The organism is Aliikangiella maris (assembly GCF_040719265.1).
In the GTDB taxonomy this organism is placed as follows: domain Bacteria; phylum Pseudomonadota; class Gammaproteobacteria; order Enterobacterales; family Kangiellaceae; genus Aliikangiella; species Aliikangiella maris.
The window spans coordinates 1-51,728 of sequence record NZ_JBFDAH010000030.1; the positions used below are offsets into that span (position 1 = coordinate 1).

Annotated in this window: 63 protein-coding genes; 52 read left to right on the forward strand and 11 right to left on the reverse strand. The window is 34.8% G+C overall.

Annotation, left to right across the window (positions count from 1 at the left end; translation table 11 throughout):
* Positions 1-929: 929 nt before the first annotated feature.
* Positions 930-1,607 (reverse strand): PFL_4669 family integrating conjugative element protein, encoded by a 678-nt coding sequence (locus ABVT42_RS19085; protein ID WP_353897511.1) that lies wholly within the window; start codon positions 1,605-1,607, stop codon positions 930-932.
* On the reverse strand, positions 1,586-2,224 hold the full coding sequence (locus tag ABVT42_RS19090; protein ID WP_353897512.1) for an STY4526/YPO1902 family pathogenicity island replication protein: 639 nt from the start codon (positions 2,222-2,224) through the stop codon (positions 1,586-1,588). Before ABVT42_RS19090 ends, ABVT42_RS19085 begins: the two co-directional genes overlap by 22 nt.
* An 832-nt stretch (positions 2,225-3,056) precedes the next feature.
* Here ABVT42_RS19090 and ABVT42_RS19095 point away from each other — a divergent pair.
* Complete coding sequence (locus ABVT42_RS19095) at positions 3,057-3,491, forward strand: hypothetical protein (protein ID WP_353897513.1); 435 nt, start codon at positions 3,057-3,059, stop codon at positions 3,489-3,491.
* A complete protein-coding gene (locus ABVT42_RS19100; RefSeq protein ID WP_353897514.1) occupies positions 3,433-4,275 on the forward strand; it encodes a hypothetical protein in 843 nt (280 codons plus the stop codon). Before ABVT42_RS19095 ends, ABVT42_RS19100 begins: the two co-directional genes overlap by 59 nt.
* Positions 4,276-4,289: 14 nt before the next feature.
* Here the strand turns inward: ABVT42_RS19100 and ABVT42_RS19105 are convergent, their stop codons facing one another.
* Positions 4,290-4,523, reverse strand: coding sequence for a hypothetical protein (locus tag ABVT42_RS19105; RefSeq protein ID WP_353897515.1), 234 nt, complete (start codon positions 4,521-4,523; stop codon positions 4,290-4,292).
* Positions 4,524-4,730: 207 nt separating this feature from the next.
* Between ABVT42_RS19105 and ABVT42_RS19110 the strand changes: the two genes are divergently transcribed.
* The 43 genes from ABVT42_RS19110 to ABVT42_RS19320 all read left to right on the forward strand — a co-directional run bounded on the left by ABVT42_RS19110 (position 4,731) and on the right by ABVT42_RS19320 (position 37,075).
* Positions 4,731-5,546, forward strand: a complete 816-nt coding sequence (locus ABVT42_RS19110; RefSeq protein WP_353897516.1) for a ParA family protein — start codon at positions 4,731-4,733, stop codon at positions 5,544-5,546.
* Positions 5,543-6,586: a ParB/RepB/Spo0J family partition protein gene (locus tag ABVT42_RS19115; RefSeq protein WP_353897517.1), complete on the forward strand. Its 1,044-nt coding sequence runs from the start codon at positions 5,543-5,545 to the stop codon at positions 6,584-6,586. Before ABVT42_RS19110 ends, ABVT42_RS19115 begins: the two co-directional genes overlap by 4 nt.
* A gap of 2 nt (positions 6,587-6,588) precedes the next feature.
* Entirely contained in the window at positions 6,589-6,987 is a 399-nt protein-coding gene (locus tag ABVT42_RS19120; RefSeq protein ID WP_353897518.1) for a hypothetical protein, read from the forward strand.
* Between the two features lie 279 nt (positions 6,988-7,266).
* Complete coding sequence (locus ABVT42_RS19125; RefSeq protein ID WP_353897519.1) at positions 7,267-7,641, forward strand: hypothetical protein; 375 nt, start codon at positions 7,267-7,269, stop codon at positions 7,639-7,641.
* 134 nt (positions 7,642-7,775) lie between these two features.
* Complete coding sequence (pilL2, locus tag ABVT42_RS19130) at positions 7,776-8,519, forward strand: PFGI-1 class ICE element type IV pilus protein PilL2 (protein WP_353897520.1); 744 nt, start codon at positions 7,776-7,778, stop codon at positions 8,517-8,519.
* Entirely contained in the window at positions 8,516-9,115 is a 600-nt protein-coding gene (locus ABVT42_RS19135) for a hypothetical protein (protein WP_353897521.1), read from the forward strand. Before pilL2 ends, ABVT42_RS19135 begins: the two co-directional genes overlap by 4 nt.
* Positions 9,112-9,828: a hypothetical protein gene (locus tag ABVT42_RS19140; RefSeq protein WP_353897522.1), complete on the forward strand. Its 717-nt coding sequence runs from the start codon at positions 9,112-9,114 to the stop codon at positions 9,826-9,828. The genes ABVT42_RS19135 and ABVT42_RS19140 overlap by 4 nt, the downstream gene beginning before the upstream one ends.
* 67 nt (positions 9,829-9,895) lie before the next feature.
* Complete coding sequence (locus ABVT42_RS19145; protein ID WP_353897523.1) at positions 9,896-10,327, forward strand: transglycosylase SLT domain-containing protein; 432 nt, start codon at positions 9,896-9,898, stop codon at positions 10,325-10,327.
* Positions 10,324-10,806 carry a PFL_4695 family integrating conjugative element protein gene (locus ABVT42_RS19150; RefSeq protein WP_353897524.1) on the forward strand — a complete coding sequence of 161 codons (483 nt, stop codon included), beginning with the start codon at positions 10,324-10,326 and terminating at the stop codon, positions 10,804-10,806. Before ABVT42_RS19145 ends, ABVT42_RS19150 begins: the two co-directional genes overlap by 4 nt.
* A complete protein-coding gene (gene traD / locus ABVT42_RS19155; RefSeq protein ID WP_353897525.1) occupies positions 10,803-12,860 on the forward strand; it encodes a type IV conjugative transfer system coupling protein TraD in 2,058 nt (685 codons plus the stop codon). Before ABVT42_RS19150 ends, traD begins: the two co-directional genes overlap by 4 nt.
* Complete coding sequence (locus ABVT42_RS19160; protein WP_353897526.1) at positions 12,850-13,527, forward strand: TIGR03747 family integrating conjugative element membrane protein; 678 nt, start codon at positions 12,850-12,852, stop codon at positions 13,525-13,527. The genes traD and ABVT42_RS19160 overlap by 11 nt, the downstream gene beginning before the upstream one ends.
* 92 nt (positions 13,528-13,619) lie before the next feature.
* Entirely contained in the window at positions 13,620-13,910 is a 291-nt protein-coding gene (locus tag ABVT42_RS19165) for an integrative conjugative element protein, RAQPRD family (protein WP_353897527.1), read from the forward strand.
* A 2-nt stretch (positions 13,911-13,912) separates the two neighbouring features.
* Positions 13,913-14,146: a DUF3262 family protein gene (locus tag ABVT42_RS19170; protein WP_353897528.1), complete on the forward strand. Its 234-nt coding sequence runs from the start codon at positions 13,913-13,915 to the stop codon at positions 14,144-14,146.
* Positions 14,147-14,162: 16 nt separating this feature from the next.
* The gene (locus ABVT42_RS19175; RefSeq protein ID WP_353897529.1) at positions 14,163-14,528 is read left to right on the forward strand and encodes a DUF2976 domain-containing protein; all 366 of its coding nucleotides are present in this window, start codon (positions 14,163-14,165) and stop codon (positions 14,526-14,528) included.
* 11 nt (positions 14,529-14,539) lie between these two features.
* Complete coding sequence (locus ABVT42_RS19180; protein ID WP_353897530.1) at positions 14,540-14,884, forward strand: DUF3487 family protein; 345 nt, start codon at positions 14,540-14,542, stop codon at positions 14,882-14,884.
* A 2-nt stretch (positions 14,885-14,886) separates the two neighbouring features.
* On the forward strand, positions 14,887-15,552 hold the full coding sequence (locus ABVT42_RS19185) for a PFL_4703 family integrating conjugative element protein (protein ID WP_353897531.1): 666 nt from the start codon (positions 14,887-14,889) through the stop codon (positions 15,550-15,552).
* The gene (locus tag ABVT42_RS19190; protein ID WP_353897532.1) at positions 15,549-16,310 is read left to right on the forward strand and encodes a DUF3438 family protein; all 762 of its coding nucleotides are present in this window, start codon (positions 15,549-15,551) and stop codon (positions 16,308-16,310) included. Before ABVT42_RS19185 ends, ABVT42_RS19190 begins: the two co-directional genes overlap by 4 nt.
* Positions 16,307-17,728, forward strand: a complete 1,422-nt coding sequence (locus ABVT42_RS19195) for a TIGR03752 family integrating conjugative element protein (protein ID WP_353897533.1) — start codon at positions 16,307-16,309, stop codon at positions 17,726-17,728. The genes ABVT42_RS19190 and ABVT42_RS19195 overlap by 4 nt, the downstream gene beginning before the upstream one ends.
* Before the next feature lie 14 nt (positions 17,729-17,742).
* On the forward strand, positions 17,743-18,144 hold the full coding sequence (locus ABVT42_RS19200; RefSeq protein WP_353897534.1) for a TIGR03751 family conjugal transfer lipoprotein: 402 nt from the start codon (positions 17,743-17,745) through the stop codon (positions 18,142-18,144).
* A 206-nt stretch (positions 18,145-18,350) separates the two neighbouring features.
* Positions 18,351-21,101, forward strand: coding sequence for a conjugative transfer ATPase (locus ABVT42_RS19205; RefSeq protein ID WP_353897535.1), 2,751 nt, complete (start codon positions 18,351-18,353; stop codon positions 21,099-21,101).
* Complete coding sequence (locus ABVT42_RS19210) at positions 21,098-21,541, forward strand: TIGR03757 family integrating conjugative element protein (protein WP_353897536.1); 444 nt, start codon at positions 21,098-21,100, stop codon at positions 21,539-21,541. Before ABVT42_RS19205 ends, ABVT42_RS19210 begins: the two co-directional genes overlap by 4 nt.
* Positions 21,538-22,572: a TIGR03756 family integrating conjugative element protein gene (locus tag ABVT42_RS19215; RefSeq protein ID WP_353897537.1), complete on the forward strand. Its 1,035-nt coding sequence runs from the start codon at positions 21,538-21,540 to the stop codon at positions 22,570-22,572. Before ABVT42_RS19210 ends, ABVT42_RS19215 begins: the two co-directional genes overlap by 4 nt.
* Positions 22,573-22,583: 11 nt before the next feature.
* Positions 22,584-23,936, forward strand: a complete 1,353-nt coding sequence (locus tag ABVT42_RS19220) for an integrating conjugative element protein (protein WP_353897538.1) — start codon at positions 22,584-22,586, stop codon at positions 23,934-23,936.
* A 338-nt stretch (positions 23,937-24,274) separates the two neighbouring features.
* The gene (locus tag ABVT42_RS19225) at positions 24,275-25,861 is read left to right on the forward strand and encodes a conjugal transfer protein TraG N-terminal domain-containing protein (protein ID WP_353897539.1); all 1,587 of its coding nucleotides are present in this window, start codon (positions 24,275-24,277) and stop codon (positions 25,859-25,861) included.
* Positions 25,862-26,271: 410 nt separating this feature from the next.
* Positions 26,272-26,775 (forward strand): PH domain-containing protein, encoded by a 504-nt coding sequence (locus tag ABVT42_RS19230; RefSeq protein WP_353897540.1) that lies wholly within the window; start codon positions 26,272-26,274, stop codon positions 26,773-26,775.
* Entirely contained in the window at positions 26,768-27,028 is a 261-nt protein-coding gene (locus ABVT42_RS19235) for a hypothetical protein (protein ID WP_353897541.1), read from the forward strand. The genes ABVT42_RS19230 and ABVT42_RS19235 overlap by 8 nt, the downstream gene beginning before the upstream one ends.
* 50 nt (positions 27,029-27,078) lie before the next feature.
* A complete protein-coding gene (locus ABVT42_RS19240; protein WP_353897542.1) occupies positions 27,079-27,360 on the forward strand; it encodes a hypothetical protein in 282 nt (93 codons plus the stop codon).
* Positions 27,361-27,635: 275 nt separating this feature from the next.
* The gene (locus ABVT42_RS19245; protein ID WP_353897543.1) at positions 27,636-27,911 is read left to right on the forward strand and encodes a hypothetical protein; all 276 of its coding nucleotides are present in this window, start codon (positions 27,636-27,638) and stop codon (positions 27,909-27,911) included.
* Between the two features lie 733 nt (positions 27,912-28,644).
* Positions 28,645-28,971 carry a hypothetical protein gene (locus ABVT42_RS19250; protein ID WP_353897544.1) on the forward strand — a complete coding sequence of 109 codons (327 nt, stop codon included), beginning with the start codon at positions 28,645-28,647 and terminating at the stop codon, positions 28,969-28,971.
* A gap of 399 nt (positions 28,972-29,370) precedes the next feature.
* Entirely contained in the window at positions 29,371-29,829 is a 459-nt protein-coding gene (locus ABVT42_RS19255) for a hypothetical protein (RefSeq protein WP_353897545.1), read from the forward strand.
* A complete protein-coding gene (locus ABVT42_RS19260; protein ID WP_353897546.1) occupies positions 29,829-30,107 on the forward strand; it encodes a hypothetical protein in 279 nt (92 codons plus the stop codon). The genes ABVT42_RS19255 and ABVT42_RS19260 overlap by 1 nt, the downstream gene beginning before the upstream one ends.
* Positions 30,108-30,213: 106 nt before the next feature.
* On the forward strand, positions 30,214-31,005 hold the full coding sequence (locus ABVT42_RS19265; RefSeq protein ID WP_353897547.1) for a tyrosine-type recombinase/integrase: 792 nt from the start codon (positions 30,214-30,216) through the stop codon (positions 31,003-31,005).
* A gap of 137 nt (positions 31,006-31,142) precedes the next feature.
* Positions 31,143-31,313, forward strand: a complete 171-nt coding sequence (locus tag ABVT42_RS19270; RefSeq protein WP_353897548.1) for a hypothetical protein — start codon at positions 31,143-31,145, stop codon at positions 31,311-31,313.
* A gap of 108 nt (positions 31,314-31,421) precedes the next feature.
* On the forward strand, positions 31,422-31,832 hold the full coding sequence (locus ABVT42_RS19275; protein ID WP_353897549.1) for a hypothetical protein: 411 nt from the start codon (positions 31,422-31,424) through the stop codon (positions 31,830-31,832).
* A complete protein-coding gene (locus ABVT42_RS19280) occupies positions 31,825-32,985 on the forward strand; it encodes an NO-inducible flavohemoprotein (RefSeq protein WP_353897550.1) in 1,161 nt (386 codons plus the stop codon). The genes ABVT42_RS19275 and ABVT42_RS19280 overlap by 8 nt, the downstream gene beginning before the upstream one ends.
* A gap of 82 nt (positions 32,986-33,067) precedes the next feature.
* The gene (locus tag ABVT42_RS19285; protein WP_353897551.1) at positions 33,068-33,394 is read left to right on the forward strand and encodes a hypothetical protein; all 327 of its coding nucleotides are present in this window, start codon (positions 33,068-33,070) and stop codon (positions 33,392-33,394) included.
* 282 nt (positions 33,395-33,676) lie between these two features.
* Positions 33,677-33,961, forward strand: a complete 285-nt coding sequence (locus tag ABVT42_RS19290) for a hypothetical protein (RefSeq protein ID WP_353897552.1) — start codon at positions 33,677-33,679, stop codon at positions 33,959-33,961.
* A 469-nt stretch (positions 33,962-34,430) separates the two neighbouring features.
* Positions 34,431-35,126 carry a hypothetical protein gene (locus ABVT42_RS19295; RefSeq protein ID WP_353897553.1) on the forward strand — a complete coding sequence of 232 codons (696 nt, stop codon included), beginning with the start codon at positions 34,431-34,433 and terminating at the stop codon, positions 35,124-35,126.
* The gene (locus tag ABVT42_RS19300) at positions 35,110-35,403 is read left to right on the forward strand and encodes a hypothetical protein (RefSeq protein ID WP_353897554.1); all 294 of its coding nucleotides are present in this window, start codon (positions 35,110-35,112) and stop codon (positions 35,401-35,403) included. Before ABVT42_RS19295 ends, ABVT42_RS19300 begins: the two co-directional genes overlap by 17 nt.
* 239 nt (positions 35,404-35,642) lie before the next feature.
* Positions 35,643-35,786, forward strand: coding sequence for a hypothetical protein (locus ABVT42_RS19305; RefSeq protein ID WP_353897555.1), 144 nt, complete (start codon positions 35,643-35,645; stop codon positions 35,784-35,786).
* A gap of 91 nt (positions 35,787-35,877) precedes the next feature.
* On the forward strand, positions 35,878-36,138 hold the full coding sequence (locus ABVT42_RS19310) for a hypothetical protein (RefSeq protein ID WP_353897556.1): 261 nt from the start codon (positions 35,878-35,880) through the stop codon (positions 36,136-36,138).
* 202 nt (positions 36,139-36,340) lie between these two features.
* Entirely contained in the window at positions 36,341-36,583 is a 243-nt protein-coding gene (locus ABVT42_RS19315; RefSeq protein WP_353897557.1) for a hypothetical protein, read from the forward strand.
* Positions 36,584-36,595: 12 nt separating this feature from the next.
* Positions 36,596-37,075 (forward strand): hypothetical protein, encoded by a 480-nt coding sequence (locus ABVT42_RS19320; protein ID WP_353897558.1) that lies wholly within the window; start codon positions 36,596-36,598, stop codon positions 37,073-37,075.
* Positions 37,076-37,126: 51 nt separating this feature from the next.
* Here the strand turns inward: ABVT42_RS19320 and ABVT42_RS19325 are convergent, their stop codons facing one another.
* A complete protein-coding gene (locus tag ABVT42_RS19325; RefSeq protein ID WP_353897559.1) occupies positions 37,127-37,279 on the reverse strand; it encodes a hypothetical protein in 153 nt (50 codons plus the stop codon).
* Positions 37,280-37,700: 421 nt separating this feature from the next.
* Here ABVT42_RS19325 and ABVT42_RS19330 point away from each other — a divergent pair, with 421 nt between their 5' ends.
* The 3 genes from ABVT42_RS19330 to ABVT42_RS19340 all read left to right on the forward strand — a co-directional run bounded on the left by ABVT42_RS19330 (position 37,701) and on the right by ABVT42_RS19340 (position 39,270).
* Positions 37,701-37,949: a hypothetical protein gene (locus ABVT42_RS19330; protein WP_353897560.1), complete on the forward strand. Its 249-nt coding sequence runs from the start codon at positions 37,701-37,703 to the stop codon at positions 37,947-37,949.
* Between the two features lie 149 nt (positions 37,950-38,098).
* Positions 38,099-38,392, forward strand: coding sequence for a hypothetical protein (locus ABVT42_RS19335; protein ID WP_353897561.1), 294 nt, complete (start codon positions 38,099-38,101; stop codon positions 38,390-38,392).
* Positions 38,393-38,454: 62 nt separating this feature from the next.
* Positions 38,455-39,270 carry an alpha/beta hydrolase gene (locus ABVT42_RS19340; RefSeq protein WP_353897562.1) on the forward strand — a complete coding sequence of 272 codons (816 nt, stop codon included), beginning with the start codon at positions 38,455-38,457 and terminating at the stop codon, positions 39,268-39,270.
* Between the two features lie 49 nt (positions 39,271-39,319).
* Here ABVT42_RS19340 and ABVT42_RS19345 read toward each other — a convergent pair whose 3' ends face one another.
* The 3 genes from ABVT42_RS19345 to ABVT42_RS19355 form a co-directional block, all read right to left on the reverse strand.
* Positions 39,320-41,443: a TonB-dependent receptor plug domain-containing protein gene (locus tag ABVT42_RS19345; protein WP_353897563.1), complete on the reverse strand. Its 2,124-nt coding sequence runs from the start codon at positions 41,441-41,443 to the stop codon at positions 39,320-39,322.
* Positions 41,444-41,629: 186 nt separating this feature from the next.
* A complete protein-coding gene (locus tag ABVT42_RS19350) occupies positions 41,630-43,699 on the reverse strand; it encodes an ATP-binding protein (protein ID WP_353897564.1) in 2,070 nt (689 codons plus the stop codon).
* The gene (locus ABVT42_RS19355; protein WP_353897565.1) at positions 43,700-44,641 is read right to left on the reverse strand and encodes a hypothetical protein; all 942 of its coding nucleotides are present in this window, start codon (positions 44,639-44,641) and stop codon (positions 43,700-43,702) included. It lies immediately after the preceding gene.
* A gap of 168 nt (positions 44,642-44,809) precedes the next feature.
* Here ABVT42_RS19355 and ABVT42_RS19360 point away from each other — a divergent pair, with 168 nt between their 5' ends.
* Together ABVT42_RS19360 and ABVT42_RS19365 are read left to right on the forward strand one after the other, a co-directional pair.
* Positions 44,810-45,424: a hypothetical protein gene (locus tag ABVT42_RS19360; protein WP_353897566.1), complete on the forward strand. Its 615-nt coding sequence runs from the start codon at positions 44,810-44,812 to the stop codon at positions 45,422-45,424.
* Positions 45,425-45,741: 317 nt separating this feature from the next.
* Positions 45,742-46,197, forward strand: a complete 456-nt coding sequence (locus tag ABVT42_RS19365; protein ID WP_353897567.1) for a hypothetical protein — start codon at positions 45,742-45,744, stop codon at positions 46,195-46,197.
* Positions 46,198-46,205: 8 nt separating this feature from the next.
* Here ABVT42_RS19365 and ABVT42_RS19370 read toward each other — a convergent pair whose 3' ends face one another.
* Complete coding sequence (locus ABVT42_RS19370; RefSeq protein ID WP_353897568.1) at positions 46,206-46,475, reverse strand: hypothetical protein; 270 nt, start codon at positions 46,473-46,475, stop codon at positions 46,206-46,208.
* A 280-nt stretch (positions 46,476-46,755) separates the two neighbouring features.
* Between ABVT42_RS19370 and ABVT42_RS19375 the strand changes: the two genes are divergently transcribed.
* Both ABVT42_RS19375 and ABVT42_RS19380 read left to right on the forward strand, forming a co-directional pair.
* Positions 46,756-46,989, forward strand: a complete 234-nt coding sequence (locus ABVT42_RS19375) for a hypothetical protein (RefSeq protein ID WP_353897569.1) — start codon at positions 46,756-46,758, stop codon at positions 46,987-46,989.
* A gap of 154 nt (positions 46,990-47,143) precedes the next feature.
* On the forward strand, positions 47,144-48,091 hold the full coding sequence (locus ABVT42_RS19380) for a hypothetical protein (protein WP_353897570.1): 948 nt from the start codon (positions 47,144-47,146) through the stop codon (positions 48,089-48,091).
* A gap of 504 nt (positions 48,092-48,595) precedes the next feature.
* Here ABVT42_RS19380 and ABVT42_RS19385 read toward each other — a convergent pair.
* From ABVT42_RS19385 to ABVT42_RS19395, 3 genes are all read right to left on the reverse strand, one after another.
* Complete coding sequence (locus ABVT42_RS19385; protein WP_353897571.1) at positions 48,596-49,255, reverse strand: DNA adenine methylase; 660 nt, start codon at positions 49,253-49,255, stop codon at positions 48,596-48,598.
* A gap of 693 nt (positions 49,256-49,948) precedes the next feature.
* The gene (locus tag ABVT42_RS19390; RefSeq protein WP_353897572.1) at positions 49,949-50,857 is read right to left on the reverse strand and encodes a phage integrase N-terminal domain-containing protein; all 909 of its coding nucleotides are present in this window, start codon (positions 50,855-50,857) and stop codon (positions 49,949-49,951) included.
* 132 nt (positions 50,858-50,989) lie between these two features.
* Positions 50,990-51,349: a hypothetical protein gene (locus ABVT42_RS19395; RefSeq protein ID WP_353897573.1), complete on the reverse strand. Its 360-nt coding sequence runs from the start codon at positions 51,347-51,349 to the stop codon at positions 50,990-50,992.
* Positions 51,350-51,728: the final 379 nt, after the last annotated feature.

Consider the following 51,728-nt stretch of genomic DNA (forward strand, 5'->3'; position numbering starts at 1 on the left):
ATTAGTCCAAAAAACGACTAATCAGAGCGGAAACTACCCTTTGAAATTCAAATTCTGAGCAGTGAATTTGATATTTCTCTCGAAAAAACACCCAAAAAACGGGGTAATTTTTTCTATAAACTATTACTTAATTCACTTCAAATCTTTAACAAGATTAGAATGAAAATAATAATCGTATTCATTCTAAAGCCAGTCTTTTCCGCTACAAAAAAACAATAGAGTAGGGGAATGAGCTTAACTATCGCATTAGAAAAACTAATGAATAGAGTAAAGATTAAAAGACTTTTTTTTGAATTTTTTAGCTGAATATACACCTATGAAATAGGTTCTATTTCACTATAAATCCGAAAAATACAAACTTTTTATAAATAACGAAAAAACATTGTGTTTGTTTAATTTCCGACTCCAACGGAGGAAATTAAATTACCAAGCAACAAAGTTGAAATTTAATTTTTAGCCAATAGTTTGAGTGAATAAGATTATTAATATTGTTTTTTACTTAATCAGATTCTCAGATATAAGAGCTGAGTTGGTCGCAAAATCAAGTTCCGATTCAGATTAAGTAAAAAACAATAAACAGCAATAATGCTTTTCTATGAAGGAAGGCAAATGAAAATTTTTTGCCTTTTATAATATGAAAGATGACTACAAAAAAATTAGAAGCCATTTTTTAATGAAGGCGTGAAACGCCGCTATTTACGATCTTTGCCACGTCATCACTCACCCATCACTCTGTATTTTAGTATAAAACCCTATGTAAAATCAAGTGTTGCTGGTCGGCGGCAAAGTCGTCACTACATATATGTAGTGACGACTTTGCTAAAGACATAACAACACTGGCAGAATGAGTTCACTCATATATTGTTAGTGGCGAACAATATATGAGGTTATTTCGGCATGCCGAAATAACCTCTAGCTTGATATTTTAGTTACAGGGGAGGGGGGGGGGTTGCGTATATCAATTTATCTAAATCGAGTCCAGGGATAACTCCCATAGCCTCGTAAGCTAATTTGGCTTTTTCGTTTCCTTCTTTGATGTCTTCTATAGTTACCGAATGATTTTTGTATGGCTCTAGAGAATGGAAGAGTTGCCTCATCAACTTACTCATTTTCTCTATCTTATTGTTTGTCGCGTTATTTGACATAAAGCCTGTTTGTTTTGCTGCTTGAAGCTTTCTTATACAAATATCATATTTAGCCAATAAAATTACTGCTTGATAACATAAATCAACTTTGAATGAGAATTCTCTTTCAACTGGATTTTCTGTTTCAGCAATAGATAAAGTAATGCCAACATTTTCTGCATCCTTGAAAGTGGCTTCACATTCTTGATGTGTTTTTTCAAAAAAAACTTTGGCTTTATCAAGAATTATCTCTGCTTGTTGATAGTAATATCTTGCATAAGGATTCTTATTATCGGCTTCTCTCTTTACTGTTTTTATTTTACTGGCAAAACCTAACAACCCAATAATAAAAAATTTATGAGGGTGCTTTTTGGCATCTGTGCCTTCAATAAGGTTTAGCGCATATTGAGTATGGAAAGTGATCTTTATTGTGGTTCTTAAATTTGCCCTTAGTTGTTTTTTTAATTTGCTAACTTGCGACATGATTTCTCACCTCCTACTTCTTCGGCGTAGTCTGGATTTCTCACAGCATGCCAAACAGTATTTAGTGGAATATTTAGGTTCTTGCTGACAGTTAAGAGATCACTTTTCAGATCACTGTTCTTTGTTGAGATTCTGTCATATTCGATTTTAGCCTCAAATAGATTTTCTGAATCTTGTCTACCGCTTGCGGATGTTGTGACCCTATAAGTTTTACGTAATCGAACGACTTGGATTTTTGAAATATGAAATAGGTCATGCAGGCAAGAAGTAGAAGCGCCTTTTTGCAAATACTCTATCAACAGAGCTTTCTGTTTTTGAACCTGTTCAATTGATTTCATCAACTTTTCTATTTTGACGAATGAAAGTTCAATTGTTAGTCGGTCATCATGCTTTTCAAATTCCATTAGTTGATGTGCATCTCTGATTAAAGAATCGACGCCACTAAAACCTGCCTCACTGATTTCTACAGCTAGATGGTTAGGTATGCAATTAATGCTTTGTAGGTCGTTGTGCTGTTTAACGGTAAGATTTACTAAACTGTGCATGAGTGTTGATGACAGGATACGTTGCTCTTTTTGGAACGAGCGTTCATCCAATTGAGATAACTGTCCTTTCATAAGGAATAAGCCTCTTTGTTAGTAATGAAAGAATATTTCGGCATGCCGAAATACTTATTTTATTTAGCTAAAAACTACTGAATGTGTAGTTTTTTGTAAATGTACCCTTTAAGGGTACAAAAAACAAGTTTTATGAAGAAAAAACGCAAAAAGTGTACCTTGTATGGGTCATTTTCTTGTTTTTTGGCGAATAAAAAGTTAGGTGGTGGGGATAGTTAGTAATTTCGGCATGCCGAAATCATGGTTTTTAAAGTTCAAGCATATTAAGATATTAAGATTACAGTTCCCCATAGATTATTGAATTAAATGATAAAACCTGAAGTCATAAAAGAATTTTCAGATGAAGACATTTCTAACCGGTTTGAGAAGTTATTTAAAAAAGTTAATATCACCAGGTTTGCAGAAGAGCATCGTTTAGCTCGGAAAACTTTATACAAAATGAAAGATTCTGGAGTAATGCCAAGAGGACTTCTATTGGACTTATGTAAAGAGGCAGATGTTAATCCTGTATTGATAGAGTTCTCACCCAAAGAGAGATTGTTTTTCTTTGATATGCTTTCCCAGTATGTTTGTAGTTCAGAGGTCTCGGACCTCTATAAGTTCGAATTTGAACAAGCAAAAAAACAAGGTGATAGCGAACTAATCGTGTCATTGAATTTAGTACACAAGCTATACCGAACTGGCAATTTGGATTCTTTCACATATATGAATGAGATTCGGAGTTTATTGTCTAACAAAAAATCTGTCGAATAGAAAATGACGGGTTAATGTATTTTTTTTTTTCTGAGTAGTTTATAAATCCTCCTACCCTAAAACTACTTGGTTAACTTAGTTGAAAAAACATCTGAATTTAACAGAAGAAGAGTTAACGTGGCTCACGCTCTTAAGTGAAACAACAACAAATAAAAAATTAATAAATTTTATAGTCAACTTGGACGATATATACAAGGGGGCTGATTCATATTTAAGCACCTTTGAGCTTCCTGGTTTCTGTTTGACAGAAGCTTTGATTGATAGCAAAAGATCGCACCCTAAATTCCAATCTAGAGCATTCCTGAGCGCTTTAAAAGACATGCCTTTTTTCAAAGTTGGCCTTCGGCTAGTTGGGGTTAATGGAGAGCGGTGGAATCCGACAACTGAGAGTATAAAAGCCTTTTCTATAAGGCATGCAACAAAAGAGGTTATCTATTATGAAAATCAGAGCTCTGATGAAACAATTTCATACTTCAAAAATAAACTTAGTCAGCTCTCCAAAATGGACAAATGAGAAATGCAATAACGATGAAACTCTAATAGCAGATATATATTACGATTCAGGTGTCGATAAAATTGTTTTTCAAAAGTTATATTTAGAGACTTTAAAGCGATACTTTTCAAAAGTTAAAGGTAGGCTAAGCGAAAAAAAAATGCTTTTGTCGATCCGGGAGGCATTGCGCAAAAGACGGTATCGTTATTTGCCTGATGGTGTTGCTGCCGAGGATGTTCATGGTTTAAAAGATGTTTGGACATACGCTACTTTTGTCAGTGGTTTGTTGTTGCCTTTGGAGGATGTAAGTATAGAAAAACTGTTGCAACAGATTTTGGATAAGACTGTTATCAAATGGTTAATTGATAAAAACGTATGGGATGAATTAATAAAATTCAATGATGAAAATATAGTCTCTAATAATGTACTGGCTCTCAAGGAATTTTATGGCGTTACACCTGAGAAAAAAATTAAAGAAGTAGTGAGCTCAATTCAAACAAATGTCATTAAGGATGGACCTGGTCATAACCAGTTGACTAATAGAGAAATAGGAAAGAATTGTTTAGATTGGTTATTTCGGCATGCCGAAAATGAAGGGCAATTTGCATATAAACAAGGAGATAAGCTCATAGTTAATACCCCCATAGCTTTTGTAGAGTATGGAAAGAAAAGCGGGTTTGCATGGAAATCCGCTCAAAAAGGGCTAATTAAGCTAGGTTTACATAAGCAGAATGAGGAAGACGGCTCTCCTTTTTGCAAGGTTGGTGACACAAATGTCATGGTTATTGGATGTAATACTGAATAGCTGGGAGTAGCTTTCTAAGGGCGATTTCTATATTGATAGGCATCATCCAGTTCAAAGCCAAAAGTGACACCATCATCAATAAACTCGTTGCCATCTTCGTCTAGTAAATAGATAGATTTATTATCGCTACTGTCTTTGCTATTACTGAGCATAGTTAATAAGCAAAACTTAGTTATTTTTGCAAATAAAGCCAAAACTACAAACAAGGCTACGAATATGAGTTTGAAAAGTTGTTTAAGAATATTCATCAGTTCTCCTTTCGTTGTAGGTTGTGTTGTTAGATAGGTATACGGATTTTTGGTTGTTTGCGCAATATTTATTTTGAGATATTTCTATATGTGTATAAGGGTTGATTTATTTTTGAAAAGTGAGGTTTAAAGGTGTATATTAATTTCAGTTTCGGCATGCCGAACTATTTTTTGGGTACTAATGCCCACCACTCAAAGGAGTTAAAAATGAAAAATAAAATTATCACTTCTGCACAGCAGAAAGGTGGGGTTGGTAAAACAACCACGCTTGTCAATAACGCCTACTATATTCAAGATTTGAATGCGTCCATGCGTAGAACTAGTAAAATATTGCTAATCGATTTTGATCCTCAAGAAAATCTAACCGATTCAGTCGTCAACGATGAAGAAAAATTAAATAGTTTGGTTGATGCTTCAATGCTATTTAAAAATGGATTTGATGTTAAAAATACACCTCCAATAAAAACGCATATCGAAGGTGTAGAATTAATAAGAGCAGGAGAAGCTTTATCTGATATTGAAGCTGCTGATTTTAGTGTAATTACTAAACCAAGAGAATATCTTAAAAAGTTAGACTACGGATACATTATGATAGATACCCCTCCAAGTTTGGGGCGCTTGTCTTTAGCTGCACTATGTGCTGCTAATTTTGCTTATTCTCCAATAATAATGGATGATTATTCTATCTCTGGATTAGAAAAGTTTTTGCTCACAGTAAATAGCATTAAGGCAGAATATAATCCTGATTTGCAGTTTTTAGGTATGCTTCCAAATTTGGTAGATTCTAAAGATAGGGCTCAGCTAGATAAACTAAAAGAAGCGCAAGATATGTGGGGTGAGATAATTTTCAAACACCATATCAAAAGATCATCTGCAATCCCGAAAGCGATAAGTGAAAAAAGAGCTATTTGGAGAAATCCTCCTAATGGCAATGCGGCTAAAGTTGGCAGGCAGGTTAAAGAGGTTTCACGAGAAGTTATTAAACGATGCATACTTTCTTCAAAAGAGGAGGTAGCAGCATGAGTATTGGAGCGATACAAGACCTTTTAAAAAAATCAAATTTAAACCAAAATCTTTCGGCAAAGGAGGATGAGTCTAAAAATCTCGATGATATTATTCATCATATAGAATTAGAATTGATTGAATTTGATAAAGAGCAACCGCGACAAGAGTTGGTGGAAGATGAAATCTACGACATTGTACGTACTCTAAGGGCTCCTGGTTCTAAGATTAATCAACCCATTACTGTTTGGCCTAAAAATAAAGAAGGAAAATATTTATTAAAGTATGGCGAAAAGAGAACCAGGGCCTCCTTGATCGCGGAAAGAAAAACTATACCTGCTGTTATTGATAGTCGTTATGATTATGACAATGAAGAACATAGAGCTATAAATTTTGCTGAACAATATATTGAAAATAATGCTCGTGGTGGGCTACAACCGTTGGATGATTGTGTCGCCTTAGCTAAATTAAAAACAATGTTTGGAAATTTAAAAGATGTGATGATGTATGTTGGAGCTAAATCACAGGGGACTATTTCTGATAAAATAAAAGTATCTGAAATTAAAACAAATCCCAGGTATGATTTCTTAAAAGATTTCTATTATGATGAAGAGCTGAAGTTAAAAGACCTAACGATTTTTAGGAACCTTATTAAAGTTATTGAGAAAAATGAAGAACATTATGAACAGATCAAAACAAAAGTAATTACCGCAGTAGAAAAGAAAGCTTTAAATAGAACATGGGTAGAGGGTTTGTTAGCATATGATTTTGATAAAAATGAAGCTCCATACGAGCTTGGTAGCGATTCTAAAAAAGAAAAAAAGATTAAGGAAAAAAACTCTAAGCCCGCTGATGATTTGCCGAAAAGTTATAAAGTTCGGCCAGTAAAAAAAGCAAAGGTGTTAGGGCGAGTTTCAATTGACGGTAGAAAAAAAGTAAACTGTCAATTGCTTCTGGATCGTATTGATAATGAAGAGGGTTATGTATGGGTGTTAGAAGAGGGTGCTGATGAGCCTACTCGCGTAAACCTTTCAAAGTTGTCTCTGACCGAAATACTATAATTATGAAAGTTAACAAAACTGCATGGAATATTTCAGTTAATTATCGCTCTAACTACCTTAGCGAAGTGCAACAATATTTCAATTTCTCTCCATCTCAGCTAGCGACTTTACTAACAGAAGTTGCTTGTAAGGCTGGCTATACGAAAAGAACAAAGCCAATCACTGGAGGATTATTGATAGCCGATGCAAAGTCAGGCAAAGCTCCGTTGTGGCTTTGTCGGGCTGCATTAGACCTTATACTAGCTCAGGGATATTTACCTGAGTCAGATGAAGAGTGGATATCTATGGTGTCTTTGCTTGTGTTAGACGAAGAGTATTCCTTGTCTAAAAGGTTTGTCGAATCTCTACCTAAACAAATTAATAAATATGCTTTTAAAGAATGGGTAGAAATAGCAGCATAAATAGTATTTTCGTCAAAACGGCATTAAAGGTGTTCTAAATTTGATATTTATCAAAATTAGGCATAGAATATAACTATTCAAATTTACAACTGACTCCTTAACAGTATATTTGAGGAACCAAAGTTCGTTTACACTTTAAAAGTAAACACTTTGCGTTAAATGGAATTCTCAATCGAGTGACGCGCTAGCAATAGTAATTCTTTTCTTTTTTTAACCCGTTGGGGATACATTCCCAACAGGGTATTCGTATCTCTACTAATCTATTTTTGGAGATACAAAATGGCTGAATTTATTTCAATTAATGGTCAAGTTCTTATTAAACCTTCTTGTAAAGACCATGCAGAAGAAATTGCTGATAGGTTTGGAGAGTTGGGGATCACTGCTGGTTATATGTCAACAATTCTTACACTCACTGTTTCAGGAGTGTTTGAATTAGATGTATCAGCCGAATGTGTGATTAGCGAAAGTCTTGCTTTTCGGGAAATAATTCGAGAGTTAGACCATATCATGTGTTCTGGTTCCATGATTTCGATTAGTCAACCAGACGAAAACGACCCATGGAATACTGTTGTTGAATTGAATTGTAAACCTGCTGTTGTACGTCAACAGAAACTTTACCTTCCAAAAGCAACAGTTGTTAGAGTACCTAAGTAAATAAAACCCAATTTCATTAATTTGAAGTTGGGTTTTTTACTAGTAAACCCGTCTTTTCTGTAGTTACGGTTTAATGTTGCGAATTTTTTACGTAGACGTGATATTGACGCAACTGATTTTAACAAGGGTTTACTATGAAATTTATATCTATAATTATATTTTTACTCTTCGCAAGTGCTTCTAGCGCGAATAGTTACGTCCAATCCAGCCGCTATGCAGAAATAGATATATCTGCCAAACAAGAACAAATAGACCCTCTTTCTGTTGTGATTAATTTTTCATTTCCGAGAGAAACATCTACTGTTGGTGATGCCTTATATCTAATAACAGCTCCTTCTGGATATCGCTTCAAACTAGATGAGCTTGATATCGCTTATATTCTTTTTGAAATGCCACTTCCAGAAGTCCATAAACAGCTAGGGCCAATGACATTGAGAAATGCAATAAGCATTCTAGCTGGAAAAGGTTTTACCCCTCAGGTAGACGAGGCTACTAGGTTAATTTCATTCACATCATCAAGTGAGTCAATAAAAAATTTACAGGTTCGCTTATTTAAAGAATCTTGGTTATCAAAACGCACCAAAACAATAAAAGCGAATACATCGATAGTGAGTGAACCTAGAGATAGAACTGAGCAATTGGATGTTAGTAATCAAGAGTCGAAAAGAGCCGAACAAGCATCGAGGATCGACACCAATAACCATAAATCGTATTTAGTCCAGAAAGGCGATTCAGTTTCTAAAATTGCGGCCAGGTTGGGAATTGATTACTCGGAATTATTTTCATTTGAATTGGTAAATGAAAATCCTCACGCTTTTATTCAAGATGACCCTAATAAATTATTGGCTGGTAAAATAATACAGGTGCCTTCGCTATGAAAAAAATAAAAATTATTTTTTTAGTCTTAACTACCTTACTTATAACTTCATGCAGTGTTGATGAAGAGGTTTTAAATTCTCTAGCAACAAAAGAAGAAGTTTCATTGATGAATGAGTCCATAGAACAAAGAAAACTAGAGTTAAAAAATGTGTTAGATGTTTTGGATTCAAAGGTTAGTGAAATAGAAAAATTAAAAGGCGTTATTGAAGAGTATTCTAAGAAAATTGAAAAGTTGAGAAAAGACCAAGAGTTCATTGCTGAATTGCGACTTGTTGATTTTTCGCAGATAACTGAAACAAAAGCTGAAATTGAAGAACTTAAATTGATTATTTCAAAAAAAGAAAAAGAAAGTAAAAAACAAGAAATAGCTTTGAAAAAACAAAAGATTTTAAGAAAGAATAGGCTTGAGGTTTCTCTCTCTCAAATTAACACCTGGGGGGATAGGTTAGTTGCTATTTTACATTTTCCCAAGGAAGGCTTCAAAACACTTTCAACTAATCATCAGGTAGGGAATGGTTGGGAGATTTCAAAAATTGAAAAAACAAATGTTTATTTTGTTCATAAGTCTGGTGCTAAGAAGAGTTTAAAATTATGAAGCCAATACTAATCAGTATTATTTTATTATTTTTTTGCGGAAACCTTTTTGCAATTGAAATAACTAAAACTGAGAAAACTTTCACGGCTACAAATTATTATATAAGTAATAGCCAAGCGGCTGAAATGTGGAAGTTGTCTGAGTCTGATATTGAAGCATATAAGCTAATTATGGCAGGCCCAAGAGGGAATTTTTCTCCTGGTATAGCTCCGCCTTTAGCTTTAGCATTGGAGACAGATAATAAGGCTGAAAGAATAAAGTATTTAACTATCTACGCTCAACTTGAGTATGAAAGAACCCAAAAAGACCTAGCTGTTTCGCAATTGTATAGAAAAATATTCGACGACCTTTACTCTGGTCCTGTAATTAAAACCGATATGTTATTTAGTAAGAACGAAGAATATATTAGGCCAGGTGACCGATTTGTAGTATTTATAGACAATAACTGTAATGATTGTAAATTAAAAATACTTAACGACTTAATAAAAACATCTAACTTTCCAAATAACCCGACAGATATTTATGTTAAAGGGCTGTCTGGAGAGTCAGAGTTACATGCTTGGGCATCAGCTAACAGTATAAAGGTAGAAGACGTTCAGAAGGGTTTAGTGACTCTCAACTTAATGCAGTCAAATACGATGCAGTTTTTAGAAACAACTGATTACGCAATTTTTGTGTTAAGAAATGATTCCCTTTTTTCTTTCTATAATTAAATTCGCCTGTTGTTTACTCTTTTTCGGCTCTTCTTTTGTGAGAGCTGAGGTTCCCCCTTTTTATAAAATGATCGCAAAAGAACAGTCTGTACCTGAAGCACTATTGTATTCAATTGCCTTACAAGAAAGTGGTTATTCTTTTTATGGTAAACGCAAGCCTTGGCCTTGGACGCTTAACATTTGTGGAAAGGGTATTTATTTAGATTCAAAAAAAGAGGCTGAAGAATTTTTAAGGGAAGCGGTACAGGTTGGTTGTAGTGTAGATGTTGGGTTGTTTCAAATACATTGGCAGACTCACCATAATAATTTTAGTTCATTTTCACAAGCGCTAGACCCAATTTATAACATGAGGGTTGGAGCACATATTCTATTCACTCAATACCAAAAGTCTCATGATTGGTTTCTTGCTACTGGTCATTATCATAGCCCAAACAACAAAGCCAGGGCTTCTAACTATCGAGATAGTGTATATAAAATATTAGCAAAGGTGATTCAATGAAATCTTTAATATTTTTCCTTCTTCTGATCACTTCTTTTGTGACTCAGGCGCAAAAACTAACAGTACTTTACGATACTGGTAAAGCTACTTTGTATAATAAAAATTCTGATTCGGATATTCGTTTAGAGCGGCCTGACCCAATTAAGGTTCTAGAGTCACAATTTCCAATTAGGTCGAAATTATGGAGTGTTGAATATTTTAAATCTAAGAAAGTAAATTTCCCTAATATGCGTTCACCAATATTTCTTATTGGATGTGATGACACTTCTCTTGCATGGATACAACATCGAAAAGAATTCATTGCAGAAAACAGGATATTAGGTTTCGTGATTAACTGTAAATCATATGAAGATTATAACGAGTTAAAAGCAGCAATTTACCCTATCGTTGTACAACCTGCTAATTTGGATAAGTTAGCCACTCATCTAAACCACTCCAAATATCCCGCTTATATACATAAAGAGGCTATCGAACAATGACAGATAAATATGAAGTAGAAAATTTATTGAGACCGCCGATTGAGTTGCAGTCGGCCATTGTATCAGCGATTTTTACAATTGCTTGTATTATAGCCCCTCATATGTTTTCTATTTCTCAGGAGGTGGGGTACGGGTTTGCTATTCTCTTTTCAATTCCTACAATTATCCGAGCCCATCAAGGTTTTGTTATTCTGCGTTACCATCGAAATATTAAGCGGCTACCTAGATATGTTCTTTCACTATCAAAACTAAAAATTTCATCGAGTTATCTTTTTATGGGGCGAGGTTTTAAATGGAGGGAAGGGCATACTGAACGCCTCTACGCTGCACGTGAACGGAAAAATGAAAGATATGTAAAGCTATCATCTATTTATCAATGGGTAAGAAATTTTGAATACCAGGTAGAACGAGGAAAGCTTAAGTTTATTGCAAAAGTAACTGCTATGGATGTGTTTTTTAACCCTTTTAGAAAATTGCCTGACGTCGGTGGAGATCCTGTTTTACATGGCGTCGGGATTACGGATGAAAGAGACATTACTATGCGTTTGGATAATCGATATGGTCATCATATCGTTTGTGGTTCAACGCGAGTAGGAAAATCGAGAAAGCTGGAATTGTACTTAACTCAAGATATTCATAGAAATAAAGACGATCTTATCGTTGTGATTGACCCAAAGGGGGACGCAGATATTTTACGTCGAACATATGTTGAAGCAAAGGCAGCCGGGCGATTGTCGGAACTGATGATTTTTCATTTAGGCTATCCAGAAATTTCTTGTGCTTATAATCCATTAGAATCATTTACGAAATTAACAGAATTATCTACTAGAGTAACGGGTGGTCTTCCTGAAAATGGAAACGCTAGAGCGTTCAAAGATTATGCTTGGCAGTTTACTAATGTTTTCTCAAAGGGACTATTTTTTGTTGGTGAAGTACCAAACTATACTCGTATAAAGTCAGCATTTAAACGACCTGATTTAGTGCTGATTAAATATGCAGAGAAACTTTTAAAATCAAAGGAGATAAATTACGAACTGGAAGTAGAATCCATTTTAAGCGACCTTAAAAAAAGAAAGCAAAAATCAAATAATACTAGATCACTAAAAGCTGATGCTCTATGCATTTTTGTTAGAGACAATGAGGTATACGATGCAACTTTGGAAGACCTGATCTACATACACAAACAAGATTCTGAATATTTTGCAAAAATTTCTTCCGCAATAGGCCCGTTCCTAGAAAAAGTCACATCTGGTAAGGTTGGTGAAATTCTTTCAGGAACATCAACAAAAGATAATCCGAAACCAGTGCTAGATTGGATGGAACTCTATAAGCGTGGTGGAATTGTCTATATCGGTTTAGATGCTTTAACTGATGTTGAAACTGGTGGTGCTGTTGCTGAAGCTACATTTGCTGCATTAACTTCATTAGCTGGTTATATTTATAAACATGATGTTGATGCTGATACTCCTTTTTCTACTGCAAAAAAACGCAATATTATCATTCATGGTGATGAGCTTTCAGACCTGATTGGGCCTAAGTTTGTTCCTTTGGCAAACAAAGGCGGTGGTGCTGGTGTTCAATTAACATTGTATACGCAAACTATGAGTGACATTGAAGTTAAGCTCGGTAATGAAGCAAGAGCCAATCAAGTTCTAACAAATATCAACACTATTGAGTTTATGCGTGTGCAAGATGAAAAGACTGCAAAGTTAATGATTAATAAACTACCCGAAGTTAATGTTTCAATAATTACTGCTGTTTCAGGAGTCAGTGATAATGCTGGGCAGGGTGGAACTGTAGGTTTTGTATCTCAAAATGAAGATAGAACCACAACACAACGCGTTCCGATGCTCCAGGTTGCGGATATTGCTGGGCTACCAAAAGGGCAATCGTTCTGTTTAATGGATGGCAATCAGTTATATAAATTAAGGGCTCCAATGCCATCTAAAAAAGATCACGAATCATTACCTTCGAGTATTTTTGATGTGGCAGTCAAAATGGAAGAAGCTTATAAATCTGACATAGAGTGGGGGTCACTTCGAGATGTCGCGTGAACGAGAAACAAGGCAGGCTAGCACAACTAATAATGTTATCGGTTTTCTATTCAATACAGTTTTTTTAATCATTGTAAGTTTGTTTCTCAGTATAGTTGTTGAATGGTTAGGATTGAGTTTCGGCTGGTGGGAATTTGGTTCAGAACACTCTTTGGATATGATAAAAAGAGAATTGAGCTATTCAAACGATAACTTAAGAAAAGAGTTCTATTATACAGATGGAGGTGGGTGGACTAGCAATATTTTACGCTATTACATGTTAGGCATGCATGCCCTATTTTATTGGTGTTCGCAAATTGCTAATTATGTTTTTGATAACCCTGAACTTATTGTTGTCTATATGGAATCTGGATACAACATATCTGTTGTCTTTGGATTACGAATTCTTCTTGTTGTTTATTCGATTCCTCTTTTTGTTATGGTATTTCTTTGGGCTTTTGTAGATGGCCTCACCGAAAGAGACTTACGCAGATTTGGCGCTGGTCGGGAAAGTTCGACAATTTTTGAAGCTTCACGAAGAATGCTCTTCCCGCTACTAATAATACCATTTCTTATTTATCTTTCATTTCCTACGTCTGTTAATCCAATGCTTATAATCGCACCCTCTGCGATTATTCAAGCATTTCTTTATAGAGTCCTTTTTTCTAAATATAAAAAATATCTTTAAACCGTCGATTTCAAAAATACGGTTTAAACTATTGAAACTCGCTCCAGTATGTTTTTATAACAAAACAAATTACGAGAGCGAGTACTAATCCAATGCGTCTAATCACTTTCATTTTATTTATTTTTTTCAGCAATGCTACTTACGCTCAGGATTTTGAGCGGGTCGAGCTGGCGAACTATTTGAGAGAACTGAACAAGATAGACCGTATTTACCAAAATGCAAAAATACATAGTGATACAAAAAAACTATACCGTTTCAAATATAAAAACTTTGAAAAGGATTTAGCGAAAATAAAAGAAGGTATTAAAGATTATCTTGAAGCTCCTAAAAGAGAGCCTAAAATCCTTACTAATAAAAATGAGCCTGTTGGTGGAAAATATTAACTATGTCTACTGCTGAGCAAATCGCAGCTTTCTTAGCCGGTTCCGGCATTTCTATGTCGGATCTAAAGATTCTTTTCGCATCGATTTTGATGTCGTTAACTTTCATTTTCGTAATGATCATGATGAGAGGTAATCATCGAAGTTGGTCGGGAGGATACATTGACCTAGCAGAGTACGCAAGTAGAACTATTGGGTTGGTGTTCATATTGTTAATCATTACTTACTTAGTTAACTAAAGAGAAAGGAAAAAATATGAAGAAAATTACTAAACTACACACCTGGATTAAAGCTGCTGTGGCGACAATGGTTATATCCTTGTCTTCAATAGTATCTGCTGAAATGCCCGTAGTCGAAGCAAATTCCGATGGCGTTGGTGCAACGGGTGGATTATGGGCATTCTTAACCGGATGGTTTAAAGACATTATGGTTTGGATACCGTTAGGTTTAATGAGTGTTGCTACTATTTGGGTTGCGTGGTCCTTACTGCAAAAAGTCCTCAATGAGCGCCAACAAGAAAAGCCAAACTGGGGTAGCGTGTTAAGTCACGCCGCTGGTTGTGTTCTTTTGCTGGTTGTTACCGTATTCTTAGGTAACGCGACTATTAATGTTTGGGCATAGTTACGCTTCTTATGAAAGAGCCTAATTTCATACCGGATAGGCTTAATGAACAACCCCCTGTAATGAGGGGGTGTTCTTGGCCTGAGCTTCACTCTATTATTCGAAATAGCTTTGCTATTGCTTTTCCAATTGCTCTATCTCTTGCTGTTTGGTGGGATAATTATTCTACGATGTTAGGTTCGATTCCGGTATTCGCTGGAATTTCTTTTTGGCTTTTAACTGGACAATTAGCAAAGAAAAAAAATGGTAGGCCAGTAGGATATTTTACCATTCTAGCAAACCTAAAAAAGCAACGAAGAGGGTTTGGGAAGTTTTATATCGAATATGATGGTTACTGGAAAATTACAAAGGATTAAAGATGAATACATTTTCATATTCAAATCTACTAAAAGGTGTTGGGTATACTAATATCTTTCTTTTTATCATAGTTATTATGCTTGTTGGGTTAGCAATATTACAAAACCGTTCAATTGATTTGGCTAGAAAGGAGCTTACTATTCGTTTTGAGTCAGACTTAAGGTCTGGCACTGTTAGAAAAGCTTGGGAAATACCAAATGTTTTCGTCTATGGTTTTGCTTTAACTATTGTTCAGAAAATAAATAACTGGCAAAAAGATGGTGGTGACGATTATCAAGCAAATCTTAATATGTTACAAAATTACATCACGCCTCATTGTCGGGAGTTCTTAAGTAAAGATATCAAGAAAAAGAATAGTACAGGCCAGTTACGTAATAGACTAAGAATCATTCAAGAAATGTCTGGTGTAGGGTTCCATGAAGACAATAGCGTAAGAATGGTTAAACGAGGTGAGTGGAATGTTGACTTAAGCCTCAATCTTAAAGAATTTATCAATAATAAGGTAGTTAAGCATAGAGATGTTTTTTGGCCTGTGAGAATAGTAGAGTTCAATATTGACCCAGAAAAAAACAGACAGGGCTTAGCGCTAGATTGTTATTATAAAAAGCCACAAATTCTAAAAGACCATAGGCTAGAAGAAAGATATACTGAGGTACCTGAATCATGAAATATTCACCATCAATCCTACTTTTTATAGTGCTCTTATTTTCCTCAAACACATATTCTAAAACAGGTGGAAAAATTGATGATGTTTACTATTCTGCAAAACCAGTTAGCATGATTGCATCAGTTAAAAAAGATTCATACATTTATTTTCCGAACCCTGTTAGATTAAAAGACGACTTTCTTAATTATGCTGAAGTTGTGGTTACTAATGACGTAGTAGTTTTTAATGCAATAAGAGAGTTTGATTCAAGAAAGTTTGTTTTTCAGGATCTGAAGACAGAAAAAATCTATATATTCAACATATCTGCTAACACATCGAGTGACCCAAGACATGTAAGATTGCTTTTACCAGATACTAATGAAGATGGTGAGCGTAGTGTTAAATCAAAAGGGAATGCATATGTATCACTCACTCAACATGCATCAATGAGTCTGTACTACCCTCTACGCTATGCTCCTGTATCTAAAAGTATTCGTGAAGTCAGGGTTAAAGAAGGTAATGCGAATTACTTTATTTCGTTTAATGGAATCGCAAACCCGATTAAAGCATGGAAAGGATTTGGGTATTTCGTAACCGCAGTAAAGATCACGAATTTGGAGTCAAAGAAAATTGAAATAGACCCACGAATACATTTTCGAGGAGATTGGGTGTTTCTTACTCCTCAGCACAGTTGGCTAGCTTCACATGCAGATAGACAGAAAAATATTACAACTGTATATGTTATTTCAAAGAGGCCATTTTGGGAGTCGTTATTATGAATAGCAATAAACTTATTTATGGAGGGGTAGGGTTAGCAATTGTTTTTTTAATGATACTTTACTTCTCTACTGATGATGCAGGTAATAGTGCATATAAAGTTGAACAGCGACCAGTCTCTACTAGAATTGAGCCGGTGAAAAGTCTACAAGGTGACACAACAGCCGATAGCTACGCTTCTTTGCAGGAAACCATTAATAAAGGCATTGAAGAGAACAATAAAATTGAAAAAACAAATAAATCTCTCCAAAGACAAATTAAGCAAATGAAGGTGCAAATGGAGCAATTGGCTAAACGTCAATCTTTAATTGACGGAGAGAATATTTCAAAAGGTAAAAATATAGACTTCAATCCACCGCTCGAGAAAGATTTGTCAAAAAACAATGTCGATTCAGAAAAGCAAAAACTGATTGAAAAGACGAACCAATATGTCCCAAAGAAAAATAAGTTTCATCCTAATAAAGATGATAACGGCTTTCAACTAGACCAAAAGTTTGATTTTGGTAAAGGTCTAGGTCTATCAAAATTTGGAAATAGTAACAGACAACCTCAAAACGCCACTAGAGAATACAAAAAGAATGACCCTAATGCCGGTTGGATTATGCCTATAGAAACTGCACCTATATTAAAGGCTCAATCACATACGGCAAAAAATACTACAACAAACCCAAATAGTAACAAAGAGAATCTAAAGGTCTACCCATCAATGACAATCGCAGATAATTCGGTTATTTATGATGCTAAAGCTCTTACCTATCTCGTTGGAAGAATACCCGTGGGTGGAAGAGTTGCCGACCCATATCCAGTTAAGATTATAGTTGGAAGTGAAATATTGATCGCTAACGGACATAACTTGCCTGGAATCGAAGGGATGATCTTTTCAGGGTATGCGACAGGTGATATGAATTTAAAATGTGTTAGAGCGGAAATGAACTCGTACACTTTTGTTTTTGAAGATGGTCGAAAAGTCTCTTACAGAGAAAAGCCTCAAGCGAAAGGAGGAAAAGAACCACTAGCATATTTATCAGATACATTTGGTTTACCATGTGTTGTCGGTGAGTTTGTTTCAAATGTTGCGGAGTTTCTTACTATACAATCTGGTCTATCTGCTCTTTCTGCTGCTGGCGAGGCATATGCCGCTGCTCAAACAACAACGAGTACAACTAGCTTGGGTGGTGGTACATCTGCTGTAACAGGTGACCAAGGCAAGTATGTAATGGGAAAAGTAGAGACAGGTGCAACTGAAGATATTCGCAAATGGTTTTTAGATCGGCAATCTAATAGTGTGGATGCCGTTGTTGTAAAGTCTGGTTCAGAGGTATCGATACATGTGAACCGAGATATTCAACTAGACTATGATGAGGCCGCTAGAAAAATTGATTATCATTTTAGTTTGGTTGATTCAGATAGCCTTGATTAAATTAGGAGAGAAAAATGTTATCCAAAATGACTAGTCTACCGACCATGATTATACTTCTTTTGATAGTTTCTGGTTGTGCAACAAAAATGAGTGATTTTGCTGACGAAAATGGCCAAACAATGAAGGATATTTATGATGGTACTTTCAATGAGCAAATATCAAATAAAGACAGCACAAAACACCAAAACAACCAGCGTATCATTCGAGAGGGCGTTGTTGATTTAAGAGGCTATACGCGAGATTCAAATAATGAAACTAACATCCTATTCAAGCGAATATCGAATCCTATATTAGTTGGTTACGTTTATCCTCATTTAACCAAAGATGGGATTCCAATACCGGCTTACAGTATTCCTTTTAGAATGTCACCCAAGGATTATTTTGCAATGCCCGGTGAGGAACAAGGATTTGAATAGTCTTATAGTTGGTTTACTGAATTTTCAACCTTAAAATATTTTTGTTGCATGTTAGCCCTAGTCCCCAACTAGGGCTTTTTTTTGAATTCAAGAAAGCGTCGAATGCAAAAGTACGGTTTAACATTGCGGTTGTAGAGTGTAATAGGGATATTGTGTATCTTAATTATATAGGAACTACTCCAATCTAAATACTACGGTGAATTGCGATGCTAAAGTTTTTTGACAGCCAGTCAAGTGTCAAAGCAAAGGATAAAAGAGCACTTTATAAGGGTGGAAAATCTGTCTATGAATTTTTGCCCTGGGTTGATTACGAACCTAAAAGTAAATTATGGTTACTTGAAGATGGTCATTCTGTTTGTACTATGATTGATATTCAACCAAAGGCATGTGAAGCAAGGCCCGAACAGTATCTAAAAGAAATCGATGATTCAATAAACACATGTATTAGTGCAATTCCTCAAACTGATCCCCCTTTTATTGTTCAATTTTTTGTTTACAACGAGGAGTCACTTAGAGAATTGAGAACTCGTATTTATAACCATATACCAAAAGAGCACAGGGATACCGTTCTAACACAAGATTTCATAAATAAGTTTTCAGAGCATCTTGACTTAGTATCAAAAAATACTGGTGTTTTTCATGACTCAGATATTACCGATTCTTTATGGTTTGCCAAAACATACAACGTAAAGGCCTGCATTTATCGAAAACTAGATTCTTTGGAAGAACTTGAAGAAGGTGTTTCGGCAACAGATGAGCTTTTAGAAGTGTCAGAAACCCTTATAAAAAGCTTAAATGGTATTGGTGTAAAATCTAAACGAGTAGGGCAGCAGGAATTATACGAATGGCTTTTTCCATTTTTTAATGACCTTAGCGAATTTGATGGTTCTGTTGATAAATTATTAGAAGAACACCCTTATCCTGGGGACGAAAACCTACCGTTTGGCACTGACTTAGTTAAACTATTATTTTTGGATGAGCCTAGGTCAAATGTTGAGCAAGGTACTTGGTCTTTCGGGAAAACTTTAAGTAAGGCATATACTGTTAATGCATACCGCAAAATACCAAAAATTGGTCATTTGTCGGCAGAGAGACGTCACTCTGAAAAATACTATGCAGTATTCGATAAGTTTCCTAGTGGAACAATGACTAACATTACCGTTGTTATTCAACAGTCTTCAGCAACAAAATTCTATATAAATGATATTAAAAACTCTTCAAAAGGTGATAGTGCCGAAGCAAGAAAGGCTAAGAAACAAGCTGATGCCGCATTGGACCACATAGAAGAAAATGATTTTTTATATCCAGTAGTAACGACTGTTTATATGCGAGGTAACACTATTGAAGAATTGAACAAAAACATTCGAACAGTTAAATCACTACTAATGAATAATGATATTCATCTTATAGAATCACGAGATGACCTTATACCATTAAATTCGTTTTGTACTCAATTGCCATTCTGTTATGACTTTAAGAATGATACGAAAGACATTCGATCACGCTTACTTTTCATTTCACAAATATCAAAACTTTTGCCGTTATATGGACGTTCGAGAGGGACCGGTAATCCAGGTTTGGTATTTTTTAATCGTGGTGCTGAAGACTTTTCTTTTGATATTTTAAAAGACAGGTCAAGTAATGCCTTTGGTGGAATTTTAGGTCCACCAGGTTCGGGAAAATCTGCTCTTCTTTGTTTTATGATCTGGATGTGGGCGGCTATATATAGGCCTCGCTTTTTCATTCTTGAAAAAGGTGACAGCTTCAAATTGTTAGGTCAATTTTTCTTGAAAATGGGGCTTAGTGTTAATCGTTGCACACTAAAACCAGGTGCTAAAGTATCCTTACCTCCATTCGCCAATGCAATAAGAATGGTTGAAGAGGAAGAGGGAGATTTCGGCTGTGTAAACACGAAAATTTCTGAATCTCAATTGGACAACGAAAATTATACAGAAGCATATAAAGATGATGAAAATATCGATGAAAAACGCGATTGGCTAGGAGAAATGGAGCTGTTAGCCAGGGTAATGATAACATCTGGCGAAAAGCGAGAAGAGTATGATTTACGCACTGAGCACAAGGTTGCTATACGACAAGCAATAAAAAATGCAGCTATAACTAGAATAGCCGAAATAAAAGCAGATCCAAATCTTGAGGAAAATGAGAAGCTTGTTCGACCAGTACATGTAGTAAAGGAGTTATATAAGTTATCTGATGAGGCCCCAGATAGCAGCGCTGAAAAAGACAAATTAAGGGCAATGGCTAAATCTATGTCTCGTTACATGGATGGCTTTGAAAACTACCTTTTTAATCGAGGTGGGGAATCCATGCCAGAAGTTGATGTAACCATAATGGACTTTGGTTTACTCGCTAACGAGGGTTATGAGGGGCAACTTGCATTAACCTTTATGACTCAAATGCAAGAAATTTGTTCGATTGCTGAGAGAGACCAATATTCGGGTAGACCAATCATTGTGATTGGAGATGAAGCGCATCTATTTTTGAAAAATGCACTCTTAGCTCCTTATATGGTAAAGATTTGCAAAATGTTTCGTAAGTTGAATACTTGGCCTTGGTTAGCTACTCAAAACCTTGCTGACTGGGCAGATGAATCAAAAAAAATGCTCACTATGTTTGAATGGTTCATCGCAATGGACTGCCCAAAAGAAGAAGTAGAACAAGTTTCAAAGTTTAGAGATTTGGACGATAACCAAAAACAATTAATGATGAGCTGTCATAAGATGAGAGGCTTGTATACAGAAGGTGTTGTCTTGAGCAAGTCTATGCCTCCCGCTTTGTTTAGAAATGTGCCTCCGAGTTTCGCTCTTTCGGTCGCTATGACCGACCCCGATGAAAAAACTGTGCGCCGTAAAATAATGGAAAAATATTCTGTCGATGAGTTGGGCGCAGTAGAAATTATTGCTAAACAAATTAGCACCAAGAGGACTGCACTGTGAAAATATATTTAATAATTTTATTGATTTTTTCTAAAAACTTGCTGGCTGTTGAGCCAGATAAAATGATAGTTGTCGTAAATGATGAGCAAAAATCTCAACTAACAGGGGTAGTGGATGTTTCTAATTACCTTAATAAAAAAAATGCTGATTTCAAGATATATTCTCTCGATGATGTAAATAATTTTGAGAGAAAACAGTCAGAAGGCTTACCGGCAGATGAAGAAAAAGCAAAAGAAATAATTAAAAAAAAATATGACAAATTAGGAGAGAAAAACCTTCAACAGATGATTATGAAAGCGTATGCAGCAAAGATACTAACCTTGCGTTTTCAATTAGAAAAATATCCAGCCATTATATTCGATGACTCTGTTGTCGTTTATGGAGAATTTAATTTAAACAATGCGTTAAATGCGTACCTGGAAATGGAGGAAAACCAATGAAGCTAGTTATAATGATACTTATTTCCTTCCTTTCTCTTTCAGCAGTTGCAGAGCCAGGCGACGTAACTATTGAAGACTTGTTTGTAGATCCCATTACCGCTAATAGCTCTTGTATTGATTATTGTTTTGAGGGGGTTTGCTTTTGGTTAAAATGTAAAGCGTTCCCACCTAGTTGTAGCATTAAAACCAGTCTTCGAGTTAGCCATAGAAACCCTGACTTAATTGTTTCTTCATATCCAAAGTTAGGCGCTAACCCCTGGAAAGAGTTTAGAGAACTTTTTCAGGGCCTTCAGGAGGATATTGGGCAACAAGTTATCAATTGGCTTGGAAGCGGGCCAGAACAGATTGTTGGTGGAGGAGAAGGTGTCTCAACCCCCAGTCAGGGTGGAGGAGGTGACCAAACAATATCAACTACATTTAGAGAAGTTGATGCGGTTGGTTATTTCTATGACTTTGTTGATATCAGTGATGAGCTGTATTGTGGGAATAATACGACTAGTTTTGTTCCACATTACTCAAGCGCATTTGATGGTTTTTTATGGCGAACCGGCGTGACAGATTTTTTGTACACGCCATTTATTTTTACTGATGTTATTGGAATTCCTTATCTACAAGAGTGGGGAAGTATCTATTGGCGAACAGGTTTTGTTAAGCAGCTTAATCCTGCTAAAGCTAATGCTTTACTTTCAATGAGAGCTGTTCACGTAGCGAGCCGTAGCACAGAACCAAGAATATACTTTTCTGCTACTGGTACTCCCAGTTCTGGTCAACGGTTTTTTAAAATACCTGCACCTCTCGAAGTTGACAGCGATGAAACTGTTTGGCAAATGATTCATCCTAAAAAGGAAGATAGCTGCCTTGTATTTGATCGTGTGGCTGATAATGAAGATGTCAACAATGACACCTGGTCAGAGGGTAGATGGTCAGACAATCAATCAGATTCAGTTTATAACGTATGGCGGCCCTACGAATGCTGTAAGAAGAAAGGCCAATCTTATCTGTTTTCAATTCAAGTACAAGTCTGTATTTAAAGGTGTTCCCAATGTATAAGTATTTAAAGATATTTTTATTAAGCGTATTGTTTATTTCGAGCGCGACTTTTGTTGAACCGGTATCAACAGCAACTTCGCCAACAGGTGATTCAATGTTTTACTATCGCCTTGGTGGAGGTCGGGTTTTTCGAGCTGTTCCTCGATGGGAGGTTACAACGATCAATCTCAGTCTAAGAGGTACGCTAACCGGATTGACTTGTGGAGGCTTTGACCCAAAAGTAACTATTGCAAACACTATGAATAGGGTAAAAGATGGGTTAGAAGATATGTACGCGCAAATGGAAGCGGCTGCATCTGCAGCCGTTGCTAATTTGCCAGGCTACATTTTAAGTAAGATAAACCCTAACTTATATGATCTCTTTATGAATTCTATTGCACAGGCTGAGACAAGATTTTCCTTAGCTACCAAATCATGTGAAAAAATTGAAGCAGAAATTAGAAATGGTGGAGACCCTTTTGAGGAGTTCATGACTGTTTCTATTGGTGATACATGGAAGGCGGGGGTTGGGACAAATGGAGTAGATATTGTTGACCTTGAAGAGCAAGCTGAAAGTGAAGCTAGAAATAACGGACTGGCACATCCGTGTCACGGCAGAGCGGGTGGATTAAACCAACCAAACTTTGAAGTTTTGGGTGATGTTTCAGAAGTCGGCTACAACCGTTTGCTAAATCGGTCAGCTTGCTTGACATCTAACATAACCGTTACTCCTTCTGTTCCTCCATTGGTTCAAAAGTTTAACAGTCCTGGTGCAGTCAGAACATGGGTAAATCAAGTTGTTGGAGAGGTTAGTGTTGATGTTAGTGTTAATGGAGACCCAAGCTCAACACCAGGAGCAGGTTTATTACCAAAAATAAATTCTCGGAAAGACGAAGTATATGCAAAACTTGAAGACCTCTATGAAGGAAGTTCAGACCTAACATTGGCGAACCTAAAAGAAGTTTCAGCGCCAGGAGTATTAATCACCGCTCAGGTTATCGAGGGAATGCGTACTCTTTCGCCTCAAGATGCACAAATTTTCATGGCTCGAATAGCTGACGAAGTCGGTGTTGCTGACACTATTGATTCAGCGTTGCTCGTTAGAAGAACTTTGGCTACTGGCCAAAGGGAAACTGAGTTTTTTGCTAATAATTCGGTTCAAAAACACTCAAATAAAGCAATTTCAGAAATTGACAAGGAAATTGATTTAGTCATGAAGGAAAACGAAGTTAGAAAGAAATTGCTGGGTGAGTCTGTTCCTCTTTTGTTAAATATGGTTAGAGCAAAAGAAACCACAAGTCTGCTTGAGGTGCCAGTTCATCCTCAATCTGAAAGAAAACTAAGAGATGGTAGCGTTAAAAATTAAAGGATAACTATGTTCAAAAATCTTTGTAAATTTGTTGCCAAAAACCGCTATACATTTGCATTTTCATTGCTATTGATTGTGTTTTCTCTTTATAGCTTTTATTACAGCATTCGAACTGGTGACTTATTTATAATTTCTGATAGCCCATTCTTACAGTGGGCACTCCGAACCGTTCGATTTCTAATATATATAGGTTTGGCTACCTGGATTAACTTTAAAATGGAAAATCCCAAAAAGTCTTACCTAATAAAATTGCTAGTTATTGCTGTACTAGTTTACGAACTCTTAATAGTATTTAACTTGCCAAAATATTTGGCTGAACAGGTTGGGTTCTAGTTATGTATGTAGACAGTTTTTTAGAAATATATACAACTCTTTTTGGCTGGTTATTCTATAACAATCTCTGGAATGTATTGAAAGACTCAGGTTTATTGTTACTTCCTTTCATCGGTATGGTTCTCGACCATATGGTTGAATATAAACGGGGCGTTGAAGCTGGCGATTCTGAAGAGCTCGCGCAGAAAGGATTGGCGGTCGATTTACTGATGGCTTTGGGAGTCATTATGTTGTGTGGCGTTCCATTTATGAATTTTCAAGCGACTGAGTTGGTTTTTATTCCTCCCGCTATGAATTCATCTGCTGAAGAAAGTTCTTATGATATTAACTCCGCTAATTCAACTTCAACTTATGGTCAAGGCCAGGCCTTTGGTAATTATCCGCTTGATGTAAGGGTTCCTGTTGTTTGGTGGGCAGTGCATAATATTTCAACAGGGTTGACTCATTCTGTAATGGCGGGATTGCCCTCAACGCTTGACCTACGTAGATACACCGAAATGTTAAAGGAGGTTTCTATTAAAGACCCAGAATTGCAAAAGGAACTTGGCGATTTTAAAAGAGATTGTTATACGAAAGCACTTAGTAAATATAATGAAGAGAAGCCCAATAAAACCGGTCCTTATGTTGACCAAATTGAGACAATTTTTGATGAAGAAGGAATTGAAGACCCATATTGGATGGGATCGCATGTTTTTTTAACTATACCGGGTTATTATAATTCATTACGTTCTGAGACAGTCATTGATGGTTTTCCTTTCAATCCTGTTAGAGATGTAGAGTGGGACCCATTAGACCCGAATTTGCCTGAAAATGGCCGTCCTTGGTGTGACCACTGGTGGGCTGATTCAAATATCGGGTTAAGAGATCGTGTAATAGACCAAATTTCATTCATAGAAAATCTCAGTGCGACAGTTGAGTCAGCTCTCAATTTTTCTACTCGTCAAGACTTGCTAGTAAAGGTCGCTCTCTATCAGTCTCCTATCACCTACGCGCCACGAGGTTACGATTTCGCATACGCGAATACAGGTTACGGGAACGATGGTTTTTTGGGGGGGGCACAGAATGTAGCTAAGCAAACTGTATCTAGCTTAGCTTCATTTTATGAAAGGGTTGGTAATTCTGTTAATGTCACCATGACATTGAATGCTGCTCCGATATTCCAAGCTTTATTAATGATGGTTACGATCATATTTATTCCATTCGTATTGTTTTTATCGAGATATAGTTTGTCATCAGTCTTGGCAATAGCTTGGGCTCTTTTTAGCTTCAGATTCTTGACTGCATGTTGGATGTTTGCATGGTGGATTGACCAAAACACCATAGCTGCCTTATATCCTGACACCGGTTCATTAACAAAAATACCAGTTGTAGTTAATATTGATGTCAATACCAACGAAATGCTACTGTATTTACTCAACAGCTTATATATAGCGATACCAATACTATTTACGGTAATATCTGGCTGGGCTGGATACAACGTAATTAGGGGAATGAGTTCAGGTACGCTTATGGGTGGCATGTCAAGTGCAGGTCAAAAGATGGCAAATAAAGGTATGAACGCAGCTAAAAATGCTGCTATAAAAAAATAGAGGTAACTTGTGAACATAAAATTATTCGAACTTCCGAAAGGTGATGTAATCTGTTCAACAATTGAGGAGGCCGAGTTGGAACTGGCTTCTTTATTTCAACCTGTTCGAGTTGAACTTGTTGACTGCAATGAAAAAACAATATTTGTTTTCGACCCCAAAAAAGAAAGCTTCAAAGATGCTTTATTCAGAACAAAAAAGAGAATATTTGAGAATAGAAATAAACAGCTTCCTACATACACACGGTCAAACAAGCCACATTAGTTTACCAAAAAATTGCCGTATATCTTATACGGCATATTTATCTTGATTCTAGATAAAAAACCGTAATTTATAAAATTACAGTTTAATCTGGCTCGTAACATATTTATGTGTTTTCATGGGTTTAACTAACAACTCAAGCCGAGTGTCTAATGCCAGATAGCAAGCTTATATGGGAGGGTAGGCCTTCTCAAATAATTAACTTCTTTCCATTTCTAAAAACGATTGTTTCAATTGCTTTGGTTCTTTATTGTGCACCAATAGCCAAGCAGTATATACCTGCCGAGTTTATAAAGTATCTTTCCACAAAAAACATATTGATAGTATGTGGAATAATGTTGCTATATCCACTCTGGAAATACATGACAGTTAAATACCATAAATATACCGTTAATTCGGATGCAATCTTTATTACTACCGGTGTTTTATCTTCGCAGTGCGACCCTTGCGATATGTATAAAGTTAAAGATGAAACAGTCCACAAACCAATCTATTTGCGTATTTTCGGTCTTGGTAATATCGAATTAATAACGTCAGACCACAGTACTCCACTGCTGCGTATTCGGGCTATAAAAAAGTCTGATTGGCTTCTTGGTCTAATTAGAGCAGCTAAAATAAAAGCTCGCAAAGAACATGGAGTACGAGAGTTTGATTGAAAATAAAAGGGTTAGAAAAACGAAAGGTTATTTCAAATTGTTTTTAAGTTTCTTTGTATTAACTGTAGGTTTTTTTCTATTCTACTTGTGTGAAAAATACGGGCTTTTAACCCTAATTCCCGGTGCTATTCTTGGTGGAATTGGTTTGTATACAGCTTGGTACAATATTCCATTGGCAGAGCTGGATACAAAGTCAAAAGCGGTTTCAAATAGTAAAAAAATTGAATGTATTGTTGAAGAAAAAAAGGACTAGTTTTTAAATATTTGATGAACAGGTTCTAAATTAATTTCAGCGGATAAAAAATGGAACGACATATAACAGTAGAAGGAACAAAGGCTACTCTTCATCCTTGGCAATTTGACCAAGAAAAACGAAAAATATCACATGAATCTAGCTTAACGCTTATTAAGAGTGCAATCCAAAATGGTTATGCAGACCAAGATTCATTGCTGGAAACACTCAATTATCTATGGCGTAAAAATGGAATAATGATAATGTTTTGCCAAAATAAAATTGAATTAGAGTTAGCTTTAGTTGAAATGATGACATTTCTCGTTTTGCTCAATAAAAATACACCAATTTAACTCATTAATCAATTTCATATTTAGAAATAATGTGCTGATTGAAAGGTTTCTGGATATATAAGCGAAATACACAGCCCTTTTACCAGTCATCAAAAAATTGGTAAGGCTGGCCGTTACAGTTCTGTTTATGCTCGAATCGGAGAGATCATTTTCGAGCATATGAAGACCTTTAAGCCGCCAATCAAACAGTTACGGATTAAAGTTGAGTTCGTTTGGATGATTGATCAATATTTGGCTTAAACTTAAATAGATTGTGTTTCTGAATGACTGGAAAAATGATAAACGAAAAACTTAAGAGTCGTTGGCGAAAGCAGGCCCAAAAGGCAATTCTTGATTTACTTGAAAGCCCTTTAGAAACAGATTTTGACAGTTTAATATTTGGTGACCAGATGGATAATGTCTTAGAAAATTTGAATGTGGGCTTTCCTAATATTGAAGAAAAGCCACTACAAAAATTAAGAGCAGCAAGATTAAAAATGATGGGTTATCAATTTGACCCTGAATCTCAGGTTTGGGTTGCTAATTCTCGCGGTAGGGGGTGCCTATGGTGAAAGGTGAGGCGGTATGTATTGCCCAGTGAAATGTTCCACATTGATAGCGATGCCCATAAGGTACTTATGCACACTAAGACCTTTGTGATTACATGAAATATCAATAGAGTTCAAAAAAATTTTAAAAGATAGAATTTATTTGGCTACTAATGGCGGCGAAGAAAAAATGAATAAGTTGTTAGATGATATACACGATTCAATTCTTCTTGCTAGTTCTGAAAAACTACCTGCCTTCTATTATGAAGGCGCCAGGATGCATTCCAAATGAGTGTATTTATTCTGTGTTGGGAAACAGCAATAAAAGTTGAATGGAAATTCAAAGGTCGATATATAGGGCTTTTCAGCATGAAAATTTGATTATCTCATACAATAGGTTTAAACTTTATTTTCTTAGTTCTCCTGTACTATAAAAACAGGAACATAGTTTACCGGCTCTTAAAGTCGGAATCTAACAGCCCACTCGTCGATTACCAAACGTAAATCATTGATTCCGCTTGGTGCTTTAACGTTTAATCCTGCTTCAAAATCTAAATCTCTCATCGTATCCAATAGATTTAATGTTTTAAAGACAGTTCAGAAAAGCGCATAGTCTGATTTAGGTATAATCCTTGACCAAATATATATCATTTTGAAAATCTATCAAGATGCCCTCAATGCCGTTTAGGTTTTCAGATTTGCAAAAAAACTTTGCGGTTTGTTATAATTAACCAATTGATTATTGTTGGTTTATGTAATGGGCTTTAAGAGATCGGATTATCCGAAGAACATATTTAACACATGGTTAGAATACAGAGATCAGCAACATGGCGAAACAGAAAGCTATTTAATCGAAATAATAAATGAAAAACTCGATAAAAAATTTAATAAAACAACTTTTTATCGCTGGAAAAAACAAGAGATTGCTTTATCTGATAATGTTGTTGAACAGTTTATTTATCCCGATTTGATTGATATGTTGAAATGGTTTTTCAACGAAAATGGAATAAATATAAAAGATAATGATATTAAAAAGTTAGCAGATAAATTTAAGCCTCAAATTAAACTTAACTATTTTAATTGAAAAAAATACAATACAGATATATACACTGCCACATAGGTAGCATAGATATAAAAACCCTTTGTTTTTAAGGGTTTTTATATCTAAAATCCCTTGATTTCTTCTCTCTATCCTTTTCCTAAGCGCTGTGAACTTAACAACAGGAATTAGTCAGTTGAATTATGCCCACAAGAAGATGGATAACTCGCCGCTTTTGGTGGCTCTGAGTTACCCACAATGTGGACAAATTCAACAGTGGTTTCCTATCAAACAACTTTATTTCTTTTTTGTGATATAAGAAATATTAATCCGATGAGCTGTTTATATTCATTGTGCTTTATAGTGATATTGCGTTATTGCATAAATGCGTTTTTGTGTTATAGTGATATTTCGATATAGGCTATTTACCAACAAGGGGTTATTATGTCAGAAATTGCAGATAGCATCATCAAAGAGTATCAAAGTGAGCTTGATGAAAAATTGGAAGATGATAAACATAAAATACAAGTAAGCCAGGCGATAAGTTTAGGTGGTTCTTTGTGGCGTTATTTTTCCTATTTTGTCCATGCGTTCTTTATCAACGTTGTTGTTGTAGCAACGATATATCTGGCGGTAATAGATGTTGCTACGATTGAATTGATTAAAGCGAGTAGCGCAGAAGAATTATTGCAGACTATATCGTTTTTTTTTACTGTAGTTGGTTATTTACAGTTTCTTTTAGCAGTTATTATGGGGATGTTTTTTTATAGACGGTTCTATATTGATAAGCGACAAGAGAGAATTGACCAAGATAATTATGATACCTATTTAACTGCAAAAATTGTCTCTCTAGCAGAGGAAGTTTTGAAGCGTCACGAAATAAATAAAGAGGGCTTATCGTAATGGATATACCACTTATTAATGTTGCTGATTTAACAAAACTAGTTGAATCAGGTAAAAAAATTCATGCATCTGCGGTTGCAATAGATGGTGTTGTTGATGGCTATTTTTTAGATGTCGAAATTGATAGTAAAGATAAAAAGCTTGTAAAAATTGGAGGTCAAAACAAAAGGCTTTCAACTTATCTAAGCGACAAACCGCGTCTTTTTAAGCGGGCAGATGCATTAATTAAAGAAGCAAAAAAAATCGGATTAACTTCGGTTACTTTTAATTTGGATTAGAAAAACTAAGGTGGAATTTCCTATATGGTCATATCTCATAGTACTTGTAGACCTGCGATTAACAAATAGGCTACTATATGGGAAACTAAGTTTCCTATATTAAAATATGACAAAAGAATTAGAATTTAAATGGGTGTGGAAGGCACCCAATTTAAGAAAAGTTAAGCAGGCTGATACGCTCTCTCCTGAAGAGTTCCTTGACTTAGTTATCAGGATTGATAATGAACGGGTAGATCCTTTGATAGCTCTCAGAAACCAATGTATGTTGCTTATGACATACTTTAGTTGTTTTAGAGCTATTGAAGTGAGCCAATGGAAAGTAAAAGAAGCCCTATCACCTGTTGGTAATATTTGCCAAATGACAAAATTAAGGAAAGATGCTACTAAGGGTAATTATCCAGCAATTGCACCTGTTGTGATTAAAGAACAAAGAGACTTTCTTAATAAGTGGTTTGCTGCACGAGTTAAATATAAAATTGGAATGTCTGATAATTCTAATGATGAATACCGTGGACTTGATCCAGAGAGCCACGTTTTTTTAAGTAAACATCATGGACGATGGAGGAATTTTTCTCTCACACGAAAAATCACAAAAGATAAGGAATATCATGTTGCTACAGCCGTTCAAAATTTATTAACAAAAATTTATAAAGGATATGGTTTTCCTAAAGCGTCATCGCATTCAGCTAGGCACTCGATGGGGCGTTTTGCTCAAGAGCTTTATGAAAAGAAAAGCGATCCAGATGCAAGACGGATTATACAAAATCTTTTGCATCATCGAACTGAAGAATCACAAAAGCATTATACAGAAATAAACTTCGAGCATATTCGAGAGTGTGCCAAAAAAATTATGCCAAAGCCTAAAAAAAGAGGCAGACCTAAAAAAACGGTTAATTAGAGTGGGTGGAAGTGAATGTTTTAAGCCTGTCTGTGCTGGTGGGTGCAGATATAAAATTAAGTGAGTAACAATCCAAGTTTAATATGCTGCGCATCTAACGCGGCATCCTTGCCTTGTAACTAAAAAAAGAAGTAGATATGACAAAAAAAGATTTAACAGCGGCAGAACGTAAGCGTCGAGAGCGAGAACGAATGAAAAGTGTCGGTTTAAATCGACGTGAGTTTTATGTGCATGATGATGATTTAGAAGAAGTGAAAATATTGGTTGAAAAAAAGAAAACAAAACACCTAAAAAAGCTTGATTTGTGACCGGTCACATTATATAATAAGGACAGTTAATTAAGAAACGGAAACAAACTATGGATACTAAAACTTTAAAAGAAAAATTTGAAAAAGTGGTCGATTTTTTAAAAGGTATTGGCTTCTAGCTCGGAAAAAAAAGAATTTCATTATGTTGAAGCAGTGAGGGACTTAACAGTATTTAAAGATATGCTACAAGCGCATGTTATCAAAGAAGGACCAAGTGTTTATGCATTTTTAAAGCAAGAGGGTAGTGATAGTTGCGAAGATGTTAAAGAGGTTCAGCAAGAAATGAATAATATAAAGCGTGTTGTTGTTGGTATTTGTTCAAACTATATCGCCGAAGGTTTTACCGATGATAATGCTATGAATTTTTTGAAAAAATGGAAGGGTATGAAGGGTGACAAAGCTTCTGAAGTTATGTCAAGAGAAAATTCTGTAATTTCTATATTAATTCGGCGTACTGCTGCTGAAGAAAATGGTTTGTATGTTACTTATGAACAAGTTGGAGAAAATTTCAATGTATAAGAATGTGGAAGTCAATGAAAATACAAAAAGGGTAATACTTGAATCGTTACCATTTTTTAAATTAAATTCTGATTTAATTAGTGGTTTAATGTATCAGCATTTATTTGAAAAATACCCAGAATATGTGGGTGTTTTTAATATGTCGAATCAAGAAAAAGGTACACAAAAACATAGTCTTGCTGCAAGTCTTGTTTTTTATGCCGAAAATTTTGATAACATTGATATTGTTATAGATAGACTTAGTAGAGCAATTCATTTTCATAGTGCTCATGGTATCGTTGAATCAGCTTATGAGCATATTGCAGAATCTTTGCTTTATGCAATTGGTCAAGTTTTCAAGCAGAATAATGAATCAATTTTGATTAGAGAATGGGGGAATGCTTTTTGGCGTCTAGCTAATAACATGATTGCTATAGAAAAAGCCTATTTTGATTTGAAGTCAAATCAGAATAATGGATGGGAAGGTTTTAAGCCAATGATTTTGTCATATCGTCAAAAATCTATTTATTCTAATAGTTGCATAATACGATTTTCAAATAAGGATGGTGCTCTGCTCCCGAATGTTTTGCCAGGGCAATTTGTTAACATTGTAATTCCACATTTAGTCGGTAGACGTCAATACAGACTAATTGATAATAATCCAAAATATTTCGAAATTCTCGTAAAAAAAGAAGGTATGTTTAGTAGGTCTTTATTTGATATTAATGAAGGAGGTGAGGTTTTAGTAAGTATGCCATCTGGTGGCTATGAGATTAGTTTTAATAAAAATATATTTATGTTCAGTCAAGGTATTGGTATTTCTCCGCACATTTCTTTAATACGTACGCTTATAAACAATAAAGCGGATGTTAATATGTTTCATATGTACGCATCGAAAGATGATGCAAATAACCCGTATTCTTTTTTTGTAAAAGAATTTTCAAAAATTAAAAATCTTAAAACATATTTATATTTCTCTCAAAATAATGCTGATAAAAATAAAAGGTATATAAACAAGGAATCTATTTCTAAATTGGAATTTACAGGTGATGATAGTTTTTTTATATGCGGAACACCTGACTTTTCTTATTCAGTTAAATCTTCATTGGTTTCACTAAATGTCAATGAAAATGATATTCATATTGAAAGTTTTGGGCCGTCTTTATTCAATTAAAAGTTCATTTAATTGTTTTTTATTGCACCTGATTTTTATCAGGTGTTTTATTTTATAAATAATACTTTAGTGAGGAAAAAAAATGGAAAAATTAGAAATTAGACAACTTAACCACGATGAATATTACAAAAATATTGACATGTCAGGTAAATGGGTGGTTGTATCTATTTTAAACGGATGTAAGCTTTCTGAAGCTTACCCGAGCAAGGAATTGGCTGAAATTGTAGAGAAAAACCTAAATAAAATAATAGAAAATATAGTTTTTCTCCTAAAAATTGCAAATGTTAAATCTTTCTCAAATAATGAAATAAAAAGAGCCCTCAGTGGGTGTTTATTTGAAGATTATTATATTAAATCCTGTGTTAAATTTGTTAATGCAGGTGTTTTATCTAAAGATGATTTGAAGTGATTAATGGTGTTATTTAAAATAAAAAGGAATTAATTGATTTTATTTTTTTTAAACAGTTTAGAATTTTCTATTTTGTAATAACGTCCAACGTTATTTACTCCGTACTTGAATATTTATAGCGACCATACTTCTCTGTTTAAAATAATCTACTGTTCGTAAACCATCCCGCTTAACACCCGTTCTCTCAGCTTTTAAAGCTGAGAGCTGCGGCTTACGTGATGCAGTAGATTATTTTAAACAGCTCCGTTTTTTGTTCGCAAATTCAAATACGGAGTAAATAACATGAACTTAAACTTTGACAAAATAGAAAATTCTGAACTTTTAAATAACAGCAATAAAGAAACAATCAATCAAATTTGCCACATTTTTAAGTCAAAGAACGTTTCTAAAATAACAATAAATAAAAGTATTTTTGGACAACAAAGATTATCAATACAGATTGTTTTTACCAAACCAATTTTGATCGATAATTCACTTTCGTTAGAGTTCGAAGTTCTTTCGGAACTTTCATCACTTAAATTAAATAGAATAAGATTTAATGAAAATAATATAGAGCTAAATATTTAGCTCTATATTATTTATAATGCTAGTGAATATTCACCAACACTTCCCTTAGCTGACTTTACTGTCAGCTACTTGTCTTAGGGTGCTCTTACCCACCCCTCAGTCAAGTAAAATGACGGTTTCTACTCCTATCGTCGCAGACACTCCGTAATTTTACCTGACTGATTCCCTAGCGCCTGAGTGCCTCTGTCGCGGGGCATGTGAGCAGCGCTTTTAGCGCAAACACACAAACCCTTAACGCGAATTTTTAAAAGAAGAGTAGTAAGCTGAAAGGCATTGAGAATATGGTTAATTAAGAGATTATGATAGTATTTTTATTTTTTTGGGTGTTGTTTTGCTGGAAAATTCTTAAAGCGAATATATCTCAAGTAACAGCTTGCGGGGTAATGCGTTACTATGTATAATTACAATCAGTTGGTCGGGGGAATTCGACTATTAAAACCTCGTTAAACTCTAAACTGGAGAATATAAAATGACATTTAAAGTAGAAAAAATAGAAAACGGATATGCTGCATACTTTCCTTTTGATCTTAAAGATAGCTTTAAATCTGTTTTCAAAAGCGCTAAATGGAATCGTTATAGTAAACGCTGGGAAGTTGGTCCGCGTTCCAAAAAGAGACTTGATCAATGGATGGATGAAGCTAAAGAACTAGCTAAAGATATTGAAGTTACTGAGGCGTTGGAAATGACAGAAACAGAATTATTCAACTTGCGCTCAGAACTGGAAAAAATCAAGCGTTCATTAGCAATCGAAAAAGGTATTCAAAATAAATTGTCAGAGTCGATTTGGGTTTTGAGCGAAGCGAAAAATGAATTGGACTTACTTTCAAAAAAACTTAATGATGAGAAAGTTATAACACTGCAAAAACAAGCTCAAGCTAAAGAGCTTTTAGAAAAAGCCTGTAGAATAGAAAATATACTCGACGCTCAAAGAAATATGGCAAGATTAATACATAATGTTGGCCGTGTTGCTCGCGAACAGTATGACGAACAACTGGAAATTATTAAAAAAACAAAAGAAAATTTAGCAAGTATTGGCTTAAAATCAAAAGGAATTGATGTACTTTACGATATGAATTTTAATCGACCTGATCGTGATAAACCTGATGATGTTAAATTTCATCATCTAATTGAAATTACAGAGATAGAAGATGACGAAAGCAATTAAAATTACTATTAACGGGGTAGCATTTTTGCTACCCGAATCACATTCAAACTATGAATTCCCAACTTACATTATAGAGAATAAGGAAAAAATTATTGAATACATCAATCAATCAAAAAAAATAGTAAATGATTGGCAAAATGCAAAAATTAATTCGCTTCCAGATTTATCAATATTTAAAGAAAAAACAGGGATTATCGGATTTCCATTAAACGCGCATGATGTAGAATTATATATTCTTGATAGAGACATAGATGTTGTATTTGAGATGGATTTTTGATATGCAATTTATACCAACAAATGACGTTTTTTTTCACATAACAAATCTATTAGGGATTTATAGAAACAAAAAATTAATCGCGGAAATATTCTGTGATGCAGAAGTGAAAGTTTCGAACAGTAAAATAAAATCATGGCTGATTAAAACAGGAATTCCGAATGATAATTATAGAGAAATGCCTCGTGACGCGCTCGACAAATTTATAGAACAACTTTACAAAAGAGAATTGGTAATCGAGAATGGCAAAATCAAAAGCAATGTTAATGAAAAAATTACGAGATGATAGAAAAAAACAAGGATTAGTTGACTATAGAAAATGGGTAACGCAAGAAGAAGAACAAAAACTTGATAATTATCTCAAAAAACTACGCTCTAACACTTGAGTAGTAACGCGTTACCGCGTATAATTGTAATCTGTTGGTCGGGGAACCCGACTATTAAAACCTCGTTAAACTCTAAACTGGAGAAAATAAAATGTCAGAATTAAGTATAGATGCTCAGATTAAAATTATTCGTTCGCAAGCAGAAAAAACAATTCGCACAGAGGCGAAAAAAGTCGGGTTGTTATTTAAACGAACAAATTCAAAGTTAAACGGCGCTTATCTTTGGTGCTTCGAAGATCGAGAGAACGGAAGAATTGTTTTTGATTATTGTCAATTTTGGACAGCTTATGAGAGTGTTTGTTCTGGTTTCATAGCTAGTTACAATAAAGATTTAGGATGCTTTGAAGGTTAATAAAGATAAAACGCTCTACTCTATAATTTTCAAGGCGTTAAATTTTCAATTATTGAAACGAGGGAGCTTACGATTGAAGATCTAAACCCTTTTAATTAAGAGGGAGGCTATTAAAAACATAAAAAATAGAAAGTAAATTCGATAGCTGTCAAAGCTGCAACTTTGACAACTATCTAAACATAAACACCAATAGGAGCGCAAAATGTCTAATAAAGAAATTAAACGAGATGTATATTATTGTCAAGAATATTATCATAACAAATATAATAAAAACGAAATGAAAGAAAATGAAAAATTAAAATATCTTCAGGAACTTTCAAATTGCGAACGATGCAAAAATTTTAAAAAACTAAAGGTTATTGATACTATAATAACTTATCTTGCTTCTTTTTTAATTATCGTTTCGATTCTTACAATATCGATTATTTTTTATATCTGGCAATAAGGATAAGTTATAATGAGCGACATCAATTCTAATAAAGAGCTTTTAGCAAAAATGCTGTTAATGTTAACAAACTCTAAAGATAGCGAGTTAAATTATGACGAAGAAAAGACAAGCGAGGTAATAGTTAATTTAATTCACGATTTAATAAAAAATGTTTCTGATAAAACAGATTTAACAGAATCATCAACTCAAGCATTTGGATACATAAAAGAAATTAAAAAATTTAACGATTCTTATATTGTTAATATCTCTTTGATCGCAGGAAAGAAAAATATTGATGGTAGATCTAAACTTAACTATCAATACATCAATGTTCTTGCTGATCGTAACCTGAATAACTTTTTTGGCTTTTTAAGTAAAGCAAATATTAGCGAATCAAAAAACATAAGATATAAATTTAAAATAAACAATCTTTATTTTGAACCATTTTCCCATTGTGAAAAATTAGGATTGAATACAAAAGGAATTATAAAATCAATTGAAGTTTGTTAAAAACCAAAAAAAGCCAATCCGAGTTTATTTATATTCGGATTGACTTTAACATTAACCCAAAGTCATAACCAAAAAATTATATATTCTTTGCGCATAATAAAGAACAACGATTAAAAAAAACAATGCTTGAAAAATCACGCTAAGAGCCTTTGCTACCCAGGCACCTAAAATACCACCGCCTAAAATGCCAAAAATTACCATCACTCCCTTATCAATTTCTAATATCTAGTCAACTTATTTTGTGAGATTTATATGGTTTAACGTGTGATTTATTTTTTTATTCCATATTTTATACTAGCCATTATTGGCGCGCCCATTTATAATAGAAGTATGTTTATTAACTTAAAATGGTTGATATGGCTAGAAAAATTAATGTAACAGGTATAAAAGGGTTGAGCATTGGAAGAACCAAAAATGATAGGGGATATGAATTAAGTAGATATTGTGTTACTAAACCGAGCCCTAAATCTTTTTATTTTGGAAAAAATAAACGCCAATATGATGCTTATTTAATAGCGTGTGAATATCTTATTGAGAATGGTTTACTAAACTCGACAAAAAAACATCTCAAAAAAATATACATTGAATATCGGCATGAGTATTTAATTGAATAAAGGTTATAAAAGTGAAAAAAAGAAGTAAAGAAATATTGACATCTCAAAAAAAAGCTGAAAAAAAATATGCTGAAAAAAGAAAAGGAACACCAACTTTTTCAGCAGTACGTTTTAATGATGATGATAAAATGACAGCATTGGAGAAAAAAAGCAAAATAGAAAGCATAATAGAAGATCATGGTGGAACAAGAGAAAAAGCACTCACTGATGCTTTTGAGTGCTTAAGCAATAATATTTCAAAATACCAGAAAAAAAATTGATATTTGTGATTTTATGCACACGCTTTTTCGGTTCGCAAATAATAAATTATGTTAAATAACCTGTATGTCAAATTAAATAATTGTAGATAACTAACACAAGTGTGCAGATATGTGTAATATCTGAATATCACTATCAATGGAGAAAAATTATGAAGAATTCCATGTCGCTTTTAATGATAATTCTTATTTATCTTTCGATGTCTACCGCTGTAAACTCTGCAACATTTGACAATGTTTTGAAAGTAGCCAAACAACAAAGCAACCAAAAATATAAAGTTAAAGCTATTTATTTTAATGGAAGCCCTACTCAAGCTGAGAAGTTGCTGCAACAGGTGATTATTGAACAGGCTACAGGCGATTGGGTTTATGACTCATATATAGACTTAAAAAATGAAAATGTAGATGCAAAGCTATTAGTTTTTAAGCGTAAGACTAAGAAATAACACTGATAATTGAAAACTACTTATTATTAAGCCATGTTCTCTATCGAAAGGAAGAATAAAAAATGGAAGAGTTTGGTCGAATTATTTTTATCTTTGCATCAATTTATTTGATATATCTTTTGTTATATCGGTTTGTTTTTGTTATTTACCAAAAAAAACAGCTATACCCTTCTGTTGGAGTTTCTATTAAGGAACTAGAACCAGGACAACTTAAAGATTTAGAAATAGTTTTTTTTTCTGTTCGTGGCGGGAATGTAGAATCTTGGTTTTTTGGTGATCGGAAAAAGAGGCCGGTGATAATGGTGTTTCATGGGAATTCAGGTACTTTAGAAACGAATTACCTATTCGCTTTGGAGCTCCAAAAAAAAGGTTATCACGTAATGGTAGTTGAATACCCAGGATACGGTAGAAGTACCGGAAAGCCTTCTGAAGCTTCTTTCCAAGAGCTTGTGGAGAAAGCTTTTGATTGGGTAAAAAGCAAAAAAGAGGTTAGTAATATAATAGTTTATGGAAACTCGCTAGGTGGATGCGTAGCTGGTTTATTGATAGGTAAGAAGCCAATAGATTTATTGATACTAAAATCGACATTTTCAAGTATTGCAAGATTTATTTCAAAAATGTTGTATGTCCCAAAATTTATGGTTGTAGATAAATTTGAGACTGAGAATAGAATTAAATTATTAGATAAACCAATTCTAATAATGCACTCCAAAGAAGATCAGCTTGTACCGTTTGCGCAAGCGGAAATATTACACGGTCTAGCCACTAATAGTGAATTGGCCGTATATAAAGGAAAACACGAAGGACCAGATCATATTAAAACAATTGAGATTATTTCAAAATTTATTGGAAAACATATTAACTCCGGCACTACATAGACAAATTTATTTATTAAAAAAACGGCCTATTAAGACCGTATTTTTAAGCTTATTTTATAGCGTATTCGAGCGATAACAGGTAGTGAGTGCTGTCATCAAACTTGTTCTCTACTGCAAATTTTGGGTCTACGATATAACCATAATCTCCAAAATGGGTGGTAACTTTAAACTCTACTTCCAAGTCTGAACCACCTAACTTGAATGGTAAACGAGTCACCCATTCATATCGGCGATAGGGTACTGAAGACAGTTTGCTTGAACCATAATAACCTAACATTGTAGTTCCTGCATCAAATCTATAAAGTAGATTCACTGAGCCTTTATGTTTGGCGTAAAGTGTTTCCTCAAAGAACTCTTCGGTTTCAGAATCCAGGTATCCATAAGCTAGCCTTGCCGACCATTGCTTATTTGGGTTGTATTCGGCTTGAATTTCGTACCCTTTCAATCTCGCCTCACCACCGTTCGTTAAGCTTGCAAGGTCAAAAAAATCGATTCGCTCAGAGATTAAATTGGTTAGGTCTTCGTGAAAAAGTTTTACATCGAGTTTTAAACCGATATCGCTAAAGTTTCCGTAGTAACCTATTTCTGTAGAGCGAATTTCTTCTGGTTCCAATTCATCAGCGTTTACCGAGTTAAAATAAATATAAGCTTCGCTACTGCCATCAAGTTCCTGATCTAGATTTCTTCCCAGGAAACTCCAATTCCTGTCATTTTCCATAAGGTCTGGGGTTCTAATTGAGCTAGCAGTGCTAAAACGAATCGTTTGCTCTTGTGTTAAATTGTAGTTAACAGCAATACGAGTGGAATCATAGTAATCTTCTCTTAGTCGGTTCGAATGCTCAAATATAGCACCCAAGTTTATTGAAAGATTTTCGGTAGGCTTATATTCAGCGTTTGTCATCCAGTATATGTAATCTGAAGATAGTTTGCCTGTTTCGAAGGCGTATGTCTCACTTTCAAATCTATCTACCGCAAAATGCAATCCAGTAACCAGTCTGAAATTATCTGAGTAAACATAAGTATCATTGACTTCAAAAACATATCTTTTTTCGACATAGTTTTGATTTAAATCTCCGCATAAAGGTTCATATACAGAGTTCCCCATCATAAATAGTCTCATTAGCAGAGCATCAACAAATGGCTGGTCTTCTGGTGGAACTTCAGTTGGCATAATTCCCGCAGCAAACATTGCTGCCAATTCGGGGTTTGCGAAATGTAAGTCTCTTAGCTCAGATACCCAGGCCAATGTAGGTGGACAGGTTCGCCATTCCTGCTTGCGATCCATTCTTATGTATTTAAATGAAAGATCCATTCGGTTTTTATTGTTTATATCAAACGCTAAACCTGCATGAGAAATCAAATCCTCTACTTCGATATGAGGATATTCTTGCTGGTAAGGATCTGCATATTCATTTGCTATGTCGCCCGTTGAATAGAAAACACCGGTATTTAGTTCCGTACCCCCATCAAACATTGTATTGCTTTTCCAGGAAATGCGATCTATTGAATGTGCATCTTGACGATCAATAGCAAGATAGTTTTCGTCATACCCTTCGCCTTCATCGTGGCTTATCGCTACTCGATAACTTGTGTCACCGAAACTACCGCCTTTTGACAACCCTACCATTGAAGTATCCAGCGAACCGTAACTTAAGAAACCGTTGATTCCCTGTGTTTTTGATGTGTGTTTAGTTATGATGTTTACTACTGCAAAAAATGAGTTTGCACCGTAAGTAGTGCCAGATGGAGTTCTAGTTACAACTATTTTTTCTACTTGGTCGATAAGTACGGGTATTTGCATCCAGTCGACACTTGCTAAGCCATAACGATAAATTGAAACTCCATCGATTAGCACCTGCATTCTTCTTGGTGACAGGCCATTAGTCCCGTGGTATGAAATTCTATAATCATTTCCACTAGCTTTTGCTACAGCCATTCCAGGAACAAGCTCTAAAGCGTCAGGCACTCTTTTTATTCCGTACTGTTTTAGTTGTTCACTTGTTATTATTGTTACGCTAGCAGGCACATCTTTTATTGGCTGTTTTAGTTTTGTTGCGGTTATAATTGACTCTATACTTTCTAGCTCATTAAATTCAATATCTTCTATTTCTGAAGAGTAAGCATTGTTAGCTAATACAAGTAATGTACCTAATAAAAACATGGTCTTTCTCATAATTTCCCTTTTGCTAAATTTTTGTCCGTAGGACTCAAGTTGTGGAGAAAAATTTTAACACGATAAGACGATAATCGATATGTGAACCAATAGATCTTTTCTGTATGTTATTTATTCTTTTTTCTTATAAGAATTTAACGATTTCAATTAAATGGAATAAGAACAATATTCTTTCTCTGTGTGCGATTATATGTTGGCTTTTTCTTGATGTGTTTTAATTTGTTTTAGGATGAAATCTATTGTTGTTTGTGTGTAGGGTTTTGTTAAGAAGGCATTGAACCCCCCTTTTAAACATTGCTCTTTATTTCTCACTGATGCGTCAGCGCTTAGTGCTATTATTAAAGAGTTTTTATTATTTTCTTTTTCCCACTTTCTGACTTGAGAAACAAATTTATAACCGTTTAGTATAGGCATGGCACAATCAACAATTAACGCATCAAATGATTGTCTTTTGTATCGTTGTAAACCTTCCTTTCCATTTTCTGCCGTTATTAAATTTATTCCAGCGCGACTACAATACATTTGGAAAATATGACGATTGATTGACGAGTCCTCAACATATAGTAATGTCGGCGGTTTGATTAATTTCTTACTGAACTGTCTTGCCTTTGCCTCTATTTCTATTTCTAGCTCAGCTTGCGGCAGAAGAACTTCAAACCTAAATATGGAGCCTTTAGCTAGTTCTGATTTTTCAAGCCATAGCTTACCGTTCATAGATTCACTAATTCTTTTGGCAATCGTTAGACCGGTTCCCAGTCCAGCCGCCCGTTTATCGGTCGGGTTTTCTCCTATATGAAAGAGGTTAAATATTGAAACTTGTTCTTCACTATTTATACCAATGCCGCTATCTATTACAGATAGTTGCACTCTTACATCATTACTGTATTTAGTTAGTCTGACGTCAATTTTTATGCGTCCGTTTTCTGTAAAACGGATCGCGTTATCCGTTAGAGCGTTAAAGATTTGGCTTATTCTTATCCAGTCACCCTTTACAAAAATCCCTTCTTTATCATCATCACCTGATACTACTTTCTCATAACTAATATTTTTACTCTTAATTCGAGGTTCGTAGCTTTCTAAGAGCGACTTAACTGAACGAGTTAAATTGAATGCTGTTTCTCGTAAAGATATATCTTGATACATATCCTGAACACTTTCTAAAACATCATTGACCATTTCGGTTAATATCGATGAACTCTGTTTGGTTATATCAAGGCAAGATACCGAATCTTTGAAGTTGCTTACTACTTTATCAAGATCATTTTTAATATTGATTGGAGAGTTTCTTTTAATTTCCATCAACTGCATTAGTAGTCCAGATAGGCTCTGTTCAAGCAAGTCAACACCGGATACTACGCCCGTTAATGGAGTACGCATTTCGTGAGAAATATTTTTAACAAATATATCTTTTTGCTCGTTAGCTTTGTCAGCGGCTTCCCTCGCGCTTGTTGCTATCATTACTTGATTTTCAAGTTCTTTCGCTTTTTGCTCTAGTGACTGTTTGTCTAGCTTAATTTGATTTGTTTGCTCAATTATTTTTTCCGCAGCGTCAGCTAAAGCGCTGTTTATTTTTACTATTTCCTTGTCACCTTCTGTAATTCCATCTTTCCAGGAAAGCTCACCTTTTTCAAAGTCCATTATATTTCTAACCACTTCAGTAAGCGGCTTACTATAGGACTTATATAGAGCTACAAATAAAGGCCAGCAGACAATAAAAGTTATCATTAACAATAATGATGAGTTAGTAAGCACGTTTAATAGCGATTCTCCATGAATGCTATCTTCGTCAATAACATAAAGAATACTACCAAGGTATTTAGCTTCGCCCTCTGATAACTCTTCTCCAAAATCAATATCACTATTTTTATTAACTACTGTGTAGTTATGGAAGATTTGCTTTACATACCTATTTTCATTTGTGTTGTTTTTACTTTCGTTAATCGATATGAATGCTTTGTTTTCGTGATCCAAAACAGCAACACTTTTCAATTCTGTTTCATCTATCAGTATCTTTGCTAAAGTTTCTAGATCTGCCTTAACCCCTCTTCTGAGTGCTTGAGAGGAAGCATTTGAAAGAGCGCTTTCGACTGTGGTTTTTAGCTCTATTAATCTTGCTTCTGTTATTGCTTTATAGTTTGAATACGTTACAACAGAGTAAATAACACTGAAAATAAACGCTGGTAGAAGGAATATTAAAAGCGACCTACCTTTAAGAGTTAGGTTATTTTGGAGTAACTTGGTAAGCATCGCGATCATTTATCTTACCCCACCAATTATTAGTTCAATATTGCTCTGTACTTCCTGTTCGCTTCTACCTTTTAAATCTAATGAGCGAAGAATGTACTTATTAATAGCTACTTTAAATTTTTGAGTGTAGGCTGGCTCTTTCAGTTTTTTTTCGGATTCTAGCTTGTTGAAAATGGAAATTATCGAAAAAGCTATATTCTCAATCGTAGAGTAAGTAGTAGCCATTCCACCTTTAGATACTAAACCTTTGCTATATCCAATAACGCCCTGCTTGTTAATTTCGTAACTGCCCAGGAGAATCTTATCAAGACTTACTTTATCGAATAACTCCCTATCTTTTTCTAGAATCAACGTACTTGATTCTTTGGTTCTATTAATAAAATCAACGTAGGAATCTATATCTTTGGTTTCTACTATGTCCAAATTTACATTGAGTAATATGGCCGATTCTTTATATCTTTTTGTTACGCTAGAATCTTTAGATCTAACTAAAACGGGTTTGGTATTCTCACCTAATATAATTTTTATTAATGCTAATTGTTTTAACGGGTCTGGCTCAGAAAATATAGCGGTTACTTGTCTTTCTGTTTTTGTTGGTTTTATTTTTTCAAACTCATCCGGTGAAACAAAGACACTGATAATTGGCGTAGTACCATTACCACGAATTGATTCCAGAAACGCTTTTCTACCAATAGTTATAATTACGCCATTTTCTTTTAAAAAACTGGCACTTTTTGCAGAAATTACATCTATTGGTAAATCTGTTAGTTTTTGGGATTCGAGTTTTAATTGTTGGGTTAACTTTTGACCTCGCTCACCAATATCATCTGTCTGAGCAATGAATATGTGGTTTGCTGTTGCTGTTTTAGTAAGAAAAAAAATTACAATAACTGAGGCTTTTAAAAAAAACCTCAGTACGTCATGCTTTTTTATTTGTCTGAAATCTAGCAATTTTATATATTTTTCATTGTTATTGCCCCGGTCTCAGAAAATACGTGGCTTGTAATAAAAGTATCACACAATTATACTGTAAGTATTTAATTAACACATTGATTATTTTAACATATAATACTAGTTACATTTTTTAAGAACCTTAACTTATCAGATCAAGGAATCACAGTGCAATCTACTGTCATTGACATTAAGCAATCTTTGAAAGCTGATTTTGATGCTACTGAAGATGCTCATGTTTCCGAAATATATGATGGCTTCTCTAAGCGTTTCAACAGGCTTATTGATATAAGTGATGCGGAAGTCCCTCCTATTGACGGTGGACGAGTCTCTTTTTTAGCTGAATTGTTTGGTGCTAGCAAACCTGCAACCTCGGATTGGTTAAGTAAAGACAAGCCACCAAAGGATGGTAGTCAGCGTGATCGCTCAGGTGAGGCAACATTGTTTAGGATTGTTGGTTTCTTTTTAAAACATATCCAAAACGGTGATTCTATTGTTCCGGCCAGGGTGGTAACTTGGTTACGCTATGGTGATAGCGTTATTCCGTGTCCATTTACGTCAACAGTTAATGATGTGACCTTTCGCAAGCTTTCTCCAATTGCAGCTAGCGTTATTGCCCAAGAGTCTAAAACCCTATATTTGAATACCGCAGATTACGATTTTGCAGAAGTAATGAAGCAGACAGTTAAGATGCTTGTTAATTTTGAAATTTCACAAGAGGTTGATATTTCTGACACTCATCGAGTTATTATCCAACAATATCTCTTGAATAACACAAAATAAACTCGTCACAGAAATTTCTGTAAGTTATTTTTTAACATTACGCACATTTTTTTTATCAGAACAACACTAAACACTGTTGACAAAGTGTTTTTATACCTTATCATTGAGTTTCAGTTAGTTTATTTCTTACTGCATGCTTACAGGGAGCGGAAATGTAATATCGCTTTAGTGTGAGAGAAATTCGATAACATATCTTTGGGTGGGGTTTGTGATGTGTGTCACGTTTTATGCTTTTTTGATACTAAACTAACTCTTACCAAATTTTAAAATGTAGTTGACATCTACATTTTAAGGCTTGCTCGAATTGAGAGATTAACATGATTTATAAAATAGTTAAATCTTGGTTCAATGGTTGGGGTGAGTTTGTTTACTTTAAGGAAAAAAGTATGGCTATGCACAAATCGATCATTTCTTTAGTTGAATTTTCAAATACGGTTGCAAACAACCTTCCGAAAGGTTGGGTGTTTCAATTAGGAGATGAAAATACTACTGCATATATTAATGGTCCAAACAAGGCTTCAATATTATTGACTAAAAAAGCATCTGAGGCTTTATTAGTTGGTGCTTGGCCTAATGATCCTAATGGTAGAGCTATGGATCCATATTCTTGGGGGGTTTTAAAAATAACCTCTCCCTACCCTTTTAAACGAATCAATCTGGAAGAGCAGCCTGAACTTTTAACAAAAGAAGTGCTGTCATTTATTGATGATTACCAACCTATTTACTGTAAATGTTTAGATAAATGTGCACATAAGAACCTAATTGCTGTTTAATATGAGAATTAGCTTACATCAGTTTGTTTATCTGTTTTTGGTTTTATTGTTTTATATATTTTATATAAAGCAATACAAACTGTTGCACTTCCGATGTAACTAAGGATTTCTATGTTATCTAATCCTCCAATTACTCGCATTCCAAAACCCGCAGAAGTTAATTTGCAAATACCCGGTGCTAGAATTTCAAATTTAAGATATTTTTGGACATTGAATGCCCAAAACAAAAGCCATATTATGCATAAGGCTCCGTCCCACCAAATTACTAGATCATCCATTGTTATTTCTCCGGTTCAAATAAGCTTGCCGATCAAGAAGGCAACAATTAAGACAATTATAACGTGTCTGAATAAATTATTAATAATTAGAACAAGCCAATCAAAGTGCCGAAACCATGAAATAAGAAATGCCGAAATAATCTTAAGATTATACCGAAAATTAACTTTAGAATGCCGAATATCCGCTTTCGGCATTACGCAAATGCACTTCTTGTCAATATTTGCTAAATTTAATAGAATTGTAATAACAACTCATATTTTTACTTCGGGGTTTATCACAATGAACTTGGCAATAGCACAGGAATTATTTAAAGCGGGAGATTTAATACAAGCTCGTATTGAACCTGTACTTATTCACGGAGGTTTTACTCTCGTGTTAGTTCGTAGAGATGGCTCTAGAGAGTCACTTACCCGTACAAAGACTAAAGATATGAAAATATATAAGCGTGACAATGGTGCTAAGCAGGACGCAGCAAAGATAGGATTTAAAGAGGTAAGTCTATTGTTTGACTAATAATTAATTGGCACAAAAAAACCCGCTTGTGGGAGCAGGTTTTTTTACATAACCGCATTCGTTGGGGCGGTGTTCGCATTCGATACAATTCAATTGTAATCCGAACAACCTCCCTTTGCAAATAAAAAATGCATAAAATGGGAGCGTTCAATCAGTGATTGACCGGGATAATTCTTCGTCAAAGCTTTATTCTAAAAGGGCTGGCGATTTAATTGATAATTTTCAATTTGGTTCTGAACAACAGAAACTCAAAGTTAATCGTCGGCCAAGAGGAAGAACAGCAGGCGCACTTCCCTGCAACAACCCCAATATTGATTTTAAAGATGTTAGGAAAAGAGCTCGACGATTTGTTGGTAACAAAGCATTCTACGGGGATGTAATGGAACGAGCTATTAGTAACAGTTCCAAGGTTGTTCAATCTAATCATACAAATGCAATACATGAATCGTTAGGGTATTGCTATCGAACCAGATTAGGAATAGAGAGAGATATTGCTGCATGGATAGTCTTATTTAGCACTGTTAATTTAACTGCTGTTTCCGATCGAAACTGGTTTAAGTGTTATGTTAATTTGCAGCGTGTCGAGGAAATGACTGGCTATTTATCTTTGTCTCGCGGCTCTCGTTTTTTAGAACTGTACAGAAAAACAGATCTGTTGCGTGTTACATATAAGAAAAGTAATCGGAATAAAGAGCGAAAATATTGTGAGATTTTTATTTCTAGAAGAGCTTTTGAGTTAGCAGGCGTTAGCAGAAGTGAGTTAGATGGTGAAATAGAGAGAAAGAAAAGGAACGATAAAAGACGACTTTTGCAACCCAATTCAATAGAGCATGAGAAAGCCAGAGCTATGGCAAAGAAAGCTAATCGTCACTTGTATGTTATCCAGAAAGAAAATTATAAGAGAAAAAAACAGCAGGCGAAAGAATCAGTTAAATCTAAGCAAGACAAACTTCGTAATCAAGAATTTAAAAGAGAAGCAATAGAATTATTAGCTTCACTACAAAAGTCATATCCCGATAAAAGTGTACAAGAGCTTAAGGATTTACTAATTAGAAGACATCCCGTTTATGCATATGCTTTGGGCTCTTCCCCTCCCCGCTAAGCAAGGATTACAAGGTAATTGAGTTTACCCTGCGCTCTTATGCATACCTTTTAAAAATCGCTTATTTAGACCCTTTTTTGAGGGTTTTTTTATGTCTTAAAATTGGATTTCGCTTTTCTAAGTTTTTATTCTTTTATTAGCGCAATATGCTCCGCAAAGGATACTATTAGTAATAAGATATAAACTGTTTTTTATAAAGCATCGATAAATCGATATTTTTTATAAAACTTGAAAGTCCACTCAATTGCTTGCAATCCAATCGCAAGCTCTTGGTGTCGAGATAATATCGCCTGGATAGCAAAAAACGCTATCCACGCTCAAACTCGATTTCTGTGAAAACAAGCAACCCACCAAAGTAATCAAACTAACCATATGAAAACAAGTTAATAAGGAAAGAGAAATTGCTTTTTTCTTTTTTAAAAATCGAGTGATCATGAACTATAAAATAATACTGCGGCCGATATAGTTATTTGCAACTATGCCTATAAACAAAGATAAATTTAACTATGAAATATTAGTTGCAAGAATGGCAGCCAATACAGCTTGACGTTCGTCAGTTGGTAATGATTGAAATTTCTTTGACCAGCGTTCCGCCTTTCGCTTGATGCGTTGTCTATCAGTAAAATTTTTACCAGCATAAGTGTGATAATGAATTGCTCCTGGATTGAAGTTACACCAAACTGTTTCAGTGCGAACACCACCTCTGGTCATCGCTTGAAAATCCATATTGTACCAATCACCAATTAATTCATCATAAATTGAATTTCGATAGCCAGAAATCAAGACATAAGCTTTAATGTCTTTTAAAACTTTTAATAACTGTCGATGATCATTATCAGTCATCTCATGTTTATACTGAGCATTTGAGGTTCTAGTGCTATGAACATAAGGAGGGTCTACATATAGCAAGACCTTGTCTACTGGATTAAAATTCGCTAGCCACTCGATGGAATTTGCACAAATAAATTCTACTTGTTCAGTGTTTTTTTTGCGCTTGATAATTTCTTTATCTAGATCGATACAGATGCTTTTTAAAGCTGGTGCTTTTTTCTCAAAAATACTACCAGAGCCAAAAAACGGCTCAATATAAGTATCATGCGGTGGCATCAAATTTATTATTGCTTGATAAACTCCTGAACCTCCCTTTGAGCCTAAATAATTCATGAATTATAGCCTATTGTTTTATTTGATTACTCGATAAAGCATAGTCAGATTTATCTATGTTGTAAATGTACAGCTGGCATAGACAGATTTGACTATAGATAGATGTTAATTTTTTTGGCCAATAATAATAAAAAGCCAGCCCTTTTGGGGCTAGCTTTTTATAACTAAATAAGTTCGCTTGTGACTTATTTTTGTTTTTGCGATGAAAATTAGAACTCCCTACTCTATTTCTAAAATATGACTTTCTGTTGCAAGCCTACTTGTTTTTTAGATCATCGTTACTGATTGGTTTTAGCAAGGAAGCTATCCAAAGAAACAGCCCTACTATAAACAATATTAACGATTCCTCAGAACTCACTTTATCAGACTTTAGAATGTAGCCGATTAAACCAGAAAGTATTAATGCGATACTTACTTTCCTGGAATCTTCGCGCAGTGATTCATTGTCAATTGAAAGTATATTGAACAGAAATATCCAAGTTGTTCTAATGATCTCTACAAAATTTAACATGTGTATCTCCTGTCTATGAGATACGCTTATCCCTCACGGGGACAAGTGCATCCCCTGAAGGTTTGAATTAAAGGATTTTTAAATCGCCGCTCAGAAATTGAGTCCTCTTAGGCGCTTTTCTGATTTATAGTTTCAGCAAACTTGTGTTCCTTGGATATACTGCCAAGGAGTCAGTTTTGAAACTAGCGACCTAAATAAATTGCTGTTATTTGCTCTCTCTCATGGCCCAGTGCTTTAGATATTTCTAATCTTGCCTGGCGATCTATTGCTTTCTGTACTTTAGATAATTCTTTTGATTTAGGACCTCCACAAACCGGAGCATTCCAACCTGTTTTTTCTAAATACATTTCTTGGGCAAATCTATGTCTTAATCCATGTAGTTTTGATAGGCCTGCTCGGATAGTATGGCCTTCGTATATTTTTAATTGTTGAATAAATTTTCGATTACTTGGTATTAGACTCCCTTTGCCAGCAAGTTTATGTGCCGCTTTCAATACTTCTCTTTGATAATCAGTTTTTATTTCTATCTCCCTCTCCTTTCCTCCTTTTGTCCAAGTACTTTTCAGTATAATATGACTACCTTTGTCTGCATAAGATGGAATAAACTTTATACTCTCTTCCCTTCTCAATCCGAAAGCACTTTGTAATTGCAGAGATATTTTTACGTGTTCATCTGTAACATTTGATAGTTTTTCTATATCTAAAGATTGCCCTTTGTTTAAATTGGATACCATTACTCTGTCTGCTATTCCATAATGGGAATTGTCCCTGGCAATGATTGCTGGTTTATTTATTTTTTCTGCCCACCAACGCAGACTGCTCATGTAGTTTTTAATAGTTCCAACTGATGTTTTCTCCGCTCTCCAATGTTCAATTAACGCATCTATATGCTTTGGTTTTAATGATTGTGCACTCATTTTCCGATAGCCTTTTTCGTGAAGAATATTTGCTATTTTTTGTAGTCGTCTTCCTCTAGATGATTGAGTAGAATAAGAGCCGTCCTTATTTCTAGCACACATTTTTTTTAAATCGTAATTTAGTTCGCGCATAATTAAGTTTAGTGTAGTAAGTTTCGGTAAGTGTTTATGCACATATTAAGACCTTGGTCATTAATATTCGGCATGCCGAAAAAGTGCGTGGGACACTACTCCCTATTGATAGCCCGCTTGGACTAATAACGTGTTTATCGTAGATAAAACAACTGCCATTCTCGTTTTCTCAGATTAGTTTTCGGCGTTTATCGCGCTTACTGCTGTCTGAGCTTTTTGGAGCCAATAATCAGATACAACTTTCGAAGCATCTGGTTTCTCAGCTTGCGCCTTAATTAACGCACTGCAAACCGTAGTTATGTCAGGCTTGAAACCGTTCAATAAATTACGCATTTGCTTTTGTACCGATGTTGCCGCAGAAATCGCGTCATCGGTAATTTTTACTTTCCTAAGTTCATTAGGATCTAGTACTAGCTCTTCAAGTTCTCCATTTACTAGTTTGTATAATTTACCTTCAGTTAAATCATCTAAAATATTTGTTGATTTATTTTCAGTAAGTATTTCACCTGTTTCTCTGTCGATTTTTTCTGTCATGATATTTCTCCATTATGAGATTTAAGTGTTATTGAAGTTTTATCTTGTTGAGTTTTCATTAAATACTCCTCGTTAAAGTTAATAATAATTACAGTTAATTTTAAGTTTTGGCAGTTACTTAACCCACTGTTCAACACAAAAATGCCAGCGATTGGGCTTCGCTTGTTACTTGCTTTTTTATCGTCTGCAAGTTTGACGTAGTGCCTCAGATATACCGCTGAGACGCCGGGTGGAAATTTTTTAAAGGCTATATTTGCCTTTACCAGCGCTTTGAAATTCAAATTCTGAGCAGTGAATTTGATATTTCTCTCGAAAAAACACCCAAAAAACGGGGTAATTTTCTCGTCATTTCCCTTCGGAATTTACAACTTCGGCATGC

Bases quoted from the DNA above. Each gene is read 5' to 3' on its own strand.
- ABVT42_RS19085 (WP_353897511.1), bottom strand. From the start codon at position 1,607: ATGTCGCAAGTTAGCAAATTAAAAAAACAACTAAGGGCAAATTTAAGA.
- ABVT42_RS19090 (WP_353897512.1), bottom strand. From the start codon at position 2,224: ATGAAAGGACAGTTATCTCAATTGGATGAACGCTCGTTCCAAAAAGAG.
- ABVT42_RS19100 (WP_353897514.1), top strand. From the start codon at position 3,433: ATGAAACAATTTCATACTTCAAAAATAAACTTAGTCAGCTCTCCAAAA.
- ABVT42_RS19105 (WP_353897515.1), bottom strand. From the start codon at position 4,523: ATGAATATTCTTAAACAACTTTTCAAACTCATATTCGTAGCCTTGTTT.
- ABVT42_RS19110 (WP_353897516.1), top strand. From the start codon at position 4,731: ATGAAAAATAAAATTATCACTTCTGCACAGCAGAAAGGTGGGGTTGGT.
- ABVT42_RS19115 (WP_353897517.1), top strand. From the start codon at position 5,543: ATGAGTATTGGAGCGATACAAGACCTTTTAAAAAAATCAAATTTAAAC.
- ABVT42_RS19120 (WP_353897518.1), top strand. From the start codon at position 6,589: ATGAAAGTTAACAAAACTGCATGGAATATTTCAGTTAATTATCGCTCT.
- ABVT42_RS19125 (WP_353897519.1), top strand. From the start codon at position 7,267: ATGGCTGAATTTATTTCAATTAATGGTCAAGTTCTTATTAAACCTTCT.
- pilL2 (WP_353897520.1), top strand. From the start codon at position 7,776: ATGAAATTTATATCTATAATTATATTTTTACTCTTCGCAAGTGCTTCT.
- ABVT42_RS19135 (WP_353897521.1), top strand. From the start codon at position 8,516: ATGAAAAAAATAAAAATTATTTTTTTAGTCTTAACTACCTTACTTATA.
- ABVT42_RS19140 (WP_353897522.1), top strand. From the start codon at position 9,112: ATGAAGCCAATACTAATCAGTATTATTTTATTATTTTTTTGCGGAAAC.
- ABVT42_RS19145 (WP_353897523.1), top strand. From the start codon at position 9,896: ATGATCGCAAAAGAACAGTCTGTACCTGAAGCACTATTGTATTCAATT.
- ABVT42_RS19150 (WP_353897524.1), top strand. From the start codon at position 10,324: ATGAAATCTTTAATATTTTTCCTTCTTCTGATCACTTCTTTTGTGACT.
- traD (WP_353897525.1), top strand. From the start codon at position 10,803: ATGACAGATAAATATGAAGTAGAAAATTTATTGAGACCGCCGATTGAG.
- ABVT42_RS19160 (WP_353897526.1), top strand. From the start codon at position 12,850: ATGTCGCGTGAACGAGAAACAAGGCAGGCTAGCACAACTAATAATGTT.
- ABVT42_RS19165 (WP_353897527.1), top strand. From the start codon at position 13,620: ATGCGTCTAATCACTTTCATTTTATTTATTTTTTTCAGCAATGCTACT.
- ABVT42_RS19170 (WP_353897528.1), top strand. From the start codon at position 13,913: ATGTCTACTGCTGAGCAAATCGCAGCTTTCTTAGCCGGTTCCGGCATT.
- ABVT42_RS19175 (WP_353897529.1), top strand. From the start codon at position 14,163: ATGAAGAAAATTACTAAACTACACACCTGGATTAAAGCTGCTGTGGCG.
- ABVT42_RS19180 (WP_353897530.1), top strand. From the start codon at position 14,540: ATGAAAGAGCCTAATTTCATACCGGATAGGCTTAATGAACAACCCCCT.
- ABVT42_RS19185 (WP_353897531.1), top strand. From the start codon at position 14,887: ATGAATACATTTTCATATTCAAATCTACTAAAAGGTGTTGGGTATACT.
- ABVT42_RS19190 (WP_353897532.1), top strand. From the start codon at position 15,549: ATGAAATATTCACCATCAATCCTACTTTTTATAGTGCTCTTATTTTCC.
- ABVT42_RS19195 (WP_353897533.1), top strand. From the start codon at position 16,307: ATGAATAGCAATAAACTTATTTATGGAGGGGTAGGGTTAGCAATTGTT.
- ABVT42_RS19200 (WP_353897534.1), top strand. From the start codon at position 17,743: ATGTTATCCAAAATGACTAGTCTACCGACCATGATTATACTTCTTTTG.
- ABVT42_RS19205 (WP_353897535.1), top strand. From the start codon at position 18,351: ATGCTAAAGTTTTTTGACAGCCAGTCAAGTGTCAAAGCAAAGGATAAA.
- ABVT42_RS19215 (WP_353897537.1), top strand. From the start codon at position 21,538: ATGAAGCTAGTTATAATGATACTTATTTCCTTCCTTTCTCTTTCAGCA.
- ABVT42_RS19220 (WP_353897538.1), top strand. From the start codon at position 22,584: ATGTATAAGTATTTAAAGATATTTTTATTAAGCGTATTGTTTATTTCG.
- ABVT42_RS19225 (WP_353897539.1), top strand. From the start codon at position 24,275: ATGTATGTAGACAGTTTTTTAGAAATATATACAACTCTTTTTGGCTGG.
- ABVT42_RS19230 (WP_353897540.1), top strand. From the start codon at position 26,272: ATGCCAGATAGCAAGCTTATATGGGAGGGTAGGCCTTCTCAAATAATT.
- ABVT42_RS19240 (WP_353897542.1), top strand. From the start codon at position 27,079: ATGGAACGACATATAACAGTAGAAGGAACAAAGGCTACTCTTCATCCT.
- ABVT42_RS19245 (WP_353897543.1), top strand. From the start codon at position 27,636: ATGATAAACGAAAAACTTAAGAGTCGTTGGCGAAAGCAGGCCCAAAAG.
- ABVT42_RS19250 (WP_353897544.1), top strand. From the start codon at position 28,645: ATGGGCTTTAAGAGATCGGATTATCCGAAGAACATATTTAACACATGG.
- ABVT42_RS19255 (WP_353897545.1), top strand. From the start codon at position 29,371: ATGTCAGAAATTGCAGATAGCATCATCAAAGAGTATCAAAGTGAGCTT.
- ABVT42_RS19260 (WP_353897546.1), top strand. From the start codon at position 29,829: ATGGATATACCACTTATTAATGTTGCTGATTTAACAAAACTAGTTGAA.
- ABVT42_RS19265 (WP_353897547.1), top strand. From the start codon at position 30,214: ATGACAAAAGAATTAGAATTTAAATGGGTGTGGAAGGCACCCAATTTA.
- ABVT42_RS19270 (WP_353897548.1), top strand. From the start codon at position 31,143: ATGACAAAAAAAGATTTAACAGCGGCAGAACGTAAGCGTCGAGAGCGA.
- ABVT42_RS19280 (WP_353897550.1), top strand. From the start codon at position 31,825: ATGTATAAGAATGTGGAAGTCAATGAAAATACAAAAAGGGTAATACTT.
- ABVT42_RS19285 (WP_353897551.1), top strand. From the start codon at position 33,068: ATGGAAAAATTAGAAATTAGACAACTTAACCACGATGAATATTACAAA.
- ABVT42_RS19290 (WP_353897552.1), top strand. From the start codon at position 33,677: ATGAACTTAAACTTTGACAAAATAGAAAATTCTGAACTTTTAAATAAC.
- ABVT42_RS19295 (WP_353897553.1), top strand. From the start codon at position 34,431: ATGACATTTAAAGTAGAAAAAATAGAAAACGGATATGCTGCATACTTT.
- ABVT42_RS19300 (WP_353897554.1), top strand. From the start codon at position 35,110: ATGACGAAAGCAATTAAAATTACTATTAACGGGGTAGCATTTTTGCTA.
- ABVT42_RS19305 (WP_353897555.1), top strand. From the start codon at position 35,643: ATGGCAAAATCAAAAGCAATGTTAATGAAAAAATTACGAGATGATAGA.
- ABVT42_RS19310 (WP_353897556.1), top strand. From the start codon at position 35,878: ATGTCAGAATTAAGTATAGATGCTCAGATTAAAATTATTCGTTCGCAA.
- ABVT42_RS19315 (WP_353897557.1), top strand. From the start codon at position 36,341: ATGTCTAATAAAGAAATTAAACGAGATGTATATTATTGTCAAGAATAT.
- ABVT42_RS19320 (WP_353897558.1), top strand. From the start codon at position 36,596: ATGAGCGACATCAATTCTAATAAAGAGCTTTTAGCAAAAATGCTGTTA.
- ABVT42_RS19335 (WP_353897561.1), top strand. From the start codon at position 38,099: ATGAAGAATTCCATGTCGCTTTTAATGATAATTCTTATTTATCTTTCG.
- ABVT42_RS19340 (WP_353897562.1), top strand. From the start codon at position 38,455: ATGGAAGAGTTTGGTCGAATTATTTTTATCTTTGCATCAATTTATTTG.
- ABVT42_RS19345 (WP_353897563.1), bottom strand. From the start codon at position 41,443: ATGAGAAAGACCATGTTTTTATTAGGTACATTACTTGTATTAGCTAAC.
- ABVT42_RS19350 (WP_353897564.1), bottom strand. From the start codon at position 43,699: ATGATCGCGATGCTTACCAAGTTACTCCAAAATAACCTAACTCTTAAA.
- ABVT42_RS19365 (WP_353897567.1), top strand. From the start codon at position 45,742: ATGATTTATAAAATAGTTAAATCTTGGTTCAATGGTTGGGGTGAGTTT.
- ABVT42_RS19370 (WP_353897568.1), bottom strand. From the start codon at position 46,475: ATGGATGATCTAGTAATTTGGTGGGACGGAGCCTTATGCATAATATGG.
- ABVT42_RS19375 (WP_353897569.1), top strand. From the start codon at position 46,756: ATGAACTTGGCAATAGCACAGGAATTATTTAAAGCGGGAGATTTAATA.
- ABVT42_RS19385 (WP_353897571.1), bottom strand. From the start codon at position 49,255: ATGAATTATTTAGGCTCAAAGGGAGGTTCAGGAGTTTATCAAGCAATA.
- ABVT42_RS19395 (WP_353897573.1), bottom strand. From the start codon at position 51,349: ATGACAGAAAAAATCGACAGAGAAACAGGTGAAATACTTACTGAAAAT.